Here is a 57,671-nt window from a genome sequence, read left to right as displayed (position 1 = left end):
ATGGATCGACATGATGAGCGCAGGCCTTTCGTCCGACCAGCGTGACGGCTGCCCCATCGAGCCGATCGCCACCGAGTCGGTGAACGCCAGCCCGCAGATCCGCGACGCGTCGGCACGGGCGTTCACCGGCTGGGGCGCCGCTGTCGCCGATCGCTTGAGCGCCGACGGATGGCCCGACGACGACGCTCAGCAGACAGCTCTGGCGGTGATCGCGTTGCTCGAAGGTGCGTTGATCTTGTCAAGAATCGCGGGCGATACCGCGGCACTGAACGCCGCCAAGGCAGCGGCGCGGACCCTGCTCAGCCCAGCGAGCGGAGCTCACAGCGCGAGCTGATGCGCAGCTGCTGTTGCCGTTGCCGACGTGACACTCGCCGGAAACTCCTTGTCGGTCATGCCTTTTCGAGCCGAAACCGCCAGTCCGCGGTTCTTATAGCCTATTTGCACATCTGCGTGATGGTCGCGTTGCTGGCGTCGGCGTCCTTCAGCCGGGCCGCTTGTGCCGGCTCGGAATTCTGCGATCCGGCGGTCGCATTTGCACCGATGTCCATCAACAGATTCGCGAATTTCGTTGCCGCGTCGGCAAGGTCCGGAGGGGTGGCGGCGTCGATTCTGGCGAGCAGGTACTGACCGCCGTCGTAGAGCGAGACACGTGCGTTGGCAGCCACGGCGAGCGTGCCGGTGACATCCTCCGGCCCGCCTGGCGGTTGCAGGTTGGTGTTCAGCGAGACGCCCTTGCGCACCACGTCGGCGGCGGCACATACCTTGCTTTTCGCGTCAGCCCGTTGGGCGCCCGAGTAGTTCTGCGAGTCCGCAGTGCCTTCGTTCAGGCGGTACAGCGCCCACCCTGCCAAAGCGACGGCGACAATGGCCACGACGAGAGTGATGGGGAGAAGGATCCGAACCCAGCGCGACCCAGCGGTTTCGGGGTAGTCGGCAGTAAACTCGTTCGATGATGGCTCCGGCATGAGGCGATAGTAGCGGCGCACCTTGCCGATCAGGAGTTGTGCCGCGCCCAGCGAGTTGCTCAGATCGGTTCAGCGATTAGCCAGCCGTCCGTTCACGGCTTGGAGCCGGCTAGACGTCCAACCCGACATCTAATGCACGCACAGAATGGGTGAGGGCGCCGACGGCAAGATAGTCGACACCCGTACCCGCGTACTCGGCAGCGGTTTCCAGCGACAGTCCACCAGAAGATTCGAGTTTCGTTGCGGGAGCACGCGAGTCGCGGCGCTGCACCGCAATCTGCGTCTGCCAGACCGGGAAGTTGTCCAGCAGCACGAGCTCGACGTTTTCCCCGAGCACCTCGTCGAACTGTTCGAGCGAGTCGACCTCGACCTCGCACTCCAGATCCGGTGCGGCACCGCGAACGGCACGCAACGCGGCCACCACCGACCCGGCCGCTGCCACATGGTTGTCCTTGATGAGCGCGGCGTCGCCCAGCCCCATCCGATGGTTGACTCCGCCGCCGACGCGCACCGCGTACTTTTGCAGCGCCCGCAATCCCGGCAAGGTCTTGCGGGTGTCGCGGATCTGCGCCCCGGTGCCCTCGACGGCGTCGACCCACGCCGCCGTCGTCGTTGCGATGCCCGACAAGTGACACACCAGGTTCAGCATCGTGCGCTCGGCGGTGAGCAGGCCTTGCGTCGGCGCCTCAACGGTGAGCAGCACCGCTCCCGCATCCAGTCGTGCACCATCGCAGAGGCGATCCTTGACGCGGTAGCCGTCGGGCCCGATCACTTCGTCGAGCACCAACAGCGCGATCTCGACACCGGCGACGACGCCGGGCTCCCGCGTCACCATCGACGCGGTGGTCGTCGCGTCGGCGGGCACCGTCGACAAGGTGGTGACGTCGGGGCCGTAGCGCAAGTCCTCCTCGAGGGCGCGCGCAATCACCCTGCGAGCCTCCGTCAGCTCGTCGGCACTGAACTCCATCAGCACGCCACCGCCGGAACCAGACTGTGGGCAAAAGCCGGATCGGTGTCCGGAAAATCGGCCCGGTGGTGGCAGCCGCGGGATTCCGTGCGGGCCAGCGCCGCGGTGGCGACCGCACCCGCCACAGTGGTCAGCGCGACGTCTTCGAAGTCGCTGCGCGACATGACATTACGAGGCCGCGCGGTGTCGAGTTCCTTCGTGAGCCGCTCGAGGCCGTCGCGGTCGCGGACCACCGACGCGTAGCGGGTCATCGCACGTTGCAGATCCGCACGCGCCAAGGCCCGCCTCGGTGGCTGCTCAGGAAGCACCCCCCGAGCGTGACCTGCCGCAACCGCGTGTTCTGCCGCGGCCCGTCCGGCGCGGCCACCCACAACAAGACCCTCGAGAAGACTGTTGGACGCCAAGCGATTTGCGCCGTGCAGGCCGGTACGGGCCACCTCACCGGCCGCGAACAAGCCAGCGAGTTCGGTGCGCCCGTCGAGGTCGGTCACCACGCCGCCGCAGCTGTAATGCGCGCCGGGCACGACGGGGATCGGGTCGCGGGTGGGATCGACACCCGCAGCGCGGCACGCCCTGGTCACGGTCGGGAACCGCGCGGGAAAGCCGTCGATGCCGCGGGCATCGAGATATACACACGGGTCGCCGGTCTCCACCAGTCGAGCGTCGATGGCGGCGGCCACCACGTCCCTCGGCGCCAGGTCACCCATCGGGTGGACACCGGCGGTCACTGAACGCCCTTGCCGGTCAACGAGAATCGCGCCCTCTCCGCGCACCGCCTCGGTGATCAGGGGACGTCGACCGCCAGCATCGGCGTCGAACAGCATGGTCGGGTGGAACTGGACGAATTCCAAGTCGCTCACGGCCAGGCCGGCCCACATCGCCAGCGCAACGCCGTCACCGGTCGACCCCTCGGGGTTGGTGGTCGCCGTGTACAGGTGGCCGAGGCCCCCGGTGGCGAGGATCACCGACGGCGCATGGACTATCCCAAGCCCGTCTTCGTTGAGCACCAGCACCCCGGTCACCGCGCCGTCGTCGTGCAGAAGTTCCAGCGCGACGTGGTTGCGCCTGATGTCCAAGGACGCCGCGGCATTGTCCAGCGCGCGCTGCACTTCTGCGCCCGTCGCGTCACCGCCCGCGTGGATGATCCGGCGCCGCGAATGCCCACCCTCACGCGTGAGCGCCCAGTGTCCTGTCGCCGCTTCGTCGAAATGCGCACCGTCGCCGACCAATTCACGCACCGCCCGATATCCGTCGGCGACGATCGAGCGGACCGCGATCGGATCGCACAAGCCGGCCCCGGCCGCCAGCGTGTCGGCCACATGCCGGTCGATCGAATCACCTTCCTCGCGCAGCGCATCCGGCAGCACCACGGCGATGCCGCCCTGCGCGTAGAAGGTGGCGGTATCGCGAGCCTTGCTCAGCACGACGACTTTGCGGCCGCTGCGGTGCGCCGCCAACGCCGACACGAGACCGGCTACACCGGTGCCGATCACCACGACGTCGGCACGCTGCTGCCAATACCCGCGACCTCCGCAGGCGGTCATTCGCCGCCGCCGGGGGTCCCGATCTCGATCATCCGCTGCACACTGGCCCGCGCCAGCTGCGCGGTCTCGGAATCGACGTCGACCTCGTCGCGGCCTTCGACAAGGCAACGCAGCAACGCTGCAGGGGTGATCATCTTCATGTATTTGCACGACGCCCGGTCGTTGACGGCGCGGAAGTCGACCTCCGGTGCGGCGCGGCGCAATTGGTGCAGCATGCCGACTTCGGTGGCGACCAGCACTTGACGTGCATGTGTCCCGCGGGCCGCGTCCAACATGCCGCCGGTGGACAGGATCTTGACCCGGTCCTCCGGGAAGGCGCCCTCGCCGGCCAGGTACAGCGCCGAGGTGGCGCAGCCGCATTCCGGATGCACGTACAACTCGGCATCGGGATGGGTGCGGGCCTGGTCGGCGAGTTCGTCACCGTTGATGCCCGCGTGCACGTGGCACTCGCCCGCCCACACGTGCAGGTTGTCGCGACCAGTCACGCGCCGCACATGTGCGCCGAGGAACTGGTCGGGGCAGAACAGGACCTCACGGTCTTCGGGGATGGACGCGACGACCTCGACTGCATTCGATGACGTGCAGCAGATATCGGTTTCGGCCTTCACCGCCGCGGTCGTGTTGACGTAGGACACCACTACGGCGCCCGGATGCTCGGCCTTCCACGCCCGCAACTCGTCGGCGGTGATCGAGTCGGCCAGCGAGCAGCCTGCGCGCTGATCCGGGATCAGCACGGTCTTGTCCGGGCTGAGGATCTTGGCCGTCTCGGCCATGAAGTGCACGCCGCAGAACACAATCGTCTCTTCTGGAACGTCCGCCGCGATGCGCGACAGCGCCAGCGAGTCGCCCACGTGGTCAGCGACGTCCTGGATGGCCGGCAGTTGGTAGTTGTGCGCGAGCAACGTGGCCCCGCGCAGGTCGGCCAGACGGCGCACTTCGGCGGCCCACTCCCGGTCGCCATCCACCCCGGCGTATCCGGTCGGACCAGCGACAATGCGGTCCGCAAGATCGTTCGCAGCCATACGGTCGAGAACCGTCATAGCCAACTCTCCATCCCGTCGAGGTTTTCGACTTATAATCGAAAACATGCCACATACTAGCACCGCGCACGAGGTGCTCGCCGTCGTGTTTCAAGTTCGCGGCGCCAGACTCCCCGACGGCTCCGAGAAACCCGCACTTCACGTGCTGTTGTGGCAACGTGCACTTGATCCAGAGGCCGGAAAGTGGTCGCTTCCAGGTGGCCGCCTCGGCGTTGACGAGGATCTGACCAGTTCGGTTCGCAGACAGCTTGCCGAGAAGGTGGACCTGCGTGAACTTGCTCACCTCGAACAACTGGCGGTGTTCTCCGATCCCAAGCGCGTGCCGGACGTGCGCACGATCGCGTCGACGTACCTCGGCCTGGTGCCCTCCCCCGCGACCCCCGAGCTACCGTCGGACACCCGCTGGCACCCTGTCAGCGACCTGCCCCCGATGGCGTTCGATCACGGCCCGATGGTGGCGCACGCCCGCACTCGCCTCGTCGCCAAATTGTCCTATACGAACATCGGATTCGGCTTGGCGCCAAAGGAATTCGCGCTGTCCACGCTGCGTGATATTTACAGCGCCGCGTTGGGTCACCAGGTGGACGCCACCAACCTGCAGCGGGTCCTCGAGCGTCGCAACGTCATCACGCGCACCGGAACCACGGCGCGGTCGGGGCGCAGTGGCGGCCGGCCCGCCGCGCTGTACCAGTTCACCGAATCGAGGTACCGCGTGACAGACGAATTCGCAGCACTGCGCCCTCCCGGGTGAGTCCGCTGGATTCTTAACGGCCTCTTAAGGTAAGAATGTCCGGATGGACTTGGGCAGCGCGGCGCGGTCTACCGGCGCCGAATGGATAGGCCAGCCACTCCACGAGGAGCTTGAGCGCAAGGCCCGGCCGGTCCTGCCCGCCAAAGACCCGTTTTATCAGCCGCCCGCCGGTTTCGAGCACGCCCGCCCCGGCACGGTACTGCGTTCCCGCGACGTCGAACTGGCGTTCATGGGCGTGGTCCCCCAGCGGTTCACCGCCACTCAGCTGCTGTACCGCACCACCGATCTCAACGACATGCCGCAGGCGACGGTCACCACCGTGATCGTGCCGACCGAACGCGCGACGGCGGGTCCGATTCCGCTCGTCTCGTACCAATGTGCGATCGACGCCGTGGCCGGCCGCTGCTTCCCCTCGTACGCGATGCGGCGCGGCGCCAAGGCGCTCGGGGCCCTGGCACAGATCGAGTTCTTGCTGGTGGCCGCTGCGCTGGCGGAGGGCTGGGCCGTTTCGGTGCCCGACCACGAGGGCCCCGGCGGGCTCTGGGGCGCGCCGTATGAGCCCGGCTACCAGGTGCTCGACGGCATCCGCGCCGCGCTGAGCTACGAGCGTCTCGGCCTGTCCGCGGACGGGCAGGTCGGCCTCTGGGGCTACTCCGGTGGCGGCTTGGCCACCGCCTGGGCCGCCGAAGTGAGCGGGTCATATGCACCTGAGCTCAACGTCGTAGGCGCGGTCCTGGGGTCGCCGGTCGCTGACCTGGGGCACGCGTTCAGGCGCCTCAACGGCAGCTTCTACTCCGGGTTGCCCGGAATGGTGGTGGCCGCGCTCACGCACGTCTATCCGGAGTTGGACAAGGTCATCCAGGAGCACGCCACCGAAGAGGGCAAGGCGATGCTGATGCGGATCGAGAAGATGACGACCGCACACGCAGTGCTGCGTTACATCGGCATGGACATGGGCAAGCTCGTCGATCAACCGCTCGAGCAGATTCTGCAGACGCCGGAAGTCCAGCATGTGTTCGACCGCATCAAGTTGGGCACCGCGGTGCCGACGCCCCCGGTGCTGATCGTCCAGGCGGTGCACGACAGGATCGTCTCGGTCGACGACATCGATGAACTGACGCACACCTACCAGTCCGGCGGGGCGTCGGTGACCTACCACCGCGACCTGTTCAGCGAGCACATGCTGCTGCACCCGATGTCGGCGCCGATGACGCTGCGTTGGCTCACCGACCGCTTCAACGGCAAGCCGACCGACGAACACCTGGTTCGAACGACATGGCCGACACTGCTGAACCCGATGACCTACGCCGGGATGGCGCGACTGCTCAAGATCGCCTCGAAGGTGGTCACTGGGCGGAGGGTAGAGCGCTCTCCGCTGTGACCGGCGCCGGGCTCGACGGCTCATCAACCGGCGGCCAGGCGCCCAGATCGTCGCGCTGCGTAGAGACGGCCATCAGCGCGTAGATCAGCGCCGCGGCAGCGGCGGGGAACAGGATCGTCGCGGCGATCTGCAACGGCCCGTGGCCGAAAAACACCGCGGGCGCCTCGACGACGTAATGGACTCGATGCTCAGGCGACACTGGCGCGCCCGCGACGTCGACCGAACCGTAGCGCCAATGTGCAAGGGCCGCACCGACACCCGCCGCGGCTCCTGCCGCTGCGGCCGAACCGATCGCCAGCGCAGCGGCCATCACGGGACCCCGGTGGGGCCGCCATGTCCACACCAGCACCGCGGCGACGACGGCCAACGCCGACACCATCCCCGCGAGCAGGAACGCGGCGATGAAGAAGTGATCACCCTCGTTGCCCAGATACGCCGTGACTCGGTTTCCGCTCTTGGTCAGCGCGACGACCCCCTGGATCGGCGGCGCCAGCCACGCCCACAGCGCACCCACCACCACACCGGACACGGTCAGTCCGGCGATCGCGGTCAGCGCAGCAGCCCGCCGCGAAATACGGGGTGGCTCAACGCCAGTCACCGTCACTTCGCGCGTGCGCTCATCGCCAGTGATCTTCTCTTCGCGCGTGCGCTCATCGCCAGTGATCTTCTCTTCGCGCGTGCGCTCATCGGCGTTCATCTAGGTCCTTCGAATCCTGCTCACCGTGGCGCGAGCACTTCGCCAGCCAGCCGTCTGGGCGCACCTGGACCACCATGCGGCGGCCGCACTCCGCGCAGAACCGGGGTGGCTCCAGGCCGAGTTGGGCGGCGGTCGGGACGGTTCCGCCCGCGAGTTCGCCAGTGTAGACGTTGAATTTGGCAGCCATCTACAGGCTGGCGTTGAGCGCCTTGATCGGCATCTGCAGGTCGTCGAGCAGTTCCAGGTCGGCCTCGGCGGGTCTGCCGAGCGTGGTCAGGTAGTTGCCGACGATGACGGCATTGATCCCGCCGAGAATGCCCTTCTTGGCGCCGAGGTCGCCTAGCGTGATCTCGCGGCCACCCGCGAATCGCAGCATCGTCCGAGGCAGCGCCAGACGGAAGGCGGCGACGGCCTTCAGTGCCTCCGCTGCGGGCAGCACGTCGAGGTCACCGAACGGGGTGCCCGGCCGCGGATTGAGGAAGTTCAGCGGCACCTCATGCGGATCCAGTTCGGCGAGGTTGGCCGCGAATTCCGCACGCTGTTCCAGGGTTTCACCCATGCCGAGGATCCCACCGCAACACACCTCCATGCCGGCCTCGCGGACCATTCGCAGCGTGTCCCACCGCTCTTCCCACGTGTGGGTGGTGACGACGTTGGTGAAGAACGACCTTGCGGTCTCCAGGTTGTGGTTGTAGCGGTGCACGCCCATCTCGGACAGGCGCTCGACCTGGTCGGCCGTCAGCATGCCCAGCGAGCATGCGATCTGGATGTCGACTTCGTTGCGGATGGCCTCGATGCCTGCGGCGACCTGAGCCAGCAGCCGCTCGTCGGGGCCGCGGACGGCGGCGACGATGCAGAACTCGGTCGCGCCGGTCTTCGCGGTCTGCTTGGCCGCCTCGACGAGGCTCGGGATGTCCAGCCATGCGCTGCGCACGGGTGAGGCGAAAAGTCCCGACTGCGAACAGAAGTGGCAGTCCTCGGGGCAGCCGCCGGTCTTGAGGCTGATGATGCCTTCGACCTCGACGTCGGGTCCGCACCACTTCATCCGGACGTCGTGGGCCAGTTCCAGCAGCTCGTCGAGGGTGTCGTCGGGCAACTGCAGTATCCGCAGCGTCTGCTCCTGGGTCAGGCCCTCGCCGCGCTCCAGTACCTGCTCGCGAGCCTCAGCCAGAATGTCGGTCACCCGTCGCCCTCCATCGCGCCTTCCGTCGGCGGTGCCGACAATTGAACACGTCGGCGGTGCCGACAGTTGAACGGTGTTCAGGTTAAGGTACCGACGTGCAGCTCCACAAACGCGACGTGGTGGACGCGGCCACCACGCTGCTGGATTCCTATGGGATCGCCGATTTGACCATGCGGCGGCTTGGCCGTGAGCTCAACGTCTCCCCCGGCGCGTTGTACTGGCATTTCGCCAACAAGCAGCAGCTGTTGGGCGCGGTCGCCGATCGGATGCTGGAGTCGGTGGACGATCGGCCGGGCGAATGGCACGACCGCGTGACCGGGATCTGCGGGCGACTGCGCGACGCGCTGTTGTCGCATACTGACGGCGCCGAACTGGTGTCGGCGAGTTTCGCCTCCGCGCAATCTGCCGCGATGGCGCGCATCCTCGGCCAGCTGACCGACGCGGTCACCGACGCCGGCGTCGAGCCTGCACACGCCGGGCTCGCCGCTCGAACCATCCTTTATTACGTCCTCGGGTTCACCGCCGACGAGCAGTCGCGGCTTCAATGGGACGCGGCAGGCGCCGAACTTCCCATGTCCCAGTCGGTCTGGTCGGACCACGACACCGACCGCTTCTCTTATGGGATAGGCCTGCTGGTCGCCGGAATCTCCGCCCGGCAGCGCCAGAATCTGTAGGTCACCGCGGATGCTCCGACACCCAGCGGGCCAGTGCGGCTCGCGAGTGGATGCCCAACTTGCGGTAAATCCGAAACAGATTGGTGTCCACGGTTTTCGGACTGATGAACAACTCGGCGGCGACCGCTCGGTTGGTCATGCCGGTCGCGGCGAGTTCCGCCACCCGTCGCTCGGACGGCGTCAGCACCGCAACCCCGGCATTGACTGTCACCCTGGCCAGGTCCGCACGCGCACGATCGGCCCACAGCGGAGTTCCGAGCCGTTCGAACGTGTCGAGCGCCTCACGCAGCGACGCCGCAGCGGTTTGTTTCTTCCTGAGCCGACGCTGTAACTGCCCCAGCATCAACTGGGTTCGGGCCCGTTCGAAAGGCATCGGCACCCGGTCGTGTTGCACCATTGCCGCCTCGGCATGTTGTACGCCCGCGGCCAAGTCGCCCCGGGCGGCCAACAGCATCCCCCGGCATCGGCCCGCCACCGCAAGCATCCACGCGCGATCCAGCCTGCTGCCGTTGCGTTCCATCAGTTCGGTCAGGCGCTCTGCCTCGTCGAGGCGCTCCAACTGAACCATCGATTCCACTGCGTCACCGACGCAGGATGCCACGATGATCTCGGAGTATTCCGGGTCGGCAAACAGGCCGTCGATGACCGGCCGCATCACCGCAAGGGCCTCCGCATAGTTGCCAAGCGACGTCTCGAGGAAACCGAGACTGGCCATCATCCAGCCCGCCAACTCGCGTCCCTCGCTGCGGTCGGATGCGTCGAGCGCGACTCTCGCGTCGCGGCGGGCAGCTTCGATCTTGCCCTCATAGGCAGCAATCGATGAGCGGATCGCGATGGTGCTGAAGAGATGCACATCGCCGTCGAGGTGCGCCGCACGGTTCATCGCGTCTTCGGCTATGCGGCTAGCCTCAGCGAACTCGCCGCTCCAGATCTCGACCATCGCACGGTGATACGAGATGAAGATCGATTCGCTCTCCTCGCCGCTTTCGATTCGCTGCTGGTGTATCGACCGAAGCTCTCTGCGGGCGAGGTCGAGGTCACCGGTCCAACTCCGCAGGATCGCGTTCTGCACGCGTGGCTGAAATGCGACCTGAGCCGGTGAGTTGTCGTTCCCCAGCGCCAACGCCCGACGCAGACTCACCTCGTCGATCCCGGCGCCACACATGAATCGCAGCACCACCTGCAAGCCGAGGGCCCGGCTGAGCAATGTGGGTTGGCCGAGCGTTTCGGCGCGTTGCACCGCCTCGTCGATGCGCTGTGCAGATTCATGTTTGCGGCCGGTGTTGATCAAAACGTAGGCGAGCGCCATCAACATCTGGATCGACAGCGCCGCATCGTCACCGGCTTCCGGCAGCGAGCCTTGCAGAACGGTGGCCGCCGACCCGAATCCGTCGGCGTACATCACGATCGTGGCGAGCAGGCTGGCCGCTGCCGCTCGTGTCCGCCCCGGCTTCAGCCGCTTCATGGCGACGTTCAGACGCGACCGTGCCGTCTCGGCTGCTCCACTCTCGAAATGATGTGTCGCACAGCGAATCTGGCGATCAGGGTCATCGCCGCCAAGCCCGATCGCAAGGTCCAGCAACTCCGCGGCCGCCGCAGGCGCTCCTCGGCTACGCGCCATCTGCGCGGCGTCGTCGAGAGCCGCCAACGTCGTCTCGTCGGCGCTTGTCGCGCCGCGGGCGAGATGCCGTGCACGCAGCTCGGGCTGGTCCACCACGTCCGCAATGGCGCGGTGCATGGCTCGGCGGTCGGCAGGGACGAAGCTGGCGTAGACGCCGTGCGCAAGCAACGGATGGGAGAACGAGATGCTGCTGCCGGCAATGCGAACGATTCCATCCGCCTCGGCCGGTTCAAGAAGCTCCGCGACCCGCTGCGTCGAGGCGCACATGGCCCGCGCGATGACGTCGGTCGAGGGAGTCGCCAGACATGCGGCCGCCAGCAGAATGCGCCGCGTTTCCGGCTTCAGCCCATGTATGCGCGCATCGACCACTTCCGAGAGTGAGTCCGGCAGCGAAACCATGCCTTCGGGTGTCGCGCCTCGAAAACCACGACCCAATTCCAGTGCATAGAACGGATTTCCGCCCGAAATCTCGTGTATTCGCCTCACATCTGAGCGGGTGAAGTGTCCTTCCAGCCGACTCGACAGCAGATCCGACAATTCACCGACCGTGAACGGCGACAAGGTGAGTTGCCGCACCGCCGTCGGGTCCCTGACTTGTAGCCATGCTGTGGCCGCGCGGGTTCCCGGCTCCGTGCGACGGGTGGCCAGCACGCCCACCCGTCCGGCGAACCGTCTGGTGGCGAAGCTCAGCGCGAACACCGACGACGGGTCGAGCCACTGTGCGTCATCGATGGCGACGAGCACGGGGTTCTCCGCGGCGAGGGATTCGACGACCGCGAGAAAGGCTGCCGCGACCGCACGCGGTTCGGTGACGGTGTCGGTCTCGTCGACCCGCAACAAGACGCGGTCGACGGCCTTCATCTGTGGTTGCGGTAGACCCTCCAGTGACCGGGCCTCTGCTCCGCCGAGGAGGTCGGCCAACGCACTGTAGGCGACGACGGATTCCGCCTGCGCAGGGCGTGTGGTCAGCACTCGCATCCCCTGCTGATGCGCCTGGCGAAGAGCATGCAGGCACAGCGTCGTCTTGCCTATCCCCGCCGCCCCCTGCACCAGCAACGCCGATGGTCTTCTCTACTCGCCGAGTGCAGAAAGTCGGCGACCGCCTGCTCTTCCACAGGTCGGCCAACCATCCCCGACACGTACAGAAGAATCTCAGGTTTTGCTGGGGTTGTCAGCGCAACGAGTTCTTGGAGTCCGCCAAGGGCGTGTCGGACGTCTCGACTAGCGTCTCTGAGGGTGATCACCGTCGACGATGTCCGGCGCATCGCCGCTTTGCTGCCTCGGGCTTACGAGGCTGTGGTGCGCGACCAGATCAAGTTCCGAGTCGGGCAAATCGTGTTCGTCGCCTTCTCACGGGACGAGACGGTGATGGGAGTGGGCTTTCCCAAGGAGCAACGGGCGGCGATGGTGGCGGCCGAGCCCGACAAGTTCATGATGCCGCGGCGATCGGACATGAGATACAACTGGGTGCACCTCCGGCTCGATGCGATCGAGTTGGACGAGGTGCGCGAACTCGTCATCGATGCCTGGCGGATGTGCGTGCCCAAGAAGGTCTCCGCATCGATCGACTGATCACGTGACTGCGCTCGTCGCGCGTCTCACTCGACTTTCCGCTCGATGAGCACCGTTTCGCGCTTGGCATTTCCGTCCCACCTGCGAAGCCCGGTGAAAACTCCGGGGATCTCGGTCGGCTTACCCGCGATACGCAGCGCTCTTCCCAACCGTGCGGGTGTCACTCGACGCGCAAACGTCACATGCCCGGTCCAGCGGCCAGGCGCCGAGTTGGCCATCGGACCGGGGTGCTGATGCGGCAGACACAGTCGATGCACGTCGGCATGGACGTCGATCAACCCTGCCGTCGGCACGATCAGCCGGGTGAGAATCAGCTGGCCCCTGCCGAAGACCAAGGGTGCGCCGATCATGCACGGCAGCGGGAAGCGGTCGTCGAGTGTCATGAGGACTGAATCCACTTCGGCGCCGATCCGCTCGGCAACCGTCAACGTGACGTGCGGCCGGCTCACGGGCGCCTGGCTGGGGATTCCGGCCTCCCGCAACCCGTCCCAGATGTGCCGAACCGCCTCTTCGGTGTTCGTATCGAAGACGAGCTCGACGGAGTGGACCATCAACCCGCCAGGCTCGTGACCCACCGTGCGTCGAACGCGGCGACACTCACCGATTCGAACTCGGCGGCACTCAGGCTGCCTGCGGCCGCAGGCAGCACCGCACGCACCGGAGCCAACCGTGCCAACGATTCGCGGTTGCCCGCCTCGGTGACATCCGGTTCGCGCGGCCACGACCCGATCACCAGGCCGGCGCATGGAATATCTTGTGCCGCAAGCGATTCCAGTGTCAGAGCGGTGTGGTTAAGCGTGCCGAGGCCGGGTGCGACGACGACCAACACGGGCGCAGCCAGATCACGTGCGACGTCGCGCAACGTCACCCCGCCAGCGCCCAACTGCACCAGCAACCCGCCTGCGCCCTCGACCACGGTGAGCTTCGCATCGACGGCGGCGATCGACCCCACCAACTGCTCGCGGCTCGGCAGCGGCAGTCCGGCCCGTTCTGCCGCCGCGGCAGGTGCCAGCGGTTCGGGATAACGCCACGTGCCGAAGAGCTTGCGGACGCCGGAGAGCCGCGCCACGTCGGCGAGGTCGTCGTCGCGGGGGCTGCCCGTCTGCACGGGTTTACACACCGCCACATCGACGCCCGCAAGTCGCGCGGCGCAGGCCAGCGCGGCGGTCGCGATCGTCTTGCCGACCCCGGTGTCGGTGCCCGTGACGACGAGGACGCTCACGACAGCACTTCGGTGAGAACCTCTCGGGCCAATGCCATTTCGTCGTCCGACAGCGATGCCCGCGCTGTCAGCCGTAGCCGCGACGTACCGGCTGGGACCGTCGGCGGACGGAAGCAGCCGACCCGCACCCCGCGGTCCAGGCAGGCCACCGCGGCGGCGAACGCCACCTCGGGCTCGCCGAGAATCACCGAGACCACAGCGGAATCCGGACGCTCAGACACGCCACACATCTCGGCGAGCGCCGCCGCGTGATCGAGCACTGCGTCGGCACGCCATGGCTCGTCGATCAGCACCCGCAACGCCGCCCATGCGGCGCCGACCGCCGCAGGCGCCAGTCCGGTGTCGAAGATGAACGGGCGGGCCGCGTCGATCAGATGTGCCCGCACCGCCGCCGGCCCGAGCACCACACCGCCCTGGCTGCCCAGCGCCTTCGACAAGGTCGTCGTCATCACCACGTCGGGCGCACCGGCGAGGCCGATCTCGTGCAGCAGGCCTCGGCCGCCGCTGCCCCGCACACCCAGGCCGTGCGCCTCGTCGACGATCAGCAACGCCCCGTGGGTGCGGCACACGTCGTGCAGTGCCCGCAGCGGCGCCAGCACCCCGTCGGCGGAGAACACCGAGTCCGTCACCACGACGGCGCGCTCCTCGTCGCGGCCGGTCAACGCCGCCTCCACCGCGGACACGTCACGATGGGGTGTCACCACCACGCGGGCCCGGGACAACCGGCAGGCGTCGACCAGGGACGCGTGGGTCAGCGCATCCGACACCAGCAGCGAACCCGCACCGGACAGCGCCACCACCGCACCGAGATTGGCGGTATAGCCGGAAGAGAAGGCCAATGCCGACTCTGCACCGACGAACTCGGCGAGTGCGGCCTCGAAACCCTCGTGCAGTTCGGTGTTGCCGGTGACCAGTCGTGACCCGGTCGAACCGGCGCCCCAGGTCCGCAGGGCCTGGATGCCGCCGTCGATCACCGCGGGGTGTTGCGACAAACCCAGGTAGTCGTTGGAGGCCAGGTCGAGTTCGGCTCCGACCGGCGGACGGGCGCGCAGGAAACGGCGTAGCCCGGCCGCGCGGCGCTGATCCTCGACGTCGTCGAGCCAGGCCAGCGGGGAGACATCGACGCGAGTCACCGGGGCGCCCTTCTGCTCTTGAACACGTCGGCGAGCCGACAAATTGAACACGTCGGCGAGCCGACAGATTGAACACCGTTCAGGTTAGCGCACGGGCCACCGCGACCATCGCCGCGGTGATCTGGCCGATCTCCGCATCCGTGCATATGTAGGGCGGCATCACGTAGATCAAGTCGCGGAATGGGCGCAGCCAGACGCCGTGCCGCAGCGCGGCGGGCGTCGCGACCCGCAGGTCCACCGGCCTGTCCATCTGCAGCACCCCGATCGCGCCGAGCACCCGCACGTCGGTAACGCCTGGTTGTTCGGCCGCTTCAGCCAAACCTTCTCGCAAACCTGTCTCGATCGCGGAAACCCTTGCCCGCCAGTCCTGTTCGAGAAGCAGCTCAACTGCCGCCACTCCGACAGCGCAGGCCAGCGCATTGGCCATGAACGTCGGTCCGTGCATCAGCGCCCCTGGCTCATGCGTGCTGATCGTCTGCGCGATCTCGCGGGTGCACAGCGTCGCGGCCAGCGTGATGTAGCCGCCGGTGAGCGCCTTGCCGACGCACATGACGTCCGGGCGCACGCCCGCGTGCTCGGCCGCGAACAGTTCGCCCGTGCGGCCGAAGCCGGTGGCGATCTCATCGAAAATCAACAGCACGCCGTGGCGGTCGCAGATTGTGCGCAGGTCGACCAGGTACTGCGGGTCGTGAAACCGCATACCACCCGCGCCCTGCACGATGGGCTCGACGATGACTGCGGCGAGTTCGTCGGCGTGTTCGGCCAACTGCTTCTCGAACGCTTCGACGTAGCCGGCGTCGTAGTCGGCAGGGACCTGGGGCGCGAACTCCTGCTGTGCCAATATGTCGGTCCACAGCGAATGCATGCCGCCGACGGGGTCGCACACACTCATCGGGGTGAACGTGTCGCCGTGGTAGCCGCCGCGCCAGGTCATCAGCCGATGCTTGCCGCCGCGTCCGATGCTGCGCCAGTACTGCAGCGCCATCTTCACCGCGACCTCCACCGCCACCGAACCCGAGTCGCTGAAGAACACCGCGTCGAGCCCGTCTGGCGTGATCTGGACCAGAAGTTGCGCAAGCCTGGCAGCCGGTTCGTGTGTCAATCCGCCGAACATGACGTGGTTCATCGTCGCCAGTTGGCGCGCGACGGCCGCATCCAACGCCGGATGACCGTGGCCGTGAATCGCCGTCCACCACGACGCCATCGCGTCGAGCACCTCGATCCGCTTGCCGTCGTCGACCAACGTCAGCCAGGCGCCCTTGGCGCCGACCGCGACCACCGGGGGCAATGCGTCGGCGCCGATGGGGCTGTAGGGATGCCAGATGTGCGCGGCGTCGATCGCGCTGATCTCACCGGGGGTCAACGTCATGTTTGAAACCAGCCCGATCCTTTGCTCAGTGGCTGTGACTGATCGCCTGCGGCATGAGGCACCAGGCGATCTTGGGTAGATTAACCGTCGACCATGATGACCCTCGCTCCCTCCAGGCCGGTGGCCGTCACCGATTCCGGTGCCCCATCGCGTGCCGCTTCGGGGACCCGTGATTCGGGCTTTTACCGACATGATCTTGACGGCCTGCGCGGCATCGCCATCGCGCTTGTCGCCGTGTTTCACGTGTGGTTTGGCCGGGTCTCCGGCGGCGTCGACGTGTTTTTGGCGCTATCGGGTTTCTTCTTCGGCGGCCGTCTGCTGCGCACCGCGCTGACTCCAGGGAAGTCGCTGTCGCCCGTCCCCGAAGTGATCCGACTTGTTCGCCGGTTGCTCCCCGCGCTCGTCGTGGTCCTCGCCGCCGCGGCGGTGCTGACCATCCTCGTGCAGCCCGAGACGCGCTGGGAAACGTTTGCTGACCAGAGTTTGGCCAGCCTCGGTTATTTCCAGAACTGGGAGCTGGCGAACACCGCTTCGGATTACCTTCGCGCCGGTGAGGCGGTCAGTCCGCTGCAACACATCTGGTCGATGTCGGTGCAGGGGCAGTTCTACATCGGGTTTCTGGCACTGATCTTCGGGTTCGCCCATCTGTTGCGTCGACGTCTCGGCAAGTACATGCGGACGTCATTCGTGGTGCTGTTGAGCGCGTTGACCATCGCGTCCTTCGTCTACGCGATATTTGCTCACAACGCCGATCAGGCGACCGCGTACTACAACAGTTTCGCGAGGGCGTGGGAGTTGCTGCTCGGCGCGTTGCTCGGCGCCCTGGTCCCGTATGTGCGCTGGCCGATGTGGCTACGCACGACGCTCGCCACCGTGGCGTTGGCTGCCATTTTGTCGTGCGGCGCGCTGATCGACGGCGTCAAGGAGTTCCCAGGCCCGTTGGCCCTCGTGCCCGTGGGTGCCACAATGCTGTTCATCCTGTCGGCGGCCAACCGCCAGTCCGACCCGCAGACCAGCGGCCGCCTGCCTGCCGTGAACCGGCTACTGGCCACCGCTCCCTTCGTCACGCTCGGCGGCATGGCCTACTCGCTCTACCTATGGCACTGGCCGCTGTTGATCTTCTGGCTGTCTTACAGCGGCGAACCGCGGGTCAACTTCTTCGAGGGGGCCGTGGTGCTGGTTGTCTCCGGCGTGCTGGCCTGGCTCACGCTGCGGTACGTGGAGAACCCACTGCGGTACCGCGCGTCGGCGAAATTGCCCAAACCGGCGCCCGCCGTCGCGCTGTGGACGCGGCTGCGCCGCCCGACGATCGTGATGGGTTCCATCGTGGGCCTGCTCGGTGTCGCGTTGACCGCGACGGCTTTCGGGTGGCGCGAACACGTGACCGTGCAGCGCGCGAACGGCAAAGAGCTGGCCAATCTTTCGCTGCGCGACTATCCCGGCGCCACCGCGTTGATCAACCATGCGAAGGTGCCGAAGCTGCCGATGCGCCCGACCGTGCTCGAAGCCAAGGACGACCTGCCGGAGACCACCATCGACGGGTGCATCAGCGACTTCAACAACAGCGACGTCATCGACTGCACCTTCGGCGACAAAGAGGCGACCCGCACCATCGCGCTGGCGGGCAGTTCTCATGCCGAGCACTGGATCACCGCCTTGGACCTGCTGGGCCAGATGCACCACTTCAAGGTCGTCACATACCTGAAGATGGGATGTCCGTTGACCACCGAACAGTCGCCGCTGGTGATGGGCGACAACCGTCCGTACCCGGGCTGCCGGGTGTGGAACAACAGGGTGATGCCGAGGCTGATCGCCGATCGTCCCGACTTCGTGTTCACCACGTCCACCAGACCGTGGAACATCAAACCGGGCGACGTGATGCCGTCCTTCTACATAGGCATCTGGCAAGCCCTGTCGGACAACAACATTCCGATCCTCGCGATGCGCGATACCCCGTGGATGGTCCGGGACGGCAAGCCGTTCTTCCCCACCGACTGCCTCGCGCGCGGAGGCAATGCGAAATCCTGCGGCATGAAGCGATCCGACGTACTGTCGGAGCACAACCAGACATTGGACTTTGTCAAGCAGTTTCCGCTGCTGAAGCCGCTCGACATGAGTGATGCGGTGTGCCGCGTCGACGTTTGCCGCGCCGTGGAGGGAAATGTGTTGCTGTACCGCGACGCCCACCACATCTCGACCACCTACATGCGCACCATGACCACCGAACTGGGGCGTCAGATCGGCATGGCCACCGGTTGGTGGCAGCCCTGATGCGACCAGCCGAGCCTGCATCGGTGCCGACGGTCTGGCCAGGGGACGCCTATCCCCTTGGGGCCACCTACGACGGCGCAGGCACCAATTTCTCGCTGTTCTCCGAGGTTGCCGAGCGGGTGGAACTGTGCCTGATCGCCAAAGACGGCAGCGAACACCGCATCAACCTCGACGAGGTCGACGGTTACGTCTGGCATTGCTATCTGCCCACCGTCACCCCTGGGCAGCGCTACGGCTATCGCGTGTACGGCCCGTGGGAGCCGTCGGCGGGTCACCGCTGTGATCCGAGCAAGCTTCTGCTCGACCCGTACGGCAAGTCGTTCCACGGCGACTTCGACTTCAGTCAGGCGCTGTTCTCCTACGACTTGAAAGCCGACGACCTGGCGTCCGGCGGCACGCCGCCGCGGGTCGACTCGCTCGGACACACGATGACCAGCGTGGTGATCAACCCATTCTTCCAGTGGGGGTCGGATCGCGCTCCGCGCACGCCGTACCACGAGACGATCATCTACGAGGCTCACGTCAAGGGCATGACACAGACCCATCCGGGTATTCCGGAGGAACTTCGCGGTACTTACGCGGGGCTGGGCCATCCGGTGATCATCGACCACTTAAAGTCGCTGAACGTCACCGCGATCGAGCTGATGCCGGTGCACCAGTTCCTTCACGACCACCGGCTGATCGACCTCGGTTTGCGAAATTACTGGGGCTACAACACATTCGGCTTCTTCGCGCCCCATTACCAGTACGCGGCGAACAAGCACGCCGGCGGTGCGGTGGCCGAGTTCAAGACCATGGTGCGGTCGTTCCATGAAGCGGGCATCGAGGTGATCCTCGACGTGGTCTACAACCACACCGCGGAGGGCAACCACCTCGGCCCCACCATCAACTTCCGCGGCATCGACAACGCCGCCTACTACCGTCTCGAGGACGGCGACCTCCGGTTCTACCGGGATTTCACCGGTACCGGCAACAGCCTCAACGCTCGCCACCCGCACACGTTGCAGCTGATCATGGACTCGCTGCGGTACTGGGTGATGGAGATGCACGTCGACGGCTTCCGCTTCGACCTCGCCGCGGCGCTGGCGCGGGAGTTCTACGAGGTCGATCGGCTGTCCGCGTTCTTCGATCTGGTGCAGCAGGATCCCGTCGTCAGCCAGGTGAAGCTGATCGCCGAACCATGGGACGTCGGCGAGGGCGGCTATCAGGTCGGCAACTTTCCAGGTTTGTGGACGGAATGGAACGGGAAGTATCGCGACACTGTGCGCGATTACTGGCGGGGCGAGCCCGCAACCCTCGGCGAGTTCGCCTCGCGGCTGACCGGTTCCTCCGACCTGTACGAAGCCACCGGACGCCGCCCTGGCGCCAGCATCAACTTCGTCACCTGCCACGACGGCTTCACGTTGAAGGACTTGGTCTCCTACAACGAGAAGCACAACGAGGCCAACGGTGAGGACAACCGAGACGGCGAGAGCCACAACCGGTCGTGGAACTGCGGCGTGGAAGGCCCGACCGACGATCCGGACATCCTGGCGCTGCGCGCCAAACAGATGCGCAACATCATGGGCACGCTGATGGTCTCGCAAGGCACCCCGATGATCTCGCACGGAGACGAGATCGGGCGCACGCAGCTGGGTAACAACAACGTGTACTGCCAGGACTCAGAGATCTCCTGGATGGACTGGTCCATGTGCGAGACGAATGCCGACCTGCTCGAGTTCACCCGCCGGGTGACCAAACTGCGGCGAGAGCATCCAGTCTTTCGCAGGCGGCGGTTCTTCGAGGGCAAGCCCATCCGCACCGGCGACCAGATCCGCGACATCGCGTGGCTGACACCGGCGGGCAAGGAGATGACGCCCGAGGACTGGGGCACCGGGCTGGGCAAATGTGTCGCGGTGTTTCTCAACGGGGAGGCCATACCGACTCCGAACGCGCGCGGCGAACGGGTCGTCGACGACTCATTCCTGCTGTGCTTCAACGCGCACGACAAGCCGCAGGACTTCGTCACGCCGAAGGGGAACTACGCCAAGGAGTGGACCGCCTCGTTCGACACCGCCGACGCGACGGGGGCCACCGAACTGGTTGTCACAGCGGGCAAGAAGATCTCGCTCGAAGCGAGATCCCTGCTGGTGCTGCGTAAGACTGCGTGAGCCATGGCTTCTCGTGTGCTATCGACATACCGGCTGCAGATGCGTGGTGACTGCTTCACGTTCGACGACGCCATCTCGGTGCTGGACTATCTGGACGAACTGGGTGTGTCGCATCTGTACCTGTCGCCGATCCTCAGCGCGGCCGAGGGCTCCACGCACGGCTACGACGTCACGGATCCCACTACCGTCTCCCCCGCACTTGGCGGTCCCGATGGACTGGCGCGGCTTTCTGCCGCAGCGAAGGCGCGCGGGATGGGCCTCGTTGTCGACATCGTGCCGAACCACGTCGGTGTCGACGATCCCACCCAGAACCATTGGTGGCTCGATGTCTTGGAGAAGGGCCGGAGTTCGCCCTATTCCTCGTATTTCGACATCGACTGGGACCTCGATCCCGATGGGCGGGTCATCGTGCCCGTGTTGGGCTCCGACGACGACCCCGCTCCACCGAACTATCCGGCCAAGCAGCAGCACTACCGACCGATCGGATGGCGCAACGGGATCTGCGGGTACCGACGGTTCTTCTCCATCACCTCTCTGGCCGGATTGCGCCAGGAAGACCGCGCGGTGTTCGACGCCACCCATGTGGAAGTCAAGCGGTGGTTCACCGACGGCCTCGTCGACGGAATTCGCATCGATCACCCCGATGGATTGTCCAATCCGGCAGGCTATCTCGAGTGGTTGCGCGAATTGGTCGGGCCCGACGCATGGATCGTGATCGAGAAGATCCTTGCCGTCGACGAACCGCTGGACACCACGCTGCCCGTGGCTGGAACCACCGGCTACGACGCGTTGCGCGAAATCGGGGGCGTGTTCCTCGATCCTGCAGGGGCGGGTCCGCTCACCGCGTTGTTCGACTCAACGGGCGCCGACTACGACGACATGTCAGAGTCGGCCCGCAGGCTGAAGGCGGCCGCCGTCACCGACACCCTCGCAAGCGAACTGGCGCGGCTACACCGCACCATCAGGTCTGCAACGGGCGCCGACCATCCCGAAATCCCCACGGCCCTGGCTGAACTCATCAGCCGGGTGCCTGTCTACCGCTGTGACTACGGTGGGTTGTCGCTTGTGCTCTCCGAAGCGGTGGCCGAAACCAGCACCGCACGACCGGAGTTGGCGGAGCCGCTGACCATCGTCGCATCGGCGCTTGCCACCAACGCCGAATCAGCGGTACGGCTGCAACAGTTGTGCGGGGCGGCGACCGCCAAGTCGATGGAGGACTGCTTGTTCTATCGCGACGCCCGGTTGGTGTCGCTGAACGAAGTGGGCGGAGAACCCGGGCGATTCGGGGTCAGTATCGCGGAGTTCCACGAACGTGCCGCGACAAGGGCCCGGCTGTGGCCGCACGCGATGGTGGCGTTGACCACACACGACACCAAACGTGGTGAAGACGTGCGAGCCCGTATCGGGGTGCTGTCGCAGGTGCCGTCGTTGTGGGCGGAACTGGTCGGCAAATGGGTTCTCGAGACACCGCCGCCGGACGCGGCGACCGCGCTTTTCCTGTTGCAGAACATGTTCGGCGTCTGGCCGGTCGACGGTGCGGTGACGGAGGACCTCCGCGGCCGGCTGCACGGTTATGCCGAGAAGGCCATCAGGGAGGCCGCGGCACACACGTCGTGGAACGACCCCGACACCGCGTTCGAGAACGCCGTACATGAGTGGCTGGACGCCGTCATGGACGGTCAGGTGGGGGCGGGGCTGACGTCCCTCGCCCGCCGGCTCGATCAGCATGCGCACAACGACAGCCTCGGCCAGAAGTTGATCGCACTCACCGCGCCTGGGATACCCGACGTTTATCAGGGCACCGAGTTGTGGGAGGACAGCCTCGTCGACCCGGACAACAGGCGGCCGGTGGACTACCTGGCACGCAGGCAGGCTTCCCGACATCCGAAGTTCGAGGTGACGCGGGCCGCCCTGCAGCTGCGTCGCGACCGTCCCGACACATTCCTCAACGGCGGCTACACTCCGCTGCTGCCCCAGGGGGCGGCCGCCGGGCACCTTGTCGCATTCCTACGAGCCGACGACGTGGTGACCGCCGTGACCCGGCATTCCGTGGGGCTGGCCGAAACGGGTTGGAAGGACACGACGCTGGTGTTGCCGACGGGCGCCTGGCCGGACCGTATCGCCGGGGGCCGGTACAGCAGACGCGTGTTGGCGTCCGACCTGTTCGCCGAAGCTCCGGTCGCGCTGCTGGAACGAACCGATGACTGACTTCGCGGTGTGGGCGCCCCGCCCGGAGCGGGTGCGGCTCGACGTGGACGGCACCCTGTACCCGATGGACCGCTCCGACGACGACTGGTGGCGAGCCTCCGTCGACACTCGGCCCGAGGCACGGTACGGCTTCGTCCTCGACGACGACCCGAAGGTGCTGCCGGATCCTCGGTCACCCCGCCAACCCGACGGTGTACACGAGCGGTCGCAGCTGTGGCAGCCAGCTGCGGACGCCTGGACCGACGAGGGCTGGGCGGGCCGCTCGATCGAGGGTGGGGTCATCTACGAGTTGCACGTCGGCACCTTCACCCCTGAAGGCACCTTCGATTCGGCCATCGAGAAGCTGGATTATCTTGTCGATCTGGGCGTCGACTTCGTCGAGTTGATGCCCGTCAACGCGTTCGGCGGGACACACGGCTGGGGCTACGACGGCGTGTTGTGGTACGCGGTGCACGAGCCGTATGGCGGGCCGGATGGGCTCGTCCGTCTCATCGACGCCTGCCACCGGCGTGGCCTCGGCGTGCTGATCGATGCGGTGTTCAATCACCTCGGCCCGTCAGGAAATTACCTGCCGAAATTCGGCCCGTACCTGTCGAGGGGCAGCAACCCGTGGGGCGAGTCGATCAACATCTCCGATGCGGATGCCGACGAAGTGCGCCGCTACATCATCGACTGCGCACTGCGGTGGATGCGCGATTTCCATGCCGACGGGCTGCGCCTTGACGCAGTGCATGCACTCGTCGACACCACTGCGATCCACATCCTCGAAGAACTGTCCGCCGAAACAGACGCACTGGCAGCCGAACTGGGACGACCATTGTCGCTGATCGCCGAAAGCGACCTCAACGACCCGCGGTTGATCACTCCGCGTGATCGCGGCGGTTACGGGATGACGGCGCAGTGGGACGACGACATCCACCACGCGATCCACTCGGCGGTCTCCGGCGAACGGCAGGGTTATTACGCGGATTTCGGATCGCTCGAAGCACTGGCGCAGACGTTGAAACACGGCTACTTCCATGCGGGCACCTACTCGTCGTTCCGGCACCGGCGACACGGCCGTCCGCTGGAAACCGCGAGCATCCCGGCGACGCGACTGCTGGCGTACACGTTGACGCATGACCAGGTCGGCAACCGAGCCATCGGCGATCGGCCGTCGCAGAATCTGAGCTTCGGGCAGCTAGCCGTGAAGGCGGCGCTTGTTCTCGGGTCGCCTTACACCGCAATGCTTTTCATGGGTGAGGAATGGGGCTCCTCCTCGCCGTTCCAGTTCTTCAGCTCCCACCCGGAACCCGAGTTGGCCAGGGCCACGGCCGAGGGTCGCAAGCGTGAGTTCGCCGAGCACGGTTGGGACGCCGACGAGATTCCAGACCCGCAGGACCCGGCGACCTTCGAACGGTCCAAGCTCAACTGGGCCGAGATCGACGAGGGTGAGCACAGCAGGCTTCGGCAGCTCTACCGGCAGCTGATCGCATTGCGACACAACGAACCTGACCTGGTGGATCCGTGGCTGGATCACATGCGTGTCGGTTATGACGAGGATGCGCGGTGGATCGTCATGCATCGCAGCTCGCTCACCATCGTATGCAACCTCGGACAGCAGGCCGTCAGCGTTCCCGTGTCCGGCCAGGTCGTAGTCGGTTGGGATGAACCCGTCACCGATGGGGCGACCACTCGCCTGCAAGCACAGTCGTTCGCGATTCTGCGCACTGCGAAGTAGCCGTCAGGCTGTCGGCCCCAGTTGGACGGCTGAGGCTCTCGGGATTCGGTGATTGCGACTGATCGCGCGTCACGTTCGGTGCGCCGGCCGACCCGCCGCGGGTCGCATCGTGGCCACGAGCGTGGCGCGGTCCAGACTTCTTGCCGTCATCCTTCGTGCCGCCCTCAGTCCCCTTCGGGTTCTCGGTCTCATTTGGTCGACCTGGTCGTTGCGCTTTGCGAGTCCTCCTCGACCGCTGGCTGCGCGTTGTCCAGCTCGTCCTCAACGGGGCAAACCTCTTCTGGGACACCTTTCCGAGGGCTGACAGCTCTTTGGAGTCCAGTTTCACGTCGTCCTTGTCGAGGTCCTCCTGCATTACGGGAGCCGCCCAGGGACGGCAATGGCGGCGGCCCCGACGATTGCCACAACTGCCGCCGCGACATGTGGACGCACAGAACGGGCTGCTGCGCCGCCGCTTCCCTATAGATCCCGTCGGCTCGCATGGCGAGGTTTGCGGTGAGATGCTCGGTGGCGGACGGCTGCGGACATGCAATGGCCCCCTCGAGGTCGATCCTGCAGACGGCGGCCCCTGAACCTACAGCAGAAGGCGGCCCCGCGGGCAAAATCCTCACTTACTTCGCCCAGCAGAACATCAGCTATCAGCGTAATCTCCCGATTGCCATGTTTTCACCGATCAAGACCGGGATTATGTGACCAATCGCAAACTATAATAACTTTGCCATATATGGGGCGTGAATCGTGTAATCGCGGTGCCAGCCCGACTTCTGGAGGCAGCGGCAACTGTTCTCGACTCGAGCGCGGTTCCCGTAGGCACAGCGGTGCGCCGACCTGGCAACCAATTTGCGGATCGTCGGCCCGTAACGTCCCCTCAACCGACCGAGTGGCACGATGCGGCACGGGATTGAGACTGATCTCGGGCACTCTCAGCAAGCCGACAAGAATTACCTTAAGGTACCGGTACGGAGAGGGGGCGACATGGCAACGGTGACAACCGAGCCGGAACGGCTACCGCCGGGGCCGCGGGTACCGAAGATCGTCCCAGCCATCGTGATCCTGACCGCACTGCAGCATCGGTGGGTGCCCGTTCTGGGTCGACGTTACGGCGGCACGTTCACCATGAATTTGCCGTATTTCGGCAAGACCGTTTTCGTCAGCGACCCAATGCTGATCAAAGACATCTGGAGCGCCAGCGACGATCTGCTCGAACGTCCTACTTTCCTCCTCGGCCCGGTATTCGGCCCTGGATCGACGTTCAGCCTCACCGGTAAAGAACAGCTGAAGCGCCGTAGATTGGTGCTCCCGGCGTTTCACGGGAAGGCGGTGAGAAGCTACGAGCACATCGTCGAAGAAGAGGTAATGAACGAAACAGCGAACTGGCCCGAGGGCCGCGAGTTCGAAACGCTTCCGACGATGGGCCGCCTGACCCTCAACGCGATTCTGCGTGCCGTGTTCGGCGAAGAGGAAGAAGCACTGGACGAACTTCGCAGCGTGATGCCGGTCCTGGTCACACTTGGCTCCTACCTACGCTTGATGCCGTCGATAGTGCAGCGAGACTACGGTCGGTGGAGTCCAGGTGGGCGGTTATTGCGGGTGCGGCGCCGGTTTGACACCGTCATCGACTCGCTCATCGCCGAGGCGCGGGCCGACCCGGCCTTTGAAGAGCGCAGCGACGTGCTCGCGGTCCTGTTGCGGGCCCGCTACGAAAACGGTGAGCCGATCCCCGATCGGCATATCGCCGACGAGCTGCTGACCTTGGTCGCCGCCGGTCACGAGACAACCGCCTCGCAATTGGCCTGGACGGTGGAGCGGTTGCGCCGGCATCCAGAGCTGATGTCGCGGCTTGCTGACGAAGTGGACGCCGGGGGATCAGAGTTGCGGCAGGCAACGATCTTCGAAGTGCAGCGCACCCGGCCGAATATCTTGGGCTCGATGCGGCGCACGAAGAAGCGAGTTCGCTTGGGCGACTGGGTTCTTCCGGCGGGCACCACTGTGCAGATTGATTTCCAACTGGTGCACGAGTCAGAAGAGAACTTCCCCGACGCGGCCTCGTTCAACCCAGACCGATTCGTCGGCGCCAGTCCGAAGCCATTCACGTTAATTCCGTTCGGTGGCGGCGTAAACCGCTGTCTTGGCGCGGGATTCGCGGCCATGGAGATGGACGTCGCCCTGCGCACGCTGCTACGCGAATTCCGGTTCACGCCAACCGATGCACCCGGAGAACGGCATAAGAACCGCGGTGTTTCGATCGCGCCGGCACGGGGCGCACGCGCGGTGGTTCACCGGAGAACGGCCGCGGCGAGCAGCTGTGATGGCGTTACGCATTCGAGTCAAACGGCTGTGCGCGTCACCAAAAGCAAGCTCCGACCTGATCTATCGGACGTGATCGGCGCGGCTAAATTCGACGGCCCGCCATGACCGCTGCCGCGACCCTCTGCGCGGCGTACCCTCTGGCATAATCCCCGAAATGGCCATGCGCATGGGCTACATCACCGACATCAAGGTCAGGTTCATCAAAGCATTGATGAACCACTATTGGTATCCCTTTCTGACCCGTCGGCTCAATGCGGAAGACCTCACGTGCCTCAACTACGGCTACGAAGAAGACCCGCCGATGGCCTTGCCGATGGCGGCGTCCGATGAGCCCAACCGGTGCGGTATCCAGCTCTACCACCGCGTGGCGACCCAGGCGGATCTCGACGGCAAACAGGTACTGGAGGTCAGCTGCGGCCATGGCGGTGGAGCCTCGTATCTTGTGCGCGCGTTGCGCCCGGCTTCCTACACGGGGCTGGACTTCAACGCAGACGGCATCGCCTTCTGCCGAAGGAGGCATAACGTGCCCGCGCTGGATTTCGTGCACGGTGACGCCGAAAACCTGCCGTTTGCCGACCAATCTTTCGACGCGGTGATCAATATCGAAGCTTCACACGCCTATCCTCGGCTTCCCCGCTTCCTCGCCGAAGTGGTGCGCGTTCTCCGCCCCGGAGGGCGTTTCCTCTACGCTGATTTCCGCGACCGCAAGGATTTTTCCGATTGGGAGGCAGCACTGGTCGACAGCCAGATGCGGCAGGTTTCGGAACGCGTCATCAATGCGGAGGTTCTGCGCGGGCTGGAGAAAAATGCGCAGCGGTCACTCGACCTGATCGGTGTGCTGCCGGCGTTTCTGCGCCCCTTAGGCCGCTGGTTCGCCGGTGTGCCGGGCGGGTGGATATACCGCGACATCCAGAGCGGGCAAATCGAGTACCGGATGTATTGCTTCACCAAGAATTGAGCGGCGTCCCGCCACCAGAACGGCGCGCAGTTCGCTTTTCACGTGTCTTAGAAGTCAAGAGTGAAGAGCCGAGTCGAACCCAGCACGGCTCAGATCGGCGGTATGACGCTCGCTCAGGCTCGCGGGAACCGATCCGACAGTCTGCTCCTCCAAGGGGATTACCTCAATTCGCTCAATCGCCAGTTACCTGCCGTAGTTGACGGCAATTTGCAGAGGCGTTTGCCAGCACGTGAAGCCGTAGGCCGCTGAGACGAAGCCTTTTTCGGTGTGCTGGGGACTTGAGGGAGCTTTGACGGTGTCTTGAGTTTTCAGCCTGTCTTTGGCAGGAGACGAGCCGGTCGATGGTTTGTGTTGTGTGAATGTCGATAATACGCAACGCATTTCGGAGTATCAGCGGGAAGGGTAGCTGGTCGGCAGCGGGCGCTGCAGCCGGTGATGGACTTCGGTGTAGAAGATGGCAAACTGTAGTCCCTCGCCGGTGAGCGGGTAGCGGTTCTTGCCAGGGATGCGGGTGATGAAACCGTTCAGGCAAATGCGATCCAGGGACTCGATATCCAACCCGACCTGACCGTCGAGCACATTTCTCGACCGTGACAGTCGCAACCATTCATTCAGCCTGAGCGCGACACGACCGCTTGACCAGCCCCGCCGCTCGCCAGTCAGAGGCGAAGCCTCACTGGTGTCCTCAGTCGTTGAATCCTGCGTCGCATTCTTTGTAACACTGCGACTTCACGGTCATCAACGAACTAGAAGCGGTAGCGCAACACAACAGTTGCCATTAGTCGAGACAGCTTCGTGCTCCTGGCTGCCAGCCGGAATGCCAACCTGCCGATCAGCGGCAACTCGGCAACCTCAGGTGCTCGGGTGAGAAAGATTTCGTCAAGCAGGGTCAGTCCATCGACCCAATGTTCGAGCAGCCGGGGGTCGTTGATACCGGGATTGGCCATGCCGCCCGCGATCGCCCGCATAGCGCGGGAGTGTTTGAACGTCCACATGGCGTATGTGGTGTAGACGTTGAGTGCCAGCTCCCCGCTGGGGAAGTGGGCGGTAAGCCGGTTCAGCAGCGACACGAAGTCATCCTGTCCGAGGAAGAGGATGAGCCCGTCGGCAACGATCATCGCTGGCCGGTTTCTGGGAATGTCTTGCAGCCAGTCCGGATCCGTCAGGTCCGCGCCGATGTTGTGGGCATTGGCAGGCTGCGGCAATAGTTTACGCCGGAGGGTGACCACCTCGGGGAAGTCGACGTCATACCACTCGACGGTGGGCGGCGGGTTGACCCGGGAGATTCTGCCGTCCAGGCCTGCGCCAAGATCTAGCATGACCGCGTCCGGTTGACTGACTATGAACCGGCGCACCATCTCGTCAAGGATCTTGGCCCGCACCGCCACGTCGAACACCTTGGAACGTCGGTCGAGGAACTTCGTGTTCAGTTGAGGGAACTTGTCGAGACCGTAACCGATGGTCGTGATGATCTCGTCGGCCATCACGTCGCCCAAGAACGGGTGCGGCAGGCGACTGTCGAGCGCCCTGCTGCCCAGCGTGAGGAACAAGCTTTCTTGTGCCGGTGTGAACTCCGGAAGCGCGATCCCCATGTGTCGTCACTCTCGCTTCTGTTGTGATGCAACAGGGCGGACAGTCCGACCTCGCGACGGGATCTCGCCGCTCCGATGCCGTCGAAACCCGCCCCAGAAACGAGCGAATCCGATCGCTGCACACCCGGGCGCTACCGCTCCCTACGCAGCCCGGTGCCTGCCGCCGGCGTCGTCAGCCCGGTGCTTGCCGCCGGCATCGTCAGCCCGATGCCTGCCGCCGGGATCGTCGGCCTTGCTGCCGCCGGGGTTGTCAGCCTTGCTGCCGTCGGCTTTGTCGGCCTTGCTGCCGCCGGGATTGTCGGCCTTGCTGCCGTCGGCTTTGTCGGGTCCCGCCTTCTTGCGGTCAACGGTCAGGCCAGTTGACTTCGCGTCGGTTGACGTGGCAGTCGTCGGCTCGGGCGCTTCTACCGGCTTGCTCGCGGGAGCCGGTGTCTGGCCGGCTTCGGGATCCGCATTGCTTGGCAGCGCTTCAATGTCGGCCGCAGCCTCGGTGACCGGCGGGACCTTGCGCTCGACCTGGCCGAAAACCGTATTGGTGAGTTGGCTGTCCGGCGCGGCGAGGGCCGCAGTCCCGTCCGTCGTTGCGGAGTCCGAGGTCAGCGCGGGGATCGACGTTGCCGAGACTTCCAGCGTCCGCGAAGGTAGGCGCATTTCAGTGGAGGGGGGCGTGGGGTAGGAGCCGATTCTGTTCAGCAGTGCGCCGAAGCCCCACAGCGCCGCGTCGGCTGTCTTGAGCACTTCGTCGACGCCCAGTTGGTGGCCGATGTCGATAAGCGCTGCGTTCAGCCTCGCATTGATATCCGTCAGCGTTGCGTTTACCCTGGCGCCGACGTCTTTCAGCGCTGCGTCGAGGACCTGCAGCTGTCCACCGATTTCCTGCAGCGTTTGGTCGATTCCCAGCCGATTACCGATGTCCGCGAGCCCTGCGCTGATGCCCGTCAGGTCGCCGATGTCCTGGAGCAGCGCATTGGCGTTGAAGCCGCCCAGCAGTCCGCTGTCGCGGGCGATGTCCACCAGTTCGGGATGGATTCCAGCCAGCCAGGTGTTGACCGCCGCTGTCGTGGCCGGATCAAACGTGAAGAACCCTGTTTGCAAGATCTCTATGGAAGTGTCGATTTGCTCTTGCGTCGGGCCGTTGGCCTGGCCGGCCGCCTCCAATTCCAGCCATTTCTCGAGAATCGGATTTCCCGGGTAGAGGTCTGAGATCCATTTGACGATCACCGGGGTGGTGATACCCAGGGTCGTATTGCATGCCCCCGGGCAAAAGGGGCTTCCGGGCACGAATGGGTTGAAGTCAACGACCAAGCCTGCGAGCAGGGCCTGGAAGGAATAGATGACGTCCCGGGGGCTGGCGACATGGATGCCGGTGCCGTAGACGCCGGTGGTGTCCGGCGTTGAAACCAGGCTGGCGTAGAACGCTTTCCAGGGCAGGAGCGGATCCCAGATAAATGTCGTGCCGGCCCACGGCATTACGGTCTGGCCGTTTTCGTCAACCTTGGTACCCACGAACGTGAACTCATTACCCATGCTGTCCGTGTAGGTCTGGGTTGGTATTGCCCCGTTTTCGCCCACCCCCGGAGACACGCTTGGGTAGAGGGCGTTGAGGAAGGTGTACCCGCCCGCCGAGGTCAGGCCAGCGAATGCTTGCTGACTGAACCATTGGTTTATGAGGGGAAACTTCCTCAGCCCGGCGATGATCTCCACGGAGTAAATGAGCCGGTCGAGCGAGGTGATACCGGTCAGGGGTACCACCGGAGTCAGCGGAGAGCAGCCCTCCGCGTCACAGGACACGCTCGCGGGGAGCAAGGCGGCCGCGATCATGGCAACTTGAAAACCCATGATGTTGGACATCGCCGGGTACGGATTGAACACGTTGATGATCGACTCGAAATGCCCCGGGTCTGCCGGATCCTCGCCCCACACGTTCGTGCCGCTGGGGACAAACCAGTTTCCGGTGTAAAGCAGCGAGGCCGCTAGCTGGTTTATGGCCGTAGTCTCGTTGTACGAGACGTTGGCCAGGGCGTAGAGCAGGTTGAGCGGAATGTTCCTGACGTCGCCATTCGCGATGGCTTGATCGACCTCGGCGCTCGTGGGAATCGTCCCGGCGGCACCGGTGACCGCGGCGGCCAGCCACACATCGAGCTTGGCGGCGTGGATGGCGGGCGGCGTTGGCGGTGCGACGATGGCGGGCGATGTTGGCGGTGCGACCGGAGTGAGGGCGATGGCGCACGCCCCTGCAAGCGCGACGCCAGCTGCAGCATGTCGACGCACACCTATACCCATGCGGTCCCCCTTCCACTGATGTACTAGTGGCGCCGCAGCGAACCCGACGTCGAATCTCCCCCGACTCGCCGGACGTTTGCTCAACTGAGGCTAGGACCCGCTCGCCTCTGCGTCAACCCTGGCCGATGCATGCGTGGCCACAGGCGTCGTGCCAAGGCCGGTTGCCGCTCGACCGGTTTGCGCGCCGTCGGCCGGTAGCGTCCGCGCGGCCAACCGAGGGCCAGGACCCAGCAAGGGTTTGCGGCGCAGACAGGCCACTGCCAGGACCGAGATCTCGGTGAAGTTGTCGACCTGCCACTGCACCGCCCGAGCGGTCTTGGCCATCGACTGGTCGCGGGCAGCCATGCGCCGGATCATCGTGTAGCAGTTGATATTCCAGAGCTGACGGTTTCGCTTGGCGAGCTTCCTGACGTGGCCGTCCTTGACGACGATGAACTCCCAGTTCTGCCCGTTGTTGCCGCTCGGTGCGCGCAGCGCCAGCTCGATGCACATCAACACCACCGCGTCGTCGACCGAGTCCGGCAGGACGCGTCGGATCGCGCGCTGCGTCATCATCGCGTCAGACAGCGACATGTCGAGGCCGGGCCAACGCCTCGGACGCGGTCTGCACTCCCCCTGACGCGCCGGAAGCGGAAGTATCGGTATGCGGCGTTTCGGTCCTGCCGGGAAGGCTGCCCAAACCACGCTGGCCGATGTATTCGGACGGAGTGCCCCCGGTGTGGCAACATCGCGCGCACGTGCCCGACCCGGGCCGCCAGCCGGTCTGGACCGCAGCCCGATACCCGCCCGCTATCGAGCGCTGCCTGCGATACTGCCCTGCATGAGTCGCAGTCCCATGCAAGGCTTGGACAGAATCGGCGTTGGCCTCGTGTACCGCATCGGGTCCACCGCGACCTATAAAAAGGTCTTCAAGTACTGGTATCCCTTCATGACGCGTCGGCTTGTCGGGCACGAGGATGTTGTGTTCTTGAACTGGGGCTACGAAGAAGATCCGCCGATGGGTCTGCCACTTGAGGAGTCCGACGAGCCCAACCGCTACAGCATTCAGCTCTACTACCAGACCGCAACCCAGATCGATCTCAGCGGCAAAAAAGTGCTGGAAGTCAGTTGCGGCCACGGCGGCGGAGCCTCCTACCTGGTGCGCACACTGCATCCCGGCTCCTACACCGGGCTGGACTTCAATTCCGCGGCCATCGAGTTCTGCCGAAGAAGGCACAATCTGCCCGGCCTGGACTTCGTGCAGGGCGACGCCCAGAGCCTGCCGTTCCCCGACGAATCCTTCGATGCGGTGATCAACGTCGAGGCTTCTCACATCTACCCCGACTTCGACCGTTTCGTACGCGAAGTGGGGCGCGTCCTGCGCCCCGGCGGGCATTTTCTCCACGCAGATTTCCGCAATCGCGACAACTTCCCCGCCTGGGAAGCAGGACTGACTCAGCCCCCGCTGCGGCTAGTCTCCGAGAAGATCATCAACGACCAAGTTCTGCGCGGCTTGCACAAGAATTCACCCCGGTCAAACGAACTGATCAATCGTTATTCGCCGCCCTTCCTGCGCCGCTTCGGCCGCGAATTCGCGGTCGTCGATGGCTCGATGTTCTACAAAGACCTCGAACGCGGCGAAATCCATTACCGCACCTACTGCCTCACCAAGGACTGAGGCGGGCCTTCCAGATAAGTCGCTGAGCGAGCCTTGAAGCCCGGGACTGCCCCAGCGAGGTGCGGATTCGTTCGGCGACGGCAACCACCCTGGTTCGAGCATCATGTCGTGACCCATGTTGGGAAAGAACTCCGCTTTGGTCCGACGTGCACGCGCCGTTGCGCGTACTTCTTTGCGGGCGTGCGCGTCGTCGTCATCGGCCCCCAACGAGAGCAACGGCGTCGTCACCCGGTCTGGTACGCGGCAGGCGCACCAGACTGCCTCACAAACGATCAAGGCTGTGCAGCACCTGCTCAAGGCCCTGAACCGTTCTTAAGCCAGTGGCGGCAACTTGGCTGTCGGCAAATCCTGGGAATCAAGGTCGGGTGCAACCGGCTGCTGCGCGACGCGGGGCAATGAGCCATGGCTTCTGGCGCGGGGCGGGCGCGACCGAACCTTCGTGGGCCACCAGAACCAGCGTCCCAGCAGCGCGGCGGCGGACGGCATCATGAACGACCGCACCACCAGGGTGTCGAACAGCAGACCGAGACCAATCGTGGTGCCCACCTGACCGACGATTCGCAGGTCGCTGACCACCATCGAGGCCATCGTGAACGCGAACACCAGCCCGGCCGTGGTCACGACCTTGCCGGTGCCGCCCATCGCACGGATGATGCCTGTGTTCAGCCCAGCGCCAATTTCCTCCTTGAACCGGGCGACCAGCAGCAAATTGTAGTCAGCTCCAACGGCCAAAAGAATGATGATCGACATCAGCAGGACCATCCAGTGCAAGTTGAAGCCAAGAATGTACTGCCAGACCAGCACGGACAGCCCAAACGAGGCCCCCAATGAGCCCACTACTGTCCCCACGATCACCAGCGCAGCAATAAGGCTTCGCGTGATGATCAACATGATGATGAAGATGAGGCAAAGCGATGTGATCCCTGCGATCACCAGGTCGTAATTCGAACCTTCTTTCAGGTCTTTCAAGACTGCCGCGGTGCCCGCCACGTAGATCTTGGCGTCCGCGAGCGGCGTCCCCTTGAGGGACTCCTCAGCAGCCGTCTTTATGGGGTCGATGCGTTCGATGCCCTCTTCCGACGCGGGATTCTCCCTATGCGTAATGATGAAGCGCGCCGCCTTCCCGTCCGGTGACAGGAACAGCTTCATGACGCGCTGGAAGTCCGGATTGTCGAATACTCCCCGAGGCAGGTAGAAGGAATCGTCGTTTTGGGCGGCGTCGAAATCCTGGCCCATGGCAGCCGTGTCGCCGCTAACCTCCTCCGTTTGCTCAATGATTCCGGACATCGTGCTGTATGTCGTCAGCAGCGTGGTCTGTACGCTTTCCACGGTAGCGATCTGCGCGGGCAACAACGCGAGAAGCTGCGGCATCACCGTGTCGATATTCTCCAGATCTGGCACGACTTGGTCCCGCATGACCGTGTCGATATTGTCCAGATCTGGCGTGAGCTCGTCCAGCTTGTCACTGATCCTGTCCACACCATCTGATGCGTCATATGCAGACCTCAGCGCCCCGCAGATCGGGATGTTCTCGCAGTGCGGTTCCCAATAGAAATAATTGCGTATAGGTCTAAAGAAGTCGTCGAAATTGGCAATCTGGTCCCGTATTTCCTTGGTGATATCCACCGTTTCCTTCGTGACGCCAATTGCGTGGTGCGTGGCGTCGGCAAGCTCTTTCGTGGCGCCGACCGAATGGTGAGTGCTGTCGGCAAGCTGTTGCAAAAGTGCATACGTTCGCTCCAGCGTCGCAGTGGTTCCGCCAAGCTCGTCGGCCTGCTTACGCATGTCCTCCAGCCGGTCTTTCACAAAGGCCATATTCTGTTTCAGTCCGGCGTTTTGGATGCTAAGCAAGAATGGTATGGAGGTATGCTGGAGCGGCGCGCCCTCAGGCCGAGTTGCGCCCTGCACCAGGGCAACCCCTTCAACGCCGAAGATGCCCTTGGCCAGTTTGTTCAACACCAGAAAGTCCGCTGGATTGCGCATATCGTGATCGGACTCGATCATCAAGATTTCGGGTCTCATCCTCCCCTCGGAGAAATGGCGCTCAGCAGCCGCCCACCCGATATTGGCGGGGCTGTCCTGAGGTATGTACGGCCGGTCTTCGTAGTTGACCTTGTAGCCCGCCAGTGCCAGCAGGCCAACAAGAGCCAACGCGCACGAAGCCACAAAGATGGGTACGGGCCAGCGCACGACTGCCGTCCCTACCCGCCGCCAGCCACGAACCGACATCGTGCGCTTGGGTTCGAGGAGACCGAAACGGCCGGCAACGCTAAGAACGGCGGGAACCAGCGTTAGCGCAACCGCAACCACGACGAGCACGCCCACCGCGCACGGGGCGCCCATGGTTTGGAAAGTCGGCAGTCGGGTGAAACTCAGGCAAAACGTCGCTCCGGCGACAGTCAAACCGGAGGCCAAGATCACGTGAGCCACCCCGCGGTAAGCGGTGTAGTAGGCCGTCTCCCTGTCTTCGCCGGCTTGGCGCGCTTCGTGATATCGCCCGATGAGAAATATCGCGTAGTCCGTTCCCGCGGCGATCACTAGGCATATAAGGATACTGATGGCAAAAGTTGAAATTCTAATAACGCCGACGTCGCTGAGAAAGGCGACGATTCCCCGGACCGCCGCTAATTGGACCCCAACCATGGCTAACACCAGGAGCACCGTCGTGATCGACCGATATACCAGAAGCAACATGATAAAGATCACCACGACAGTTGCCACCGTGATTTTCATGCTCGCTCGGTCACCGGTGGCGGCCATATCCGTTAGGAGCGGCGTCGGGCCCGTGACATAGGCCTTCACCCCAACCGGCGCGGGAGTTCGCTGCACGATATTCCGAACAGCCTCGACGGATTCGTTCGCCAGCGCCTCGCCTTGGTTCCCGGCGAGATTCAGTTGAACATACGCGGCCTTGCCGTCCGCGCTTTGCGCGCCCGGCGCGGTCAGCGGGTCCCCCCAGAAATCCTGGATGTGCTGCACGTGCTTCGTGTCGGCGTTCAACTGACGAATTAATTGGCCGTAGTACTGGTGCGCCTCCTCACCGAGGGGTTGCTCGCCCTCCAATACGATCATCGCAATACCGTCAGTGCCTGATTCCCTGAATAATTCGCCGATGCGCTTCATCGCTTTTAGCGACGGCGCGTCTTGGGCGCTCAGCGATACAGCATGTTCTTTCGCGACCTGCTCTAGCGCTGGGACGCCGAGACTCACTATGAGAGTGATCGCCAACCACCCAAGAATGACAGGCACCGCAAAACGACGGACCGTTCTCGCGACGACCAGTCTGTCGTGGCTTCTGTGCTGGGTGCTCACGGGCCCTGCACCAGGCAATGCGTAAAGGCGTTAACTTCGTTCGAAACTCTTTCGGCTTTGACCTCACCGTCGATGACGATGCGACAGCCAATACTGTCACTATCACCCTGCGCCACGAGGCTGGCTACGACTGCCGGCGAGTCGCTCGTCATCGTCAACGACCACGGCAAGCGCACTCCATCGACCAGCTGGGGCTGCGAACTGGCATTGAAATAGCTGAGATCTGCCACGGTCCCCGCTGGGCCGAAGACCTCGTATGTCACCCGCTTAGGCTTGAACGGCTTGGTGTCGGCAATGTGACCATCGGTATACGACGGGCGCTTTTCCGAGCCGAAAATGCCGTGAACCCGCGACACGATGAACACCCCACATCCGATTACCAGCAAAACAACCAGCGGTAACCACACGCGAGCAAAAACTCTGGCAATCGTCATCCCCCTCAACCGCTCCCACTGCTGCACGGTAGTTGCCGCCGGCACGCTGCGTCTCGGTAGTCACACAAATCCGCCCCGCCCGAAATTATGCCCACTGCTCGGCAGGTCCGTCCCAATGCGGTTTTGACGCCGTGGGTTTGCTCGACGCCGGCCACCCCCAAACCGATCATCGGTGACTTTCGGCGTCACGATATCGCGTAGTCCGTCATCGGGAACCGGTCCTGTTCCTGGACGGCGTTGCGCACTGACGTCGGACGAAAAAGCGGTGCTTCCCCGGTGTGGTGGTTGAACCAATATGAGCGTGAGGTTGCGCAGCTGCCGAGGTGAAACACCGAATCGTCGAGCAGCTTGGTCATCCGCTCCAGGAAGCGGGCATTGGCGTCTTCGGTGACCTCGAAGGTGCGCGCATCGCGACGCTGCAGTTCGCCGAACAGCCGATTCATGTGCCGCATCTGGTATTCAACCGTGTTGAACCACGACAGCCCTACCCACGCAAACGGGCTGGCCATGGTCAAGAGGTTCGGGAAGTACGGCACCGAGATGCCTTGATACGCCTGGAACCTGGTCTCCCGCCACCATTTTCCGAGGTTCCGGCCCTCCCGCCCGATCACCTCAATCGCCGGTAGGTTGGCGTCCCACACGTCGAACCCGGTTGCCAGCACCAGGGTGTCGATAAACCGCTTGGTGCCGTCGCGCCCGACGATGCCGTCGGGCTCGATCCGGTCGATGCCACTGGTTTCCAGGTGCACGTGCGGCCTGGTAAACGTCTGGTAATAGTCATTGGAAATCGTCGGTCGCTTGCAGCCGAAGTCGAAATCCGGGTCCAGCTTGCGTGATAGTTCCCAGTCGCGCACCGACAGCAACCGATGGATTTTGGACAGTCCCGACATGGCCTTGTTGACCAGCTTGAAACGGCGGTATTTCCACATCGTGATGACCATCATGAAGTCCGTACCGGTGTCGGTGAACCACCGCAAGATCCGTTGCGTAAGCGGCACCCGGGCGAAGAGCCGTTGCACGGCGGCCGGGAATACGACGTCGGACTTGGGCAGCACCAGGATCGGCGTGCGCTGATAGACGGTCAGCTCGGAGACTTCCTTGGCCAGCTCGGGAATGACCTGAATACCGGTGGAACCGGTTCCAATGATCGCCGCCCGACGTCCGGTCAACGAGTAGCTGTCATCCCAGGCGGCGGTGTGGATGATGCGACCTCTGAACGTCTCGATACCGGGAATATCCGGGGTACGCGGCTGGGATAGGAAGCCGGTCGCGGCGATCAGGAACCGCGTGTTCAGAATCTCACCACCGGCAAGCGCCACCCGCCAGAGCCGGGCATCGTCGTCCCACCGGGCGCCGTCGACGGTGGTGTTGAACCGCATGTGGCGACGCACGTCATACTTATCGGCCACATGCTCGGCGTAGCGTTTCAGTTCGGCGCCCGGCGCGAACAGCCGCGACCAGTACGGGTTGGGTTCGAACCAGTAGGAATACGTGGTCGACGGTTGATCGACGGACAGGCCCGGATAGTGGTTGACATGCCACGTACCGCCCAGGTCATCCTCTCGGTCAACGATCAGGATATTGTCGTAGCCCAGGCGCTTTAACTGGATCGCCGCGCCGATTCCACCGAAACCCGCCCCCACGATGACCGCGTCGATTTGCTGGGTCCCCATAAGCTACGAACGCTACTCCACCTGTTCCCGGTCCGTCCGCGGTTAACTGCCACGCCATCTGCGCATCTTGTTTCGCGTCGGCCGCGAATTCGCCGTGGTGGCCGGCCCGTGGTTCTATCGCGTCCCTGAGCCCCAACGACTGAGGCGAATGTGCCCGGCAGCGGCCGTCACCGACGTGGGCATTACAGGCCGTGAGTGCCGAGCCAGGTGTGGATTCGTTCGGCGACGGCAGCCCAACCAGGCTCGAGCATCATGTCGTGCCCCATATTGGGAAAGAATTCCGCTTCGGTGCGGTAGGCGCGTGCCGTGGCGAGTACTTCTCTGCGTGTATGCGCGCCATCCTCCTCGGCCCCGAGGACCAATAGCGGCGTCGCCACCCGTTTAGGCCGCGGCAGCCTCAGCACCGCGCAGTCGATGCCGATTCGCGCGCTCTCTTCTTGCAGCCGTGCCGCGTAGGCCACGACTTGGGGTTCGGGCGTGTGTGCGGAGAAGAATCTCTCCCGCGCGAGTTGCAGAGTGCTGACATACGGCAACGACTTCCCGGTGCACGCCATTTTGGCGAAATGCCACGGGCGATGTCGTATCCAGCGTAGGGCGGATCCCAGGTTTCCGTGCGGAGGCATGGACGTCATCAAAACGCCGGCAGGGGCGTCGTGCGACTCCAGATACTTCTGCACGATGAAACCACCCATGGAGTGACCGATGACCACCGGTCTGGTGGGCAGGCTGTCGGCAACTACGGTGACGTCCTCGACATAGTCGGCGACCGAACAGAGCCGCAGCGGCTTGTCGGACCGACTGTTGCCGTGTCCGCGAAAACTCACCGCAAGCGCGCGATAACCCTTGTCCGCGAAGAAGCCGAGGAAGTTTTCGTCCCAACACCAGGCGGCATGCCAGGCCCCATGGACGAAGAGCAGGGGGACCGAGTGGGCCTCACTGACGCACCCCTTGTCGATCACCTCAAGCACCGTGCACGCCTCAGCCTTTTCCCGGTGAAGATTCTGTTCTGGAGCCATCGCAACGTATCACGCGGGGGTGGCCTACCGATCTCGACGCTGAGGTGTTCTCAGGGTAGGTTCAGCGCAGCCGTTAACGCGATATTCGGAGGGGTACATGCAGGCCGCCGTGCGTTCGTCTGGGACGAACTCGGCACGCTGTGGACTAGCCTTTTGCTGAGCACCTGACTCGATGAAAACCAAGCCGATTGCCCTCGTCACCGGGGCGACGAGTGGCATTGGTGAGGCCACCGCTCACCGGCTGCACGCCCGGGGCTATCTGGTGTTCGCCGCTGGCCGCAATCCAAAGGCCCTCGAAGCGCTGCGGTCGCGGGGCTTGGCAGCCCGCGCCCTCGACGTCACCGATGAGCACGCCGTGGCCCGGCTTGTCGAGGAGATCCACACCGACCACGGCGGCGTGGACGTCCTCGTCAACAACGCTGGATTCGGGCTTTCCAGCCCACTCGAGCAGGTGGCGTTACCCGACCTGCGAAGCATCTTCGAGACCAATGTTGTTGCGATGCTTCACCTTTCGCAGGCTGTGTTACCCGGTATGCGCGCCCGGGGAGCAGGCACTATCGTCAACATCGGTAGCACCGCCGGACGGTGGACGTCTCCCGGCGCAGGCGCATACCACATCAGCAAGTACGGCGTCGCGGCCCTCTCACAGGTCCTCGGGGCGGAAGTGCGGCCGTTCGGGGTGCGGGTGGTGTTGATCGAACCCACCGGGGTACGCAACACCAGGTTCACCGAAGCGCGACAGACGGCAATGCCGTCGGAGGCCGAGGACGATGTGTACCGCGAGTTCAAGCGGCGCTACGTCGAGATGACATCCGCGCTGGCCGAGAAACCGGTCGTCACGGTCGATGCCGACATGGTCGCCCGCGCGGTGGTCCGGGCGGTCGAGGCCAATAACCCCAAACCCCGCTACATCGTGGGGGTGTCCGGAAAGGCCTCCGTGCTGGCTCGCCTGCTGCTGACCGATCGGATGTGGGACCGGGTCATGATGAAGGGCCTCAGCGGCTAGCGTCATCATCCTGAATGCCGCTGAGCGGCAAAGGAATCCGTGTAACTGTCGGATCCCAACCAGTTGGGAAACTCAGCGGGCGGGTCGCTCGTGCGTGTCGAGCCAGGCCCGGTTGCCGTAAGCATCGCGATGCGCCACCTGTTCGACCGGTTTGCGGGTGGCCACCCCGTAGCGTCCGCGCGGCCACCCCAGCGGCACAATGCAGCACGGAGTTACCGCGTGCGGTAAGCCGAGGACTCTTCGCGCCGCCGTCTGGCTCCACAGCGGCAAGGTGATCAGGGACGCACCAAGGCCCATGGCACGCGCGGCCAGTAACAGGTTCTGCACGCTGGGATAGATCGATCCCCAGTATGCCGACTCGGCCACATGCGGCATCCGCACGAACGGCAACCGTCCCTCGCGGGCACCGAGGCGCAGGCAGGCCACGACCAGGACAGGGATCTCGGTGAAGTGGTCGATCTGCCACTGAATGGCGCGCGCGATCTTGGCCATCGATTCGTCGTGGGCAACCGCGCGCCGCAGCACTACGCCGCGTTGGATCTTCCATGCCTGGCGATAGCGCTTGGCGAGCTTCTCCTTGACCCGGCGGTCTTTGACGACGATGAATTCCCAGTTCTGCCCGTCGTTACCGGTCGGTGCGCGCAGGGCCAACTCGATGCATTTCAGCACCACGTCGTCATCGACCGGGTCGGGAAGCACGCGCCGCACCGCGCGCTGGGTCATCATCGCCTCGAGCAACGGCATCTCCAGACGCGCCAGCGCCTCGGCTGTGGTCGGCACCGCCACGGACGTACCGTCCGACGGATCAGGCAGCCGTTGTCCGGTATCAGGCATGCGCGGTAATCCAGTTCGTGGTGAAGCGGTGAATTTCAGCGAAGCCATCGGCGAACTGGCCCGCGACGTAGCTCTCGATCTTGCCGCCGACCAACGGGACCTTGAACTCCACCGTCGCAGACAGATTCAGCCTTGAGCCGTCTCCCGACGGCGCCAGCACGGCCGCACCACGGCCCGATCCCGGCGCGCCGATCACCGCGACGCTGATCTCCCCGCTGAGCCGACTATCGTCCGCCGAGCGCCACTTCTCCGTGCTCACGATGTTCAGGTCACCTCGATACAACGTGGCGAGCATTCTGGGCAGCCCACCCCGGCGCAGGTCGTCGGTGACGGTCACGGTTACCGTGCCGTCGGGGTCGACGACCAACGAGTCCAGCGTCTTGGCGCCGCCGAAGGCGGCGAGCCGGGCCAGCCAGTAATCCTGTGCGCCGAACGCTGAATGGACTTGTTCGACGGTGGCGGGCGATTCGAACGACACGTCGAATGAGCGGGGCATAAGCAGCTACCTCTACTTGCCGAACAGTCGATCCGCGAGGCCAGCGGCGAAGGTTCGGGTCTGCTGCAGCTGCTCGGGCTGAACGTTGGTCGGCGGAATACGCACACCCAGGTACTTTTCGCGGTACTCGCCTGAGCCCAGATAGCTGGTCAGCGACAGCATCGAACGCAGCGTGTCGCCGGGGTAGGTGAAGTGAACCTCGTCCACGAATTTGCCGCCCTGCTGCTCGGCGAGCTCGCGCACCGCCGTGAGGTTTTCCAGCCAATACTGACGGCACACGACGAACACCGCGAAGGGCTTGCCGGACAGTACTTTTCGTGCCTCGTCCGACTTCAGGAAGGAGCGCATCGGCATACTCACGGTCTGCCACCAGGTCGGTGAGCCGATGCAGATCAGGTCGTAGTCGCCGTTTCGCACTGTATCCGGGGTTCGGATCTCCCCAGTGGCACCGCGCTTCTGGGCCGGCAGCACGCCGAGCATGTCGGGCCATACACGTCGCATCGGAAAACGCGAAAACCGCTCGGAATACCGCGGATCGGTGAACTCGATCGGCGCCTTGTGTACCTCGCAACCGCGCTCCGCGAATACCTTTCCCGCGGCCTCAAGCACTTTGAGCGACTGCCCCGTGTAGCTGTAGTACAGCAGCAAAACTCCGGGCGGACTTCCGTTGCGCCCGTCGCTGGTCGTGTCCGTCATCGCGCCTCCTTATTCAAACTTCTGCTGCATCCATGGCCCGCCTGGCGTTTAGGCTGGCGATGTGACCGACAAAGTTTCCGTCGATCTCCACGGCGCCGCTCAGACCATGTTGACGACCTTGTATCTCAAGGCGTTGGACGCCGATTTCGACCGGCCCGTTTTGGGCGACCGGTACGCGAAGGAGACGGTCGACCGAATCGATTTCGACTGGGACGTACTCGAGGCGCCCGGCAGGTGGGCACCGCTGGTCACGGTGCGCAGCGCCCAGTACGACATCTGGGCGCGTCAATTCCTGGCGGTTCATCCGCACGCCACTGTCGTCCATCTCGGGTGCGGTCTGGACAGCCGGGTGTTCCGGCTGGATCCGGGGCCGGACGTGGAATGGTATGACGTCGACTATCCGGACGTTATCGCGTTGCGCGAGAAGATTTTTCCGGCCCGCCCACACTGCCACCTGGTCGCGACGTCGGCAACCGATCCGTCCTGGCTCGACCAGATTCCCGCCGACCGCCCGGTGCTGCTGCTGGCCGAAGGCGTCAGCATGTACCTGACCGAGCGCGACGGTGTCGCGCTGCTTCAACGGGTCGTCGACCGCTTCACCACCGGCGAACTGCAGATCGACTTCTACAACTGGCTGGGCATCAAGTCGCAGAAGACGCACCGGTTGCAGCGGCAGTCCGGTTCGACGCTGTTTTGGGGCGTCAACAGCCCGCGCGACATCCTGGATCGGGTTTCGGGGGTTCGGCTGCTGACCGCCACGACGTTGTTCGACGCGAGCACGTTCAGCCGGGTACCGGCTGGCTTCCGGCACGGCAGCCGTCTGGCTCGTGCGGTTCCGCCGCTGCGCCACATGCTGCAGTACCACCGCTACGCCTTCGGCCCGGTCAACTGACACCCGCGTGCTGTTCGGCGATGCTGCGCAGCAGTGAACGTATTGCCTCGACCGATTTTTCCGGCGCCGGGCCATGCGAGTGGTACTCGATGTTCAACTGCCCGTTGAAGATCTGGGTGAAGTAAATATCGATTCCGGCGCTGACCGCGAAATACAACTCGCCATGGGTAGCGGTCACCTCCGTCCCCGGTGGTGTCCGCACCGGGGGGACCAGGCCATTATTGGACAGCACGACGACATCGGGCAGTCCCGGCGGGTTCCCGACGTATTGCGGGCTGAAGTGCAGCCGGGACTGTTGGATCACACCCTCTGACAGGTCTGCCTGAAAGGTCTCGGCGATGTCGCGGGCGAGGTCGACCACAGCGGTGGTGTGGTCGATTTCAGCGAGGTAGGTCGCCAGCCCGATCGGGTTGGTGCACCCGGTCGCCGACACCGGTGGTGAGAGGAAATAGCGCAGATCCACGGTGTAGACGTAGGGAACCGGGATGTTCAGCTTGCCCCGCAGCCGCCACTCCGCTATCAGGACAGCAGCAGAGAGCACGGCGTGCAAGCTGAGGTCATGTGCCCTACCGAACGCAACGACGTCGTCCGTCTCGCGCTCGCTCAACCGACACGACACCATCGGAACACGCACCGGTGACGCCGGTTTGACGTCGGTGGCGGCACGCCGGGTGGGCGGAAGGTCGTAGGCGAACATCGCCGGCATGAACCGCTCGATGCCTGAGCGCTTCTGTTTCTGCACGCCTCGGTCGGCGAGCACCGCCTCGATCGATTCCGGCGCGGGCTCGACACCGACGGCACCGATGCGGCCATTGCAGACCAGGTCGGTGTAGTACGACAGCAGTTCCTCGATGAGGACGTACATGTGATGACCATCCGCCAGAGCATGGTGGACGTAGAGCGTCGGCTGTGCTTGCCCATCGCGGATGGTCACTCGTAAGGCGACCAGCGCCTCGTTCTGGTCGAAATGCAGTGGAGGGGCTTCGGCGGCCGGATCATCGAATTCCACCACCTCGATTCCGGCCGGCAGCAGGTCATCGGTGACGAGCTGGTGCCTTCCGTCGGGGAGACGTTCGAGGTGAGCGGTGAGAACTGGATGTGCTTCGAGCAGCGCATCATAGGCAGCCGAGAGGGCATCGATATCGATCGGGCCCGTCACATGCGCGGCCAGACCCACAAAATTATGGGTCTCAGCGAGCATCTCCTCGCTGTTCGCCAACTTCCGAATGACTGACGTGGGAAACACTTTCCGGCTCTCTCTTATGCCTCAGTAGACGACAGGTCCACCAGCGTCAGTTCGTCGCTGGCCGCATCCAGTTCATCTTCAGCCATCGCTTCCTGGATCAAATCCATTACTGCGCTGGAGAAAACGTCGGCAAGCGACTCAGCCACGGCCGGCTCGACTCGGCGCGCGTCATACCACCAATCGAGGTGTAGCTCGCCAGCTGAGCGGTACACCCGAAGCTCCACGGCGTGACCCAAGCCCGGGATCGCCTCGCGCACCGGCATGGCGGTGTCGGCGTCGAATTGGACGGGTGCGTCGTCGGATGACACAGATGGCAGGTCAGGAATCGTGCCCACGTACGAGAAGAGAACGTCGGCGTGGCGGGCAGGTCCGAGCAACCGCGCGGTCGGTGCGTAAAGGTAACGCAACAGCCCGTACCCGATTCCGTAGTGCGGGACGGCGTTCAGCGTCTCGTACACGCCGTCCAACAGCTGCCGGGCACTCATGTCTTCGCCCTTAGCGCAACGCAGAGCGACAGGATAGAGGGTGGTGAACCAACCAACCGTCCGGCGCAGGTCGACTTCGGGTCTGAGCACCGACCGCCCCGGCCCCCCGAGGTCAACAGCGACGGCGCCGTCACCGACCGTGGCCGCGATCGTCCGGCTCAGCGCGGCCAGCAGGATTTGGTCGATCGGCAGCCTAAGCCGGCGCCGCGCGTCGTCCACCTCGCTTGTTTCCGAGACAGTCAGCGACGAAGACACTCTCACCAGGTCGGCTACCTCCGGTGGTTCCGAGACTTCCGAACCGACCACGCGCAGATCCGCTGCAATCGCGGTCTCTAGCCAGAAATCGCGGCTTTCCACCACCGCGGGATGCGTGGCGAGCGCGGCGCAACGCTGGGACCACTCAGCCCATGGTGTGGTAACCGGTTGCAGCGCAATGTCTTCACCCGCCAACCGTTGTCCGAACGCGGTGAAGATGTCGGTGAGCAGGATGTCGCGCGACGCGTCGTCGCCCACGATCCCGTGCACACTGATCGCGAGATAGCACAGATCGCCCGGTCCGCCGCGGATATAGGTGGCGGCCAGGGGTGGGCTCGACAAATCCTGTTCGCGGATCTGCTCTTTCAAGATGCCGAACACCGCTTCGCGCTCCTGGAGGCTTCCGGGCGCGATGCCGTTGGGAAGCGACCGGGTGGCCAACTCGGCGAATTCCCGCGGTTCTTCCACGTGCTGTTCCCATGTTCCCGCGCGCTGCAGTATCCGCAGGCGCAGCGTGTCGTGGTGGTTGGTCACGGCCGTCAGCACCGAACGGATGTCCTCGACCGACACATCGTGGCGAAGTTTCAGGATCAGGGGAACCCGCCAGTGGCCGCGCTCGCGAACGCCGCGCTCGAGGAAGTACGTGATGTTCGGCGGAACGGGCGGATGCGCGACTTCACCCGGCGACTGGCGGGCCAGCCCGCCGGCCGCATACCGAGCCACAAGAGCCTTGGCCAGCCGGGCCATGGTTGGGTTGTCGTACAAGTCCTGTGGTGTGAGGTCCAGTCCTTCGTGGGAGGCGGCCATCGCGACGCTGATGGCGACCAGTGAGTCGCCGCCGAGGTCGAAGAAATTGGCGTTCCGGTCAATCGAGCCGACACCGAGGCACTGCGCCCAGATGCGCTGCAACGCCGCTTCGATCGGCGAACTACCGTTGGCGGCTGTATGGGTTGGGTCCGCGGCGCCAGCCGACGGCGAGGCCGCCGCCCCCTTCGTCGCAGGAGCACCGTCCACCCACTTTGCGGCGGCATTGTGGTCTACCCAATGCCGTTGGCGTTCAAAGGCGTAGCCAGGAAGCGAGACGAGTTGCGGACGACGACCGCCGCGCAGGGGTGTCCAGTCGACGTCGATCCCTGCTGACCAGAGTTGCCCCAGCGCCCCCAGGAAGGTGTCACGATCGCTTCGGTTCTGGGCATGGTGGCGCATGAGCCGAACGGCACGATGACCTTCCGACCACTTCGGGTGACGCATAGCGGAGGCCGTCAGGGTGCCGCCGGGACCGACCTCGACGAACACCCGGCAAGGATCTGCCAGCAACGCGTCGAGCTCGTCGGAAAACCTTACCGTCGCCCGTATTTGGCGTGCCCACGTCGCGGGGTTGGTCGCCTCGCCGGCGGCCAACCACGTCCCGGTTAGGTTCGACAGCAACGGTATCCGCGGTTCGCGAAGCGCCAGGCGGGACAGGAAGCCGGTGAATTCCGGGAGCACCGGCTCCATCAACCGCGAGTGGAAGGCGTGTGAGGTGCGGACCCGGCGGGCGGTGATACCCGCTTCGGCGAGGCGACTCTGGAACGTGCGGATGTTCTCCTCGGACCCGGCAACGACGCAGCCGCCCGGATCGTTGACGGTGGCCAGGTCGACGTCTGCCGTAAGATACTCGGTGATGGCATCGGGGCTCAGCGCCACCGCGACCATGACCCCGCGGGGTGCGGCGTGCATCAGGCGTGCCCGCATCGACACCGCCTTGACGGCCGTCGCGAGGTCGAAGACGCCCGCGATGGTGGCAGCGACATACTCGCCGATGCTGTGCCCCGCCAATGCTGCCGAGCGAACACCGTAGATCTCGATCAACTTCGCCAGCGCATACTCCACCGTGAACAGCGCCGGTTGGGTCCGGTCGGTGCGCTCCAGGTTTCGTGCGGTCCCCTCGAATAGCTCCGCACGCAGATCGATACCCAACTCTTCACCGAACCCTACGGCGCACTGATCGAAATGTTCGGCAAACACTGGCTCGGACTCGTAGAGGCCGCGCGCCATCCCGATGTGCTGGGCGCCCTGGCCCGGAAACAGGAAAACAACGCGCTCCGAATTGTCGTTGCTCGCAACGGATTCGCCGACGAACACGTTGTCGTGCTCTTCAGCGGCCAGCACCGCCGCCGCGTGCTGCCCGTCGTTGACGACCGCCGCCATGCGGATGTCTTCTTTCCGGCGGCGAGACAGGGTATACGCAACATCGGGCAGGACGACCTCATCTGAGCCGGACAATTCGGCGGCCAGGGCGGAGCGCAACTGCTGCAGCGCCTCGGCGGTTCGAGCCGACAACAACAGCACCTGCGGACCGGGCTCTGTGACTGGGAGTACGGACGCCTCTGCCGGTGCTTCTTCCAAGACGACATGCGCGTTAGTGCCACCCACACCGAACGAGCTGACCCCGGCGCGCCGAATGCCGTCCCATTCCCATGGGCCGTACTCGGTGCGTACGACGAAGGGTCCTCGGTCCAGGTGCAATTCGGGGTTGGGGCTGGTGTAATGCAGAGTTCCCGGAATTGCCCGGTGTTTGAGGCAGAGAATCGCCTTGATCAAACCCGCCATCCCGGCCGCTGACTCCAGATGACCGATGTTGGACTTGACCGAACCGACAAAGCACGGACCAGGCCTGGTGGCCGTGGAAACACCGAATGCTTGCCGCAGACCTTCGATCTCGATCGGGTCGCCGAGGGGCGTACCGGTTCCGTGCGTCTCGACGTAGCTCACGGTTGAGGCGTCGATCTCCGCGACCGCATGCGCCTCGGCGATGACGTCTGCCTGACCGGCCGCATTGGGCGCAGCGTACGTCATCTTCGTCGATCCGTCGTTGTTGAGCGCCGACCCCCGGATCACCGCATGAATGCGGTCCCCGTCGTCGACGGCGTCCTGCAGCGCCTTGAGCACCACCACCCCGACTCCGCTGCCGAAGATGGTGCCATCCGACCGCACGTCGAACGGCCGGCAGTGACCGGTCGCCGACACCATCGAACCGGGTTCGTGCCAGTACCCGACGCGGTGCGGGATCCGGAGCGACGCGCCACCAGCCAGAGCCATGTCAGATTCACCGTTCAAAATGCTCTGGCAGGCCAAATGAACTGCGACCAAGGACGACGAGCACGCCGTCTGAACCGACAGGGCGGGGCCGCGCAGATTGAACTGGTGCGCCACCCGCGTCGCCAAATAGTCTTTGTCGTTCTGCAACGACAGGTTGACCATCTCGAATGTGACGCCTTGCCCGATGATTTCGTTCGGATCGTGGTGCGACATCAGGTTGTGCAGTAGATAGCCGCTGGTCGTGCTGGTTGCGTACACACCGACTGAACCGTCGATATGCGCTGGGTCGCAGCCGGCGTCTTCCAGCGCATGCCACGCACACTGCAAGAACAGTCGGTGTTGCGGATCCGTCATCCGGGCAGCTTGTGGTGTGAAGCCGAAGAAGTCAGCGTCGAATTCGTCTATCCCGTTCATCAGTGCGGCGCGGCGCACGTACGCGTGATTCGCGAGGGCCTTCTCGCTGACTCCGGCAGCAAGAAGGTCCTCCTCCGACAGGGTGACGATCGACTCCTGACCGCGCCGCAGGTTGTCCCAGAACTCCGACACGGAGTCGGCGCCGGGAAATCTGCCGGCCATGCCGACGACCGCAATCGCGTTGGGCGAGAAGGGTTCGCTGATGCTCGTCACGCTCGGTTTCCTACCTTTCGTCGCACCGCGGCTCGTTGCCGCGCTGCGGCACGCTGCTGGGCTCGGGTGCGAACACCGTTTGCGTTCTCGGTGTTGTCCTGCCCACTCAGGCCGAGTTGACGGATGAGATCGGTCGTCAGGTCGGCAAGTGAGGCACCCTGCAACAACAGGGCCACCGGCGGTTCCACACCGAAATCGCCGCGAACGGTGTTGCGGATCCGCACGGCCATAAGGGAATCCATTCCCAGTTCGGTCAACGGCTGGTCCGCGTCGATGGCGCTGTCTTTGGAGTAGCCCATGATCGCGAGGATGCGTCCGCCCAGACGCGCAGTGACGACCCGGTTGGCCTCGGCGGCATCCATATCGCGAAGCGCATCGGGGCCCGGCCAGTCGTCGTCGCTGTCGACGTCCAGTTCCTCGGCGAGGGTTGCGAAATACCCGAGTTGCTGGATCTCCGGGAATGCAGCCGCCCCACGATCCAGGCGCAGGCGCGCGACGCCCACCCGGGCGATGTCGCCGGCGAGCACCGCCTCCAGGGCCTCTATGCCTTCGATAGGAGCGATGGGGTCGAGAGCACTGAAGGTCAATGAGCGAGCGACGCCGACGTCGGACCACTGGCCCCAATTGATAGTGGTGGCAGGCAGACCCGATGCGCGTCGCCACGCGACCAAAGCATCGAGCCACGCACTCGCACAGGCGTAGGCTGCCTGCCCGGGCGAACCCAGCAGGGACGACGTCGAAGAGAACCCAACCCACCAGTCGAGCTGTCGGCTGGCCGTGGCACCGTGTAGCCGCACGGCGCCGGCTGCCTTTGGCGCCCAGACACGTTCCAGGCTCTCCCTGCTGAGGGCGGCAACGATCTGGTCGTCGATCACGGCCGCGCTGTGCACGATGCCGCGCAAGGCCAGCCCGGTCTCTTCGGCGGCCGTCACGAGTCGCTCGGCCACTCCGGGTGCGGAGATATCGCCAGTGACGACAGCGATCTGCGAGCGTTCTTCGAGCTCCGCGAGGACCGTCCGCTGCTCATCGGAGGGCTGGGATCGACCGTTCAGGACAATGCGCCCGGCGCCGCGGTCGACGAGCCAGCGGGCAACGACGAAACCGATACCGCCCAGACCGCCGGTGACGACGTAGGAGCCATCCGATCGGACGACCGGGTCTTGTTTACCTGCACGGAGCGTCGCGCGCGATAGTCGTTCGACATGTCTGCGCTCTTGGCGCCATGCGATCACATCGTCCTTACCTGCCGAACCCAGCTCGGTAATCAAGGGCGTAAGCGCATCGCCGGTCATATCCAGATCAAGCAAGGTGGTGTGTAGATCCGGATGCTCGTAGGCAAGGACCCGGACGAGCCCCTTAAGGGCACCGATCGCTGGATCTCCCGGCTCATCGCCGTCCACCACCAGTCCATTTCGGGTCACCAGCCACAGCCGCGGCGACTTCCCGTGCCATCCCCCGATCAACGCACGCACCGTAGCCGAGATGGCCCAGGCTAATTCGCGCCCACGTGTCAGCGCGTCATCAGAGTCAGTGCCGTCGAACGGGCGGTGCCCGGCGAACACGACCGCCCCGGCCGGCGGCAAGTCAGGGTCTGCCGCCGTTTTGGCGAAGGCCTCCAGCACCTCAGACTCACGCGAAATGTCCGCGCTGATCACTCGTCGGGTCGGGGAGCCGAATCGGCTAATGAAATCGTTGGCAGTCTCCTCGGTCTCGGCGCCATCAGTCAACACCAACCAGCTGCCATCAGATGCAGCCGAAGGCTCAGAACTGGTCTGCGTTGACGTCTGAACCCAAGTTGTCTCGAAGATCTTCTGCGCCAGCGGCAGCGGCACTGTGCGGCGGTGCACCCGTTGCAAATAGACACCGGTGATTTCAGCAGTTGGATTTCCCGCGTCATCCATCAGGATCGCGCGGCCCACCTTGCCGGTGCTGTCGGTATCGAGATTTAGCAACTCGGCGCGGCATCGCGCGCGGCGACCGACATCGCCGAATACCCGTATCGTCTCGAATGAGACCGGCAGATAGGTGGCATCGTTCGAATCCGCCAACGATTCGGCGGGCATGGCGGCAGCCAACCCCTGCAGCGCCGCATCGAGCATCACCGGATGTATCCGATAACTCCGGTGCGGGGCGGCCTCGTCGGGCAGGACGATCTCCACCTCCGAAGAACCGCCGGGCACGCGAACGATTCGCGTCAACGCGGCAAATGCCTGTCCGTGATGCAAACCCGTGCGACGCAGCCCGGCGTAGAGATCTGCCGGCGATACAACGGTGCCTTCGTCGACAGAACTCATCCGCTCAGGCGGTATCCCGGGCTGCGTTGCCTCGACACTTGCGACCGCATGCCGACGCCAATTGCCGTCGGACGAGCGTGAATGAATCTCGATACGAATGTCGTTCACCGAGTCGTCTGCGGTTCGCATGAGCTGCGTCGTCACCTGGGTCCGGCCTTCTAGACGAAGCATCTGTTCGACCTCGACCCGGTACACGGCCACGTCCTCTACCGGCAAGCCAAGGGCTTCGCTTCCGGCCGCCAGCGCCATCTCGGCGAAGCCTGTTGCGGGCATGACGGCTTGTCCATACACCTTGTGATCCGCCAGCCAAGGGATGACCTCGGTTCCGACATCCGCCTGCCACACATGATCGCGGCCGGATGGCATCTCAACGTGCATTCCCAGCAACGGATGAACATCGGCCGGCTGTCGGTTAGCGGACGAAGATGCGGTCCAGTACTTCGAATGCAGCCACGGTGTCGGTGGGATATCCGCGAAACTTCTTGCGCTGCCGACAGTTTGCGTTGTCGGAGCGGACGGCGGTCGTACCGTGGCCAGATAGGTGTGGAAAGCGAGTGTTTCAGGGTTTTCGCGGTTCAACGTTGCCGCTACCTGGACATCGCCGCGCGGCCTGGCCGACTCCAGGTTCCCGCCTATGGCATGGGTGAGCAGCGGGTGCGGGCTGACCTCGATGAACGTAGCATGGTTTTCCGCAGCCGCCGCCACGGCGTGGCTGAACCGAACCGGCTTACGCAGATTGGCCGCCCAGTAGTCGGCATCAAACGCCGGCGGCACGCCGTTGGTTTGGCCGACCGTGGTGATCAGTGGGATCTTCGGCGCACCCGGTGCCAAATCGGCTAGCGCGCTTCGTAACTCGGGCAATATGGGATCGACGGTGGGGTGGTGCGACGCCACGTCGACCTCGATGCGCCGCGCCAAGCGGCCCTGGGCGTCCACCACGGCGATCACCGGGTCGACCTGGTCGGGCGGTCCGGCGATCACCGTCTGCTGCGGTGCGGCGTATACCGCCACCGTCACATCCGGGTAGTCGACAATCAGCGCCTCGGTGGCCTCGACATCCAGTTCCAACAGCGCCATCGCCCCTTGCCCAGCCAGCCGAGACATCAGCCGGGACCTGGTGGCGATCACTTTCAGCCCGTCAGCCGGGCTCAGCGCCCCGGCCACCACCGCTGCGGTCACCTCCCCCATCGAATGTCCGATCACCGCATCGGGTTCTACCCCGTACGAGCGCCACAAGGCGGTCAACGCCAACTGCATACCCACCAAAACCGGCTGGATACGCGCGATACCCTCCAACGGCTCAGCGGAGGCCAGCACTTGTCGCAGCGAGAACCCGACCTGCTCGACGAACACCGGCTCCAGCTCGGCGACCGCCGCGGAGAACGCCGGCTCAGTGGTCAACAACTCGCGACCCATACCGGGCCACTGCGAGCCCTGACCGGAAAACAGAAATACTGTGCCGGACCCAGGCACGTGCGGATGTGGTGCCACCACCCCTGGCGCCGGGCGACCCTCGGCCAGCGCCCGCAACCCGGCCACCGCCTGCGTGCGGCCACCCGCGCACACCGCGGCCGACCTGGCATGCCGCGGACGGTGATGATTGAGCGTGTACGCAACCTCGGCCAGCGGCACCGCGACCCCGGCGCCCTCAATCCAGTCCGCCAGCACCGTCGCCCACGCCGCGATCCGCTCGTCCGACTTGCCGGAGACCACCAAGGTGGTGATCTCCGAACCGGGGTTTTCCGACGGCGCCGGATCCGGCCCCTGCTCGAGCACCACATGCGCGTTCGTCCCGCCTAGTCCGAACGACGACACCGCAGCTCGCCGGGGACCCTCGGAAGGGGGCCAGGGCATCAGGTCGGTGGGAACGAACAGTCGTGTTGACGCCGAGTCGATCGCCGGATTCCATTGCGAGAAGTGAAGGTTCGGCGGAATCTGCGCTCGCTGCACCGCCAGGGCGGCCTTGATGAATCCGGCAATCCCGGCGGCCGCCTCCAGATGGCCGATATTCGTTTTCACGGCGCCCAACCCGCATGGACCGTCGCCGCGCCCGTAGATATCTGCCAACGCTTCGAACTCGATCGGATCACCCAAAGCGGTGCCGGTGCCGTGCGCCTCAATGAAATTCACCGAGTTACCGGTTACATCGGCGCTGCGCAACGCCCGGGTGATCACGTCCCGCTGCGCGATCGTATTCGGCGCGGTCAGACCGTTGGAGCGGCCGTCCTGATTGATTGCTGAGCCCCGAACCACCGCTAACACCCGGTCCCCGTCACGTATCGCGTCGGTGAGCCGCTTGAGTACCACGATTCCGGCACCCTCTCCCCGCACGAACCCGTCCGCCCCGGCGTCAAAGGTGTGACACCGGCCCCGGGGCGACAACATGCCCCACTTAGCCATCGCGATCTGAGTTTCGGGACGCAATATGAGACTGACCCCGCCCGCCAGGGCCAGATCGCTCTCTCGCAGCCGCAGGCTCTGGCAGGCCAGATGAATGGTGACCAACGACGACGAACATGCCGAATCCACCGCCATCGCCGGACCACGCAACCCCAGCAGGTACGCGATACGCCCGACGGCGACGGCGTGAGCGTTACCAGTTGCCGAGTAGGCATCGATGTTGTCGGGGTTGGCCGCCGAAATACTTTGGTACTCGGTGTAGTACACACCCATCATCACTGCGGCGCGGGTTCCGGCCAGATGATCCGGCGCGATCCCGGCGTGCTCCAACGCCTCCCAGGCGACCTCCAACATCACCCGCTGCTGCGGGTCCATCGCTTCGGCCTCACGCGGGGAAATCCCGAAGAAATCAGCGTCGAAACCGACGACGTCAGATAGGAAACCACCCCATTTCGACGACATCCGGCCGGGCGCGAACGTGTCCGGATCATAGAACTCGTCGGCATTCCAGCGATCCGGCGGGATTTCACTGATCGCATCTCCGCCGTTGGCCAGGAATGTCCAGTATGCCTCCGGGCCAACCACACCGCCGGGGAAACGGCAGCCGATCCCCACCACCGCCACTGGCTCCGCGGCCGCGATGCGGGAAGCCTTGACGAACTGCTCATTCAACGCGCTCTGCTGGTCGGCGGACATGGCCGAAACTCTGTTGAAGATCGTCTTCATCAAAAGATACCGCTCTCACTACCTGCTGAAGTCGATTCCACACTGTCGAACAATTCATCCAACACACTGCTCGCCGACTCGACAGTCCGATCGACGTCGTCCGGCGGCACCTGTTCTGGCGCAAGCACTTCCGCTAAGTACATGCTCAGTGACGAGATGGTCGGGTGATTGAACAACATGTTTGCCGACAAGTCGGTGGCCACTAACTGCTGAGTCTCTCGTAGGACCGTCATCGCCATCATCGAATCGAGTCCCAACTCGGGGAACGGCTGATTCACGTCGACCGCTGATGCCGGCATGCGGAGTTCGCGGGCCAGGATGGCCCGGAGCTCAGCCTGAAGCTCGACGCACAGCTCCTCGGCTGACATCAGCGACCAATCCCGTGCAGGCGCTTCGGATCGGTCGGTCGAGCGCTCCGTGCCGTTCAGAGTGTCCACATCTGGGACGACCCTCTCGAAGTAACCGAGTTCGCGGAACTCGGGGGTCACAGTGACTGCGCGATCGAGACGCAGGCGTGCGACGCCCACCCGAGTGAGGTTGCGACCCAGCAGCGACTCGAGCGCTTCGATACCTTCGCCAGGCGTGATCGGGTCTAGAACACTCAGCGTCAGCGAGCGGCCGATCCCGACGTCCGACCACTGACCCCAGTTGATCGCGGTAGCGGGCAGACCCGATGCGCGTCGCCACGCCACGAAGCCATCGAGCCATGCGTTCGCGGTGGCGTACGCAAGTTGGCCCGGCAAACCCAGAAGCGCTGCCATGGATGAGAATCCAACCCACCAGTCGAGTTGGCGAGTGGCCGTCGCTTGGTGCAACCGCAATGCGCCGGCCGCCTTGGCGGCCCACACCCGTTCCAGGCCTTCCCTGCTCACAGCGGCAACCAGACCGTCGTCGAGCACACCCGCGGAGTGCAGGACTCCGCGCAGTGGCCGTCCGGTCTCTTCGGCGACCGCGACCAGTCGCTCCGCTACTTCCGGCGAAGCGATATCGCCACGGACAAAGATGATTTCGGCACTGGCCGCAAGGCCAGCGAGGTCCCTGCACTGAGCATCTGCGGGGTCGGTTCGGCCGTTGAGAACAAGCCGCCCCGCACCGAGGGCGACGAGCCAGCGCGCGACGACCATGCCCAGACCGCCCAGGCCCCCTGTGACAATGTATGAGCTGTCTGCGCGAACGACCGCGTCATGCTTGTCTGTGTCGAGCGTCGCACGCGTCAGTCGTTCGACGTATCGGCGACCTACACGCCAGGCGATCACATCGTCGCTCGTCGGCGACTCGAGTTCCCTCATCAACGCCGCGACGACGTCATCCGCGGAATCCAGATCGACGAGAGTCGCGTCTAGATCCGGCTCGTCGGCGAGGACGCGAGCCAATTCGCCTGGGAACCGCCAGGTACGGACGACGCCTTTGAGAGCGCCGATCGCTGGATCGCCCGGCTCATCGCCCGCAACTGCAAGACCGTTGCGGGTCACCAACCACAGCCGCGGCGACTTCCCATACCGGCCGTCGGCAGCAGCGCGCGCCGCCACCGAGATCGTCCAGACCAATTCGCGTGCGCGCCGGAGCGCACCATCGGCGTCGGTGCCATCGAACGTACGCTTTCCGATGAACACAATCATGCCCACCAGCGGAAGCTCCGAATCAGCTGCGGTCTTCGTCACGGCTTGCGAAACTGCCGACTCGTCGGACATTCGTTCACTGATGACCCGTCGGGTGGCCGAGCTGAATCGGGCGGTGAATTCCGCCGCCAATGCGGTTGTTTCGGGGTCGTCGTCGGTCAACAGCAGCCAGCTCCCCGCACGCGCAGCCGACATCCCGTCGCCGATTTCAGGAGTCGAACTCTCCGCCCATACGGTGTTGAAGATCTTCTGCTCCAGGGGTAGCGGCACCATGCTGGGGTCTGTGCGCCGCAGCCGAATGCCGGTAAGTTCCGCGGTCGGGGTACCGATGTCGTCCAGGAGTGTGACCCGGCCAAGAAGGCCGGCACCCTCATGCTCGAGATTCACCAGCTCGGTGCGGCACCTGGCCCGTCGACCGACATGCGCGAACACCCGCATCGTCGCCAACGACACCGGCAGATATGCGGCCTCGGTCGAATCACCACCCAATAATTCATCTGGTACAGCGGCGGCAAGACTCCGCAGCGCCGCTGCGAGTGTCATCGGATGGATGCGATAGCCCGGATGGTCCACAATGTCCTCAGGCAGCACGATTTCGGTGTCTGAACTACTGCTGGCCAGCGACCCGGGCCTCTCGGCCGCACGGTCCCGGTGCGTGACGTCCACGCCGGCCGCCGCGCATCGACGCCAGTTCCCGCCGGCGAGACTGGCATAAATCTCAACGTGAATCGCGTCGTCGTTGCTTCGAGCGAGCTGCGTGGTGAACCGCGTCTGACGATCCAGGACAAGCGTTTGCTCAACCTCGAGCTCGTTGACCCGGACGGCCTCAGCGGGCAGGCCAAGAGCTTCGCAGCCGGCAGCCAACACCATTTCGGCAAAACCGGCCATCGGCATAACAGCCTGCCCATGCAGATGATCAGCCAGCCACGCCATCGTCCCGGTTCCGAGCTCCACCTGCCACACATGGTCTCGGCCCGACGGCATGTCAACGTGGAACCCCAGCAGTGGGTGAGTTTCTGGCATCCTCTGAGTGGGCGACGGAGTCTGGACCCAATACTTCGAATGCAGCCAGGGCGACGGGGGAACGTCCACGAGTCGGCAGCCGTCCCCACTGGGTGGCGTCACACCAACTGCAGCAAGCCGTGTATGGAAGAACAGTGTTTCGTCCTCGCCTTGCTTCACCGACGGGGTCACCAGGACGCTGTCAATCGAAGACGTCGATTCCAGTGTGTCGGAGATGGCGTGGGTGAGTGTGGGGTGTGGGCTGATTTCGATGAAGGTGGTGTGGTTTTGCGCTGCCGCTGCGATGGC

At 64.5% G+C, this 57,671-nt stretch carries 41 protein-coding genes (1 of these 41 running past the window's edge); 14 read left to right on the top strand and 27 right to left on the bottom strand.

Annotation, left to right across the window (positions count from 1 at the left end; all coding sequences use genetic code 11):
• Positions 1-334 carry the 3' portion of a TetR/AcrR family transcriptional regulator gene (locus ACGFK1_RS31285; protein WP_393439118.1) on the top strand. Its footprint begins 257 nt before the window's first position, so 334 of the gene's 591 nt are visible here — the last part of the coding sequence; its start codon lies off the left edge, out of view; its stop codon occupies positions 332-334.
• A 100-nt stretch (positions 335-434) separates the two neighbouring features.
• Here ACGFK1_RS31285 and ACGFK1_RS31280 read toward each other — a convergent pair whose 3' ends face one another.
• The 4 genes from ACGFK1_RS31280 to nadA form a co-directional block, all read right to left on the bottom strand.
• Positions 435-965 carry a hypothetical protein gene (locus ACGFK1_RS31280; protein WP_393439115.1) on the bottom strand — a complete coding sequence of 177 codons (531 nt, stop codon included), beginning with the start codon at positions 963-965 and terminating at the stop codon, positions 435-437.
• A 109-nt stretch (positions 966-1,074) separates the two neighbouring features.
• A complete protein-coding gene (gene nadC / locus ACGFK1_RS31275) occupies positions 1,075-1,932 on the bottom strand; it encodes a carboxylating nicotinate-nucleotide diphosphorylase (protein ID WP_393439112.1) in 858 nt (285 codons plus the stop codon).
• Complete coding sequence (locus tag ACGFK1_RS31270) at positions 1,932-3,476, bottom strand: L-aspartate oxidase (RefSeq protein WP_393439109.1); 1,545 nt, start codon at positions 3,474-3,476, stop codon at positions 1,932-1,934. The genes nadC and ACGFK1_RS31270 overlap by 1 nt, the downstream gene beginning before the upstream one ends.
• Entirely contained in the window at positions 3,473-4,516 is a 1,044-nt protein-coding gene (gene nadA, locus ACGFK1_RS31265; protein WP_393439106.1) for a quinolinate synthase NadA, read from the bottom strand. The genes ACGFK1_RS31270 and nadA overlap by 4 nt, the downstream gene beginning before the upstream one ends.
• A gap of 46 nt (positions 4,517-4,562) precedes the next feature.
• Between nadA and ACGFK1_RS31260 the strand changes: the two genes are divergently transcribed.
• A complete protein-coding gene (locus tag ACGFK1_RS31260) occupies positions 4,563-5,267 on the top strand; it encodes an NUDIX domain-containing protein (RefSeq protein ID WP_393439104.1) in 705 nt (234 codons plus the stop codon).
• A 43-nt stretch (positions 5,268-5,310) separates the two neighbouring features.
• Positions 5,311-6,648 carry a lipase family protein gene (locus ACGFK1_RS31255; RefSeq protein ID WP_393439101.1) on the top strand — a complete coding sequence of 446 codons (1,338 nt, stop codon included), beginning with the start codon at positions 5,311-5,313 and terminating at the stop codon, positions 6,646-6,648.
• On the opposite strand, the gene ACGFK1_RS31250 is transcribed toward ACGFK1_RS31255, so the two are convergent.
• From ACGFK1_RS31250 to bioB, 3 genes are all read right to left on the bottom strand, one after another.
• Positions 6,614-7,246: a DUF2567 domain-containing protein gene (locus tag ACGFK1_RS31250; protein WP_393439190.1), complete on the bottom strand. Its 633-nt coding sequence runs from the start codon at positions 7,244-7,246 to the stop codon at positions 6,614-6,616. The two genes, ACGFK1_RS31255 and ACGFK1_RS31250, sit on opposite strands and share 35 nt — an antisense overlap.
• 85 nt (positions 7,247-7,331) lie before the next feature.
• The gene (locus tag ACGFK1_RS31245; RefSeq protein WP_393439099.1) at positions 7,332-7,532 is read right to left on the bottom strand and encodes a hypothetical protein; all 201 of its coding nucleotides are present in this window, start codon (positions 7,530-7,532) and stop codon (positions 7,332-7,334) included.
• Positions 7,533-8,528, bottom strand: a complete 996-nt coding sequence (gene bioB, locus ACGFK1_RS31240) for a biotin synthase BioB (RefSeq protein WP_393439096.1) — start codon at positions 8,526-8,528, stop codon at positions 7,533-7,535.
• 95 nt (positions 8,529-8,623) lie between these two features.
• Between bioB and ACGFK1_RS31235 the strand changes: the two genes are divergently transcribed.
• On the top strand, positions 8,624-9,202 hold the full coding sequence (locus tag ACGFK1_RS31235) for a TetR family transcriptional regulator (protein WP_393439094.1): 579 nt from the start codon (positions 8,624-8,626) through the stop codon (positions 9,200-9,202).
• 1 nt (position 9,203) lies between these two features.
• Here the strand turns inward: ACGFK1_RS31235 and ACGFK1_RS31230 are convergent, their stop codons facing one another.
• On the bottom strand, positions 9,204-11,873 hold the full coding sequence (locus tag ACGFK1_RS31230; protein WP_393439188.1) for a LuxR C-terminal-related transcriptional regulator: 2,670 nt from the start codon (positions 11,871-11,873) through the stop codon (positions 9,204-9,206).
• Positions 11,874-12,059: 186 nt separating this feature from the next.
• Here ACGFK1_RS31230 and ACGFK1_RS31225 point away from each other — a divergent pair, with 186 nt between their 5' ends.
• Positions 12,060-12,395: an MmcQ/YjbR family DNA-binding protein gene (locus ACGFK1_RS31225; protein WP_393439091.1), complete on the top strand. Its 336-nt coding sequence runs from the start codon at positions 12,060-12,062 to the stop codon at positions 12,393-12,395.
• Positions 12,396-12,421: 26 nt separating this feature from the next.
• Here the strand turns inward: ACGFK1_RS31225 and ACGFK1_RS31220 are convergent, their stop codons facing one another.
• From ACGFK1_RS31220 to ACGFK1_RS31205, 4 genes are all read right to left on the bottom strand, one after another.
• Positions 12,422-12,946, bottom strand: a complete 525-nt coding sequence (locus ACGFK1_RS31220) for a 2'-5' RNA ligase family protein (protein WP_393439089.1) — start codon at positions 12,944-12,946, stop codon at positions 12,422-12,424.
• Positions 12,946-13,617, bottom strand: a complete 672-nt coding sequence (bioD, locus tag ACGFK1_RS31215; protein ID WP_393439086.1) for a dethiobiotin synthase — start codon at positions 13,615-13,617, stop codon at positions 12,946-12,948. The genes ACGFK1_RS31220 and bioD overlap by 1 nt, the downstream gene beginning before the upstream one ends.
• Positions 13,614-14,750 (bottom strand): 8-amino-7-oxononanoate synthase, encoded by a 1,137-nt coding sequence (locus ACGFK1_RS31210; RefSeq protein ID WP_393439083.1) that lies wholly within the window; start codon positions 14,748-14,750, stop codon positions 13,614-13,616. Before ACGFK1_RS31210 ends, bioD begins: the two co-directional genes overlap by 4 nt.
• Positions 14,751-14,829: 79 nt before the next feature.
• Complete coding sequence (locus ACGFK1_RS31205) at positions 14,830-16,119, bottom strand: adenosylmethionine--8-amino-7-oxononanoate transaminase (RefSeq protein ID WP_393439080.1); 1,290 nt, start codon at positions 16,117-16,119, stop codon at positions 14,830-14,832.
• Positions 16,120-16,212: 93 nt separating this feature from the next.
• Between ACGFK1_RS31205 and ACGFK1_RS31200 the strand changes: the two genes are divergently transcribed.
• The 6 genes from ACGFK1_RS31200 (at position 16,213) to ACGFK1_RS31175 (ending at position 27,736) form a co-directional block, all read left to right on the top strand.
• Positions 16,213-18,390 carry an acyltransferase family protein gene (locus ACGFK1_RS31200; protein ID WP_393439078.1) on the top strand — a complete coding sequence of 726 codons (2,178 nt, stop codon included), beginning with the start codon at positions 16,213-16,215 and terminating at the stop codon, positions 18,388-18,390.
• Positions 18,390-20,540, top strand: coding sequence for a glycogen debranching protein GlgX (gene glgX, locus ACGFK1_RS31195; protein WP_393439075.1), 2,151 nt, complete (start codon positions 18,390-18,392; stop codon positions 20,538-20,540). Before ACGFK1_RS31200 ends, glgX begins: the two co-directional genes overlap by 1 nt.
• A gap of 3 nt (positions 20,541-20,543) precedes the next feature.
• On the top strand, positions 20,544-22,748 hold the full coding sequence (treY, locus tag ACGFK1_RS31190) for a malto-oligosyltrehalose synthase (protein WP_393439072.1): 2,205 nt from the start codon (positions 20,544-20,546) through the stop codon (positions 22,746-22,748).
• Positions 22,741-24,468, top strand: a complete 1,728-nt coding sequence (gene treZ, locus ACGFK1_RS31185; protein ID WP_393439069.1) for a malto-oligosyltrehalose trehalohydrolase — start codon at positions 22,741-22,743, stop codon at positions 24,466-24,468. Before treY ends, treZ begins: the two co-directional genes overlap by 8 nt.
• A gap of 975 nt (positions 24,469-25,443) precedes the next feature.
• Positions 25,444-26,883 (top strand): cytochrome P450, encoded by a 1,440-nt coding sequence (locus ACGFK1_RS31180; RefSeq protein ID WP_393439185.1) that lies wholly within the window; start codon positions 25,444-25,446, stop codon positions 26,881-26,883.
• Between the two features lie 55 nt (positions 26,884-26,938).
• Positions 26,939-27,736, top strand: a complete 798-nt coding sequence (locus ACGFK1_RS31175; protein ID WP_393439182.1) for a phthiotriol/phenolphthiotriol dimycocerosates methyltransferase — start codon at positions 26,939-26,941, stop codon at positions 27,734-27,736.
• A gap of 390 nt (positions 27,737-28,126) precedes the next feature.
• Here ACGFK1_RS31175 and ACGFK1_RS31170 read toward each other — a convergent pair whose 3' ends face one another.
• From ACGFK1_RS31170 to ACGFK1_RS31155, 4 genes are all read right to left on the bottom strand, one after another.
• Positions 28,127-28,315 carry a hypothetical protein gene (locus ACGFK1_RS31170; RefSeq protein ID WP_393439066.1) on the bottom strand — a complete coding sequence of 63 codons (189 nt, stop codon included), beginning with the start codon at positions 28,313-28,315 and terminating at the stop codon, positions 28,127-28,129.
• 167 nt (positions 28,316-28,482) lie between these two features.
• The gene (locus ACGFK1_RS31165; RefSeq protein WP_393439063.1) at positions 28,483-29,328 is read right to left on the bottom strand and encodes a class I SAM-dependent methyltransferase; all 846 of its coding nucleotides are present in this window, start codon (positions 29,326-29,328) and stop codon (positions 28,483-28,485) included.
• Positions 29,329-29,469: 141 nt separating this feature from the next.
• Positions 29,470-31,611 (bottom strand): hypothetical protein, encoded by a 2,142-nt coding sequence (locus ACGFK1_RS31160; RefSeq protein ID WP_393439060.1) that lies wholly within the window; start codon positions 31,609-31,611, stop codon positions 29,470-29,472.
• A 90-nt stretch (positions 31,612-31,701) separates the two neighbouring features.
• Positions 31,702-32,184: a nitroreductase family protein gene (locus ACGFK1_RS31155; protein WP_393439057.1), complete on the bottom strand. Its 483-nt coding sequence runs from the start codon at positions 32,182-32,184 to the stop codon at positions 31,702-31,704.
• 262 nt (positions 32,185-32,446) lie between these two features.
• Between ACGFK1_RS31155 and ACGFK1_RS31150 the strand changes: the two genes are divergently transcribed.
• Complete coding sequence (locus ACGFK1_RS31150; RefSeq protein WP_393439054.1) at positions 32,447-33,268, top strand: phthiotriol/phenolphthiotriol dimycocerosates methyltransferase; 822 nt, start codon at positions 32,447-32,449, stop codon at positions 33,266-33,268.
• Positions 33,269-33,580: 312 nt separating this feature from the next.
• Here the strand turns inward: ACGFK1_RS31150 and ACGFK1_RS31145 are convergent, their stop codons facing one another.
• From ACGFK1_RS31145 to ACGFK1_RS31130, 4 genes are all read right to left on the bottom strand, one after another.
• Positions 33,581-36,580 carry an RND family transporter gene (locus ACGFK1_RS31145; protein WP_393439052.1) on the bottom strand — a complete coding sequence of 1,000 codons (3,000 nt, stop codon included), beginning with the start codon at positions 36,578-36,580 and terminating at the stop codon, positions 33,581-33,583.
• Positions 36,577-37,041 carry an MmpS family transport accessory protein gene (locus ACGFK1_RS31140; protein WP_393439179.1) on the bottom strand — a complete coding sequence of 155 codons (465 nt, stop codon included), beginning with the start codon at positions 37,039-37,041 and terminating at the stop codon, positions 36,577-36,579. Before ACGFK1_RS31140 ends, ACGFK1_RS31145 begins: the two co-directional genes overlap by 4 nt.
• A 158-nt stretch (positions 37,042-37,199) precedes the next feature.
• Complete coding sequence (locus ACGFK1_RS31135) at positions 37,200-38,687, bottom strand: flavin-containing monooxygenase (RefSeq protein ID WP_393439049.1); 1,488 nt, start codon at positions 38,685-38,687, stop codon at positions 37,200-37,202.
• 182 nt (positions 38,688-38,869) lie between these two features.
• Positions 38,870-39,655 carry an alpha/beta hydrolase gene (locus ACGFK1_RS31130; RefSeq protein WP_393439177.1) on the bottom strand — a complete coding sequence of 262 codons (786 nt, stop codon included), beginning with the start codon at positions 39,653-39,655 and terminating at the stop codon, positions 38,870-38,872.
• 220 nt (positions 39,656-39,875) lie between these two features.
• Here ACGFK1_RS31130 and ACGFK1_RS31125 point away from each other — a divergent pair, with 220 nt between their 5' ends.
• On the top strand, positions 39,876-40,709 hold the full coding sequence (locus tag ACGFK1_RS31125) for an SDR family NAD(P)-dependent oxidoreductase (protein ID WP_393439046.1): 834 nt from the start codon (positions 39,876-39,878) through the stop codon (positions 40,707-40,709).
• A gap of 72 nt (positions 40,710-40,781) precedes the next feature.
• On the opposite strand, the gene ACGFK1_RS31120 is transcribed toward ACGFK1_RS31125, so the two are convergent.
• Genes ACGFK1_RS31120 through ACGFK1_RS31110 form a run of 3 tightly spaced genes read right to left on the bottom strand, consistent with a single transcriptional unit; the run spans position 40,782 to position 42,735 of the window.
• The gene (locus ACGFK1_RS31120; protein WP_393439043.1) at positions 40,782-41,543 is read right to left on the bottom strand and encodes a nitroreductase family protein; all 762 of its coding nucleotides are present in this window, start codon (positions 41,541-41,543) and stop codon (positions 40,782-40,784) included.
• A complete protein-coding gene (locus ACGFK1_RS31115; protein ID WP_393439040.1) occupies positions 41,536-42,039 on the bottom strand; it encodes a DUF2505 domain-containing protein in 504 nt (167 codons plus the stop codon). Before ACGFK1_RS31115 ends, ACGFK1_RS31120 begins: the two co-directional genes overlap by 8 nt.
• A 12-nt stretch (positions 42,040-42,051) precedes the next feature.
• Complete coding sequence (locus tag ACGFK1_RS31110) at positions 42,052-42,735, bottom strand: flavodoxin family protein (RefSeq protein ID WP_393439037.1); 684 nt, start codon at positions 42,733-42,735, stop codon at positions 42,052-42,054.
• A gap of 61 nt (positions 42,736-42,796) precedes the next feature.
• Here ACGFK1_RS31110 and ACGFK1_RS31105 point away from each other — a divergent pair, with 61 nt between their 5' ends.
• A complete protein-coding gene (locus ACGFK1_RS31105; protein WP_393439035.1) occupies positions 42,797-43,627 on the top strand; it encodes a class I SAM-dependent methyltransferase in 831 nt (276 codons plus the stop codon).
• On the opposite strand, the gene ACGFK1_RS31100 is transcribed toward ACGFK1_RS31105, so the two are convergent.
• The 4 genes from ACGFK1_RS31100 to ACGFK1_RS31085 all read right to left on the bottom strand — a co-directional run.
• On the bottom strand, positions 43,620-44,873 hold the full coding sequence (locus ACGFK1_RS31100) for an acyltransferase (protein WP_393439032.1): 1,254 nt from the start codon (positions 44,871-44,873) through the stop codon (positions 43,620-43,622). The genes ACGFK1_RS31105 and ACGFK1_RS31100 overlap by 8 nt on opposite strands.
• Before the next feature lie 14 nt (positions 44,874-44,887).
• Positions 44,888-49,270, bottom strand: a complete 4,383-nt coding sequence (locus ACGFK1_RS31095) for a type I polyketide synthase (RefSeq protein ID WP_393439175.1) — start codon at positions 49,268-49,270, stop codon at positions 44,888-44,890.
• 47 nt (positions 49,271-49,317) lie between these two features.
• A complete protein-coding gene (locus tag ACGFK1_RS31090) occupies positions 49,318-54,741 on the bottom strand; it encodes a type I polyketide synthase (protein WP_393439029.1) in 5,424 nt (1,807 codons plus the stop codon).
• On the bottom strand, positions 54,741-57,671 hold a 2,931-nt coding region (locus tag ACGFK1_RS31085), incomplete at its 5' end, for an SDR family NAD(P)-dependent oxidoreductase (RefSeq protein WP_393439026.1). The genes ACGFK1_RS31085 and ACGFK1_RS31090, both read right to left, overlap by 1 nt.

This window comes from Mycobacterium sp. NPDC048908 (assembly GCF_043197955.1).
In the GTDB taxonomy this organism is placed as follows: Bacteria; Actinomycetota; Actinomycetes; order Mycobacteriales; family Mycobacteriaceae; genus Mycobacterium.
Note: the sequence above shows the minus strand (reverse complement) of the source record. Positions and strands in the feature narration are given on the sequence as shown.

Coding starts and splice junctions, on each gene's coding strand:
- ACGFK1_RS31255 (WP_393439101.1), top strand. CDS start 5,311: ATGGACTTGGGCAGCGCGGCGCGGTCTACCGGCGCCGAATGGATAGGC.
- ACGFK1_RS31115 (WP_393439040.1), bottom strand. CDS start 42,039: ATGCCCCGCTCATTCGACGTGTCGTTCGAATCGCCCGCCACCGTCGAA.
- nadC (WP_393439112.1), bottom strand. CDS start 1,932: ATGGAGTTCAGTGCCGACGAGCTGACGGAGGCTCGCAGGGTGATTGCG.
- ACGFK1_RS31175 (WP_393439182.1), top strand. CDS start 26,939: ATGCGCATGGGCTACATCACCGACATCAAGGTCAGGTTCATCAAAGCA.
- ACGFK1_RS31200 (WP_393439078.1), top strand. CDS start 16,213: ATGATGACCCTCGCTCCCTCCAGGCCGGTGGCCGTCACCGATTCCGGT.
- ACGFK1_RS31150 (WP_393439054.1), top strand. CDS start 32,447: ATGCAAGGCTTGGACAGAATCGGCGTTGGCCTCGTGTACCGCATCGGG.
- ACGFK1_RS31205 (WP_393439080.1), bottom strand. CDS start 16,119: ATGACGTTGACCCCCGGTGAGATCAGCGCGATCGACGCCGCGCACATC.
- ACGFK1_RS31110 (WP_393439037.1), bottom strand. CDS start 42,735: ATGACGGACACGACCAGCGACGGGCGCAACGGAAGTCCGCCCGGAGTT.
- ACGFK1_RS31165 (WP_393439063.1), bottom strand. CDS start 29,328: ATGGGGATCGCGCTTCCGGAGTTCACACCGGCACAAGAAAGCTTGTTC.
- ACGFK1_RS31260 (WP_393439104.1), top strand. CDS start 4,563: ATGCCACATACTAGCACCGCGCACGAGGTGCTCGCCGTCGTGTTTCAA.
- ACGFK1_RS31220 (WP_393439089.1), bottom strand. CDS start 12,946: ATGGTCCACTCCGTCGAGCTCGTCTTCGATACGAACACCGAAGAGGCG.
- ACGFK1_RS31270 (WP_393439109.1), bottom strand. CDS start 3,476: ATGACCGCCTGCGGAGGTCGCGGGTATTGGCAGCAGCGTGCCGACGTC.
- treZ (WP_393439069.1), top strand. CDS start 22,741: ATGACTGACTTCGCGGTGTGGGCGCCCCGCCCGGAGCGGGTGCGGCTC.
- ACGFK1_RS31245 (WP_393439099.1), bottom strand. CDS start 7,532: ATGGCTGCCAAATTCAACGTCTACACTGGCGAACTCGCGGGCGGAACC.
- ACGFK1_RS31090 (WP_393439029.1), bottom strand. CDS start 54,741: ATGAAGACGATCTTCAACAGAGTTTCGGCCATGTCCGCCGACCAGCAG.
- glgX (WP_393439075.1), top strand. CDS start 18,390: ATGCGACCAGCCGAGCCTGCATCGGTGCCGACGGTCTGGCCAGGGGAC.
- ACGFK1_RS31180 (WP_393439185.1), top strand. CDS start 25,444: ATGGCAACGGTGACAACCGAGCCGGAACGGCTACCGCCGGGGCCGCGG.
- ACGFK1_RS31280 (WP_393439115.1), bottom strand. CDS start 965: ATGCCGGAGCCATCATCGAACGAGTTTACTGCCGACTACCCCGAAACC.
- ACGFK1_RS31125 (WP_393439046.1), top strand. CDS start 39,876: ATGAAAACCAAGCCGATTGCCCTCGTCACCGGGGCGACGAGTGGCATT.
- ACGFK1_RS31120 (WP_393439043.1), bottom strand. CDS start 41,543: ATGCCTGATACCGGACAACGGCTGCCTGATCCGTCGGACGGTACGTCC.
- nadA (WP_393439106.1), bottom strand. CDS start 4,516: ATGACGGTTCTCGACCGTATGGCTGCGAACGATCTTGCGGACCGCATT.
- ACGFK1_RS31160 (WP_393439060.1), bottom strand. CDS start 31,611: ATGGGTATAGGTGTGCGTCGACATGCTGCAGCTGGCGTCGCGCTTGCA.
- treY (WP_393439072.1), top strand. CDS start 20,544: ATGGCTTCTCGTGTGCTATCGACATACCGGCTGCAGATGCGTGGTGAC.
- ACGFK1_RS31135 (WP_393439049.1), bottom strand. CDS start 38,687: ATGGGGACCCAGCAAATCGACGCGGTCATCGTGGGGGCGGGTTTCGGT.
- ACGFK1_RS31095 (WP_393439175.1), bottom strand. CDS start 49,270: ATGGCCGGCAGATTTCCCGGCGCCGACTCCGTGTCGGAGTTCTGGGAC.
- ACGFK1_RS31155 (WP_393439057.1), bottom strand. CDS start 32,184: ATGTCGCTGTCTGACGCGATGATGACGCAGCGCGCGATCCGACGCGTC.